The sequence below is a fragment of the Antrihabitans stalagmiti genome, assembly GCF_016482825.1.
GTDB lineage: Bacteria > Actinomycetota > Actinomycetes > Mycobacteriales > Mycobacteriaceae > Antrihabitans > Antrihabitans stalagmiti.
Map to the genome: position 1 here is coordinate 57,672 of NZ_JAEMNV010000013.1, position 55,914 is coordinate 113,585.

The 55,914-nt window shown below is 63.9% G+C and carries 52 protein-coding genes and 1 tRNA gene (1 of these 53 cut by a window edge); 27 read left to right on the top strand and 26 right to left on the bottom strand.

What is annotated here, in order from left to right; all coding sequences use genetic code 11:
• Window positions 1-169 carry the end of a serine hydrolase gene (locus JGU71_RS27820; RefSeq protein ID WP_199708402.1) on the top strand. Its footprint begins 1,439 nt before the window's first position, so the window shows 169 of its 1,608 coding nt (coding positions 1,440-1,608); its start codon lies off the left edge, out of view; its stop codon occupies window positions 167-169.
• On the top strand, window positions 166-615 hold the full coding sequence (locus JGU71_RS27825) for a limonene-1,2-epoxide hydrolase family protein (protein WP_199708403.1): 450 nt from the start codon (window positions 166-168) through the stop codon (window positions 613-615). Before JGU71_RS27820 ends, JGU71_RS27825 begins: the two co-directional genes overlap by 4 nt.
• Here the strand turns inward: JGU71_RS27825 and JGU71_RS27830 are convergent.
• The 5 genes from JGU71_RS27830 to JGU71_RS27850 all read right to left on the bottom strand — a co-directional run bounded on the left by JGU71_RS27830 (window position 612) and on the right by JGU71_RS27850 (window position 6,819).
• Window positions 612-1,475: an acyl-ACP desaturase gene (locus JGU71_RS27830; protein ID WP_233530209.1), complete on the bottom strand. Its 864-nt coding sequence runs from the start codon at window positions 1,473-1,475 to the stop codon at window positions 612-614. The two genes, JGU71_RS27825 and JGU71_RS27830, sit on opposite strands and share 4 nt — an antisense overlap.
• A 103-nt stretch (window positions 1,476-1,578) precedes the next feature.
• Window positions 1,579-2,193, bottom strand: a complete 615-nt coding sequence (locus JGU71_RS27835; RefSeq protein WP_199708404.1) for an LGFP repeat-containing protein — start codon at window positions 2,191-2,193, stop codon at window positions 1,579-1,581.
• 394 nt (window positions 2,194-2,587) lie between these two features.
• Window positions 2,588-3,880 (bottom strand): RNA 5'-3' helicase PhoH2, encoded by a 1,293-nt coding sequence (phoH2, locus tag JGU71_RS27840; RefSeq protein ID WP_307829956.1) that lies wholly within the window; start codon window positions 3,878-3,880, stop codon window positions 2,588-2,590.
• A gap of 389 nt (window positions 3,881-4,269) precedes the next feature.
• Complete coding sequence (gene glyA / locus JGU71_RS27845) at window positions 4,270-5,562, bottom strand: serine hydroxymethyltransferase (RefSeq protein ID WP_199708406.1); 1,293 nt, start codon at window positions 5,560-5,562, stop codon at window positions 4,270-4,272.
• Between the two features lie 60 nt (window positions 5,563-5,622).
• Complete coding sequence (locus JGU71_RS27850) at window positions 5,623-6,819, bottom strand: DUF885 domain-containing protein (RefSeq protein ID WP_199708407.1); 1,197 nt, start codon at window positions 6,817-6,819, stop codon at window positions 5,623-5,625.
• Window positions 6,820-6,940: 121 nt separating this feature from the next.
• On the opposite strand from JGU71_RS27850, the gene coaA reads away from it, so the two are divergent.
• Window positions 6,941-7,873 carry a type I pantothenate kinase gene (gene coaA / locus JGU71_RS27855; RefSeq protein WP_199708408.1) on the top strand — a complete coding sequence of 311 codons (933 nt, stop codon included), beginning with the start codon at window positions 6,941-6,943 and terminating at the stop codon, window positions 7,871-7,873.
• Between the two features lie 70 nt (window positions 7,874-7,943).
• Here the strand turns inward: coaA and JGU71_RS27860 are convergent, their stop codons facing one another.
• Window positions 7,944-8,711 (bottom strand): isoprenyl transferase, encoded by a 768-nt coding sequence (locus tag JGU71_RS27860; protein WP_199708453.1) that lies wholly within the window; start codon window positions 8,709-8,711, stop codon window positions 7,944-7,946.
• A 229-nt stretch (window positions 8,712-8,940) separates the two neighbouring features.
• Between JGU71_RS27860 and trhA the strand changes: the two genes are divergently transcribed.
• Together trhA and JGU71_RS27870 are read left to right on the top strand one after the other, a co-directional pair.
• A complete protein-coding gene (gene trhA / locus JGU71_RS27865) occupies window positions 8,941-9,609 on the top strand; it encodes a PAQR family membrane homeostasis protein TrhA (RefSeq protein WP_199708409.1) in 669 nt (222 codons plus the stop codon).
• A 105-nt stretch (window positions 9,610-9,714) separates the two neighbouring features.
• Entirely contained in the window at window positions 9,715-11,277 is a 1,563-nt protein-coding gene (locus tag JGU71_RS27870) for an adenylate/guanylate cyclase domain-containing protein (protein ID WP_199708410.1), read from the top strand.
• Here the strand turns inward: JGU71_RS27870 and JGU71_RS27875 are convergent.
• Genes JGU71_RS27875 through mca form a run of 3 tightly spaced genes read right to left on the bottom strand, consistent with a single transcriptional unit; the run spans window position 11,202 to window position 14,369 of the window.
• Entirely contained in the window at window positions 11,202-13,205 is a 2,004-nt protein-coding gene (locus JGU71_RS27875) for a thioredoxin domain-containing protein (RefSeq protein WP_199708411.1), read from the bottom strand. The two genes, JGU71_RS27870 and JGU71_RS27875, sit on opposite strands and share 76 nt — an antisense overlap.
• Window positions 13,206-13,215: 10 nt before the next feature.
• Window positions 13,216-13,464, bottom strand: a complete 249-nt coding sequence (locus tag JGU71_RS27880; RefSeq protein ID WP_372433249.1) for a hypothetical protein — start codon at window positions 13,462-13,464, stop codon at window positions 13,216-13,218.
• Complete coding sequence (gene mca, locus JGU71_RS27885) at window positions 13,461-14,369, bottom strand: mycothiol conjugate amidase Mca (protein ID WP_199708412.1); 909 nt, start codon at window positions 14,367-14,369, stop codon at window positions 13,461-13,463. Before mca ends, JGU71_RS27880 begins: the two co-directional genes overlap by 4 nt.
• 127 nt (window positions 14,370-14,496) lie before the next feature.
• On the opposite strand from mca, the gene JGU71_RS27890 reads away from it, so the two are divergent.
• The 3 genes from JGU71_RS27890 (at window position 14,497) to JGU71_RS27900 (ending at window position 17,079) form a co-directional block, all read left to right on the top strand.
• Entirely contained in the window at window positions 14,497-14,928 is a 432-nt protein-coding gene (locus tag JGU71_RS27890; RefSeq protein ID WP_199708413.1) for a DUF4307 domain-containing protein, read from the top strand.
• 278 nt (window positions 14,929-15,206) lie between these two features.
• Entirely contained in the window at window positions 15,207-15,701 is a 495-nt protein-coding gene (gene greA, locus JGU71_RS27895) for a transcription elongation factor GreA (protein WP_199708414.1), read from the top strand.
• 157 nt (window positions 15,702-15,858) lie between these two features.
• Complete coding sequence (locus JGU71_RS27900; protein WP_199708415.1) at window positions 15,859-17,079, top strand: Fic family protein; 1,221 nt, start codon at window positions 15,859-15,861, stop codon at window positions 17,077-17,079.
• Between the two features lie 15 nt (window positions 17,080-17,094).
• Here JGU71_RS27900 and ilvA read toward each other — a convergent pair whose 3' ends face one another.
• Both ilvA and JGU71_RS27910 read right to left on the bottom strand, forming a co-directional pair.
• On the bottom strand, window positions 17,095-18,309 hold the full coding sequence (gene ilvA, locus JGU71_RS27905; protein WP_199708416.1) for a threonine ammonia-lyase: 1,215 nt from the start codon (window positions 18,307-18,309) through the stop codon (window positions 17,095-17,097).
• Window positions 18,310-18,313: 4 nt separating this feature from the next.
• Window positions 18,314-19,486 (bottom strand): cystathionine gamma-synthase, encoded by a 1,173-nt coding sequence (locus JGU71_RS27910; protein ID WP_199708417.1) that lies wholly within the window; start codon window positions 19,484-19,486, stop codon window positions 18,314-18,316.
• 79 nt (window positions 19,487-19,565) lie between these two features.
• Here JGU71_RS27910 and JGU71_RS27915 point away from each other — a divergent pair, with 79 nt between their 5' ends.
• From JGU71_RS27915 to JGU71_RS27940, 6 genes are all read left to right on the top strand, one after another.
• A complete protein-coding gene (locus JGU71_RS27915; RefSeq protein ID WP_199708418.1) occupies window positions 19,566-20,732 on the top strand; it encodes an ABC transporter substrate-binding protein in 1,167 nt (388 codons plus the stop codon).
• 47 nt (window positions 20,733-20,779) lie between these two features.
• A complete protein-coding gene (locus tag JGU71_RS27920; protein ID WP_199708419.1) occupies window positions 20,780-21,655 on the top strand; it encodes a branched-chain amino acid ABC transporter permease in 876 nt (291 codons plus the stop codon).
• Window positions 21,655-23,337: a branched-chain amino acid ABC transporter ATP-binding protein/permease gene (locus tag JGU71_RS27925; RefSeq protein ID WP_199708420.1), complete on the top strand. Its 1,683-nt coding sequence runs from the start codon at window positions 21,655-21,657 to the stop codon at window positions 23,335-23,337. Before JGU71_RS27920 ends, JGU71_RS27925 begins: the two co-directional genes overlap by 1 nt.
• Window positions 23,334-24,047 carry an ABC transporter ATP-binding protein gene (locus tag JGU71_RS27930; RefSeq protein WP_199708421.1) on the top strand — a complete coding sequence of 238 codons (714 nt, stop codon included), beginning with the start codon at window positions 23,334-23,336 and terminating at the stop codon, window positions 24,045-24,047. Before JGU71_RS27925 ends, JGU71_RS27930 begins: the two co-directional genes overlap by 4 nt.
• 64 nt (window positions 24,048-24,111) lie before the next feature.
• Entirely contained in the window at window positions 24,112-24,570 is a 459-nt protein-coding gene (locus JGU71_RS27935) for a cupin domain-containing protein (protein WP_199708422.1), read from the top strand.
• Between the two features lie 43 nt (window positions 24,571-24,613).
• Window positions 24,614-25,792, top strand: a complete 1,179-nt coding sequence (locus tag JGU71_RS27940; protein ID WP_199708423.1) for an acyl-CoA dehydrogenase family protein — start codon at window positions 24,614-24,616, stop codon at window positions 25,790-25,792.
• 51 nt (window positions 25,793-25,843) lie between these two features.
• On the opposite strand, the gene JGU71_RS27945 is transcribed toward JGU71_RS27940, so the two are convergent.
• Entirely contained in the window at window positions 25,844-27,238 is a 1,395-nt protein-coding gene (locus JGU71_RS27945; RefSeq protein ID WP_199708424.1) for a cystathionine beta-synthase, read from the bottom strand.
• 96 nt (window positions 27,239-27,334) lie between these two features.
• On the opposite strand from JGU71_RS27945, the gene JGU71_RS27950 reads away from it, so the two are divergent.
• Both JGU71_RS27950 and JGU71_RS27955 read left to right on the top strand, forming a co-directional pair.
• Window positions 27,335-28,309 (top strand): SGNH/GDSL hydrolase family protein, encoded by a 975-nt coding sequence (locus tag JGU71_RS27950; protein WP_199708425.1) that lies wholly within the window; start codon window positions 27,335-27,337, stop codon window positions 28,307-28,309.
• A gap of 66 nt (window positions 28,310-28,375) precedes the next feature.
• Complete coding sequence (locus JGU71_RS27955; protein WP_199708426.1) at window positions 28,376-29,593, top strand: acetyl-CoA C-acetyltransferase; 1,218 nt, start codon at window positions 28,376-28,378, stop codon at window positions 29,591-29,593.
• A 79-nt stretch (window positions 29,594-29,672) separates the two neighbouring features.
• Here JGU71_RS27955 and JGU71_RS27960 read toward each other — a convergent pair whose 3' ends face one another.
• The 3 genes from JGU71_RS27960 to JGU71_RS27970 all read right to left on the bottom strand — a co-directional run bounded on the left by JGU71_RS27960 (window position 29,673) and on the right by JGU71_RS27970 (window position 32,236).
• Window positions 29,673-29,999, bottom strand: coding sequence for a DUF1330 domain-containing protein (locus JGU71_RS27960; protein ID WP_199708427.1), 327 nt, complete (start codon window positions 29,997-29,999; stop codon window positions 29,673-29,675).
• A gap of 155 nt (window positions 30,000-30,154) precedes the next feature.
• The gene (locus tag JGU71_RS27965; RefSeq protein WP_199708428.1) at window positions 30,155-31,003 is read right to left on the bottom strand and encodes a Bax inhibitor-1/YccA family protein; all 849 of its coding nucleotides are present in this window, start codon (window positions 31,001-31,003) and stop codon (window positions 30,155-30,157) included.
• Window positions 31,004-31,120: 117 nt separating this feature from the next.
• Window positions 31,121-32,236, bottom strand: coding sequence for a class I SAM-dependent methyltransferase (locus tag JGU71_RS27970; protein ID WP_199708455.1), 1,116 nt, complete (start codon window positions 32,234-32,236; stop codon window positions 31,121-31,123).
• A 215-nt stretch (window positions 32,237-32,451) separates the two neighbouring features.
• On the opposite strand from JGU71_RS27970, the gene JGU71_RS27975 reads away from it, so the two are divergent.
• Window positions 32,452-33,717, top strand: a complete 1,266-nt coding sequence (locus tag JGU71_RS27975) for a serine hydrolase domain-containing protein (RefSeq protein ID WP_233530210.1) — start codon at window positions 32,452-32,454, stop codon at window positions 33,715-33,717.
• Here the strand turns inward: JGU71_RS27975 and JGU71_RS27980 are convergent.
• From JGU71_RS27980 to JGU71_RS27995, 4 genes are all read right to left on the bottom strand, one after another.
• The gene (locus JGU71_RS27980; protein ID WP_199708429.1) at window positions 33,710-34,927 is read right to left on the bottom strand and encodes an RNA polymerase sigma factor; all 1,218 of its coding nucleotides are present in this window, start codon (window positions 34,925-34,927) and stop codon (window positions 33,710-33,712) included. The two genes, JGU71_RS27975 and JGU71_RS27980, sit on opposite strands and share 8 nt — an antisense overlap.
• Entirely contained in the window at window positions 34,924-35,277 is a 354-nt protein-coding gene (locus JGU71_RS27985; protein ID WP_233530231.1) for a YciI family protein, read from the bottom strand. Before JGU71_RS27985 ends, JGU71_RS27980 begins: the two co-directional genes overlap by 4 nt.
• 174 nt (window positions 35,278-35,451) lie before the next feature.
• Window positions 35,452-36,111, bottom strand: a complete 660-nt coding sequence (locus JGU71_RS27990; RefSeq protein WP_199708457.1) for an EthD domain-containing protein — start codon at window positions 36,109-36,111, stop codon at window positions 35,452-35,454.
• Between the two features lie 5 nt (window positions 36,112-36,116).
• Window positions 36,117-38,984, bottom strand: coding sequence for a hybrid sensor histidine kinase/response regulator (locus JGU71_RS27995; protein ID WP_199708431.1), 2,868 nt, complete (start codon window positions 38,982-38,984; stop codon window positions 36,117-36,119).
• A 108-nt stretch (window positions 38,985-39,092) separates the two neighbouring features.
• On the opposite strand from JGU71_RS27995, the gene JGU71_RS28000 reads away from it, so the two are divergent.
• Complete coding sequence (locus JGU71_RS28000) at window positions 39,093-40,373, top strand: GGDEF domain-containing response regulator (RefSeq protein WP_199708432.1); 1,281 nt, start codon at window positions 39,093-39,095, stop codon at window positions 40,371-40,373.
• Between the two features lie 54 nt (window positions 40,374-40,427).
• On the opposite strand, the gene JGU71_RS28005 is transcribed toward JGU71_RS28000, so the two are convergent.
• A complete protein-coding gene (locus JGU71_RS28005; RefSeq protein WP_199708433.1) occupies window positions 40,428-41,159 on the bottom strand; it encodes an enoyl-CoA hydratase/isomerase family protein in 732 nt (243 codons plus the stop codon).
• A 190-nt stretch (window positions 41,160-41,349) separates the two neighbouring features.
• Between JGU71_RS28005 and JGU71_RS28010 the strand changes: the two genes are divergently transcribed.
• Together JGU71_RS28010 and JGU71_RS28015 are read left to right on the top strand one after the other, a co-directional pair.
• Window positions 41,350-42,207, top strand: coding sequence for a cyclopropane mycolic acid synthase family methyltransferase (locus JGU71_RS28010; RefSeq protein ID WP_199708434.1), 858 nt, complete (start codon window positions 41,350-41,352; stop codon window positions 42,205-42,207).
• Between the two features lie 76 nt (window positions 42,208-42,283).
• Window positions 42,284-43,705 (top strand): phytoene desaturase family protein, encoded by a 1,422-nt coding sequence (locus tag JGU71_RS28015; protein ID WP_199708435.1) that lies wholly within the window; start codon window positions 42,284-42,286, stop codon window positions 43,703-43,705.
• 51 nt (window positions 43,706-43,756) lie between these two features.
• Here JGU71_RS28015 and JGU71_RS28020 read toward each other — a convergent pair whose 3' ends face one another.
• A complete protein-coding gene (locus JGU71_RS28020; protein ID WP_199708436.1) occupies window positions 43,757-44,167 on the bottom strand; it encodes a hypothetical protein in 411 nt (136 codons plus the stop codon).
• A 283-nt stretch (window positions 44,168-44,450) separates the two neighbouring features.
• Here JGU71_RS28020 and JGU71_RS28025 point away from each other — a divergent pair, with 283 nt between their 5' ends.
• Both JGU71_RS28025 and JGU71_RS28030 read left to right on the top strand, forming a co-directional pair.
• A complete protein-coding gene (locus JGU71_RS28025) occupies window positions 44,451-45,296 on the top strand; it encodes an alpha/beta fold hydrolase (protein WP_199708437.1) in 846 nt (281 codons plus the stop codon).
• A 13-nt stretch (window positions 45,297-45,309) separates the two neighbouring features.
• Window positions 45,310-46,353: an alpha/beta fold hydrolase gene (locus JGU71_RS28030; RefSeq protein ID WP_199708438.1), complete on the top strand. Its 1,044-nt coding sequence runs from the start codon at window positions 45,310-45,312 to the stop codon at window positions 46,351-46,353.
• 85 nt (window positions 46,354-46,438) lie between these two features.
• Here JGU71_RS28030 and JGU71_RS28035 read toward each other — a convergent pair whose 3' ends face one another.
• Window positions 46,439-47,290, bottom strand: a complete 852-nt coding sequence (locus tag JGU71_RS28035; RefSeq protein ID WP_199708439.1) for a GNAT family N-acetyltransferase — start codon at window positions 47,288-47,290, stop codon at window positions 46,439-46,441.
• A gap of 139 nt (window positions 47,291-47,429) precedes the next feature.
• On the opposite strand from JGU71_RS28035, the gene JGU71_RS28040 reads away from it, so the two are divergent.
• Entirely contained in the window at window positions 47,430-49,049 is a 1,620-nt protein-coding gene (locus JGU71_RS28040) for an FAD-dependent monooxygenase (protein WP_199708440.1), read from the top strand.
• Window positions 49,050-49,055: 6 nt separating this feature from the next.
• Here the strand turns inward: JGU71_RS28040 and JGU71_RS28045 are convergent, their stop codons facing one another.
• Window positions 49,056-49,481 (bottom strand): PPOX class F420-dependent oxidoreductase, encoded by a 426-nt coding sequence (locus tag JGU71_RS28045; RefSeq protein WP_199708441.1) that lies wholly within the window; start codon window positions 49,479-49,481, stop codon window positions 49,056-49,058.
• Window positions 49,482-49,636: 155 nt separating this feature from the next.
• Here JGU71_RS28045 and JGU71_RS28050 point away from each other — a divergent pair, with 155 nt between their 5' ends.
• Together JGU71_RS28050 and JGU71_RS28055 are read left to right on the top strand one after the other, a co-directional pair.
• A complete protein-coding gene (locus tag JGU71_RS28050) occupies window positions 49,637-50,101 on the top strand; it encodes an SRPBCC domain-containing protein (protein WP_199708442.1) in 465 nt (154 codons plus the stop codon).
• On the top strand, window positions 50,098-50,442 hold the full coding sequence (locus JGU71_RS28055) for an ArsR/SmtB family transcription factor (protein ID WP_199708443.1): 345 nt from the start codon (window positions 50,098-50,100) through the stop codon (window positions 50,440-50,442). The genes JGU71_RS28050 and JGU71_RS28055 overlap by 4 nt, the downstream gene beginning before the upstream one ends.
• A 16-nt stretch (window positions 50,443-50,458) precedes the next feature.
• On the opposite strand, the gene JGU71_RS28060 is transcribed toward JGU71_RS28055, so the two are convergent.
• Window positions 50,459-51,139, bottom strand: a complete 681-nt coding sequence (locus JGU71_RS28060) for a GAF and ANTAR domain-containing protein (RefSeq protein WP_199708458.1) — start codon at window positions 51,137-51,139, stop codon at window positions 50,459-50,461.
• 117 nt (window positions 51,140-51,256) lie between these two features.
• On the opposite strand from JGU71_RS28060, the gene JGU71_RS28065 reads away from it, so the two are divergent.
• On the top strand, window positions 51,257-52,096 hold the full coding sequence (locus JGU71_RS28065; RefSeq protein ID WP_199708444.1) for a ferritin family protein: 840 nt from the start codon (window positions 51,257-51,259) through the stop codon (window positions 52,094-52,096).
• Between the two features lie 129 nt (window positions 52,097-52,225).
• Here the strand turns inward: JGU71_RS28065 and JGU71_RS28070 are convergent, their stop codons facing one another.
• Both JGU71_RS28070 and JGU71_RS28075 read right to left on the bottom strand, forming a co-directional pair.
• Window positions 52,226-53,446, bottom strand: a complete 1,221-nt coding sequence (locus JGU71_RS28070; protein WP_199708445.1) for a lipase family protein — start codon at window positions 53,444-53,446, stop codon at window positions 52,226-52,228.
• Between the two features lie 189 nt (window positions 53,447-53,635).
• A tRNA-Leu gene (locus tag JGU71_RS28075) sits at window positions 53,636-53,709 on the bottom strand.
• Between the two features lie 275 nt (window positions 53,710-53,984).
• Here JGU71_RS28075 and JGU71_RS28080 point away from each other — a divergent pair.
• Window positions 53,985-55,914 (top strand): non-ribosomal peptide synthetase (locus JGU71_RS28080; RefSeq protein WP_307829950.1); only part of this gene is annotated, 1,930 nt, incomplete at its 3' end.

Here is a 55,914-nt window from a genome sequence, read left to right on the forward strand (position 1 = left end):
CCCCAAGAACGTCACCTACCCGTTGACACATTGGGACGGTGACACCTTCACGTTCCCGCTGAGTGGGGAAAACGCAGCACCGGGATCGATCTCCAAGTCAACGTTCTCGGGCAACTCCCTGACGCTCGAGTATTTCGACGAGGACGGATTGGGTAGGTTCAATCGATGACACCGCTCAGCGACATCAAACAGGACGCAACGACAACGGTCCGAGAATTTCTCGGGGCGCTGGAGGTGGATGCGACCGCAGAGGCACTCGAACTCGTCACCGACGACGTCGAGTGGATCAACAACTCGCTGTCGACCGCTCGTGGCGCTGGAAATCTCGACCGTGCGCTATCGATGGGCCCGAAACTTCGTATCGGGTTCGCGGCTCACATCCACCACATCGCCGAATCGGCTACGGCTAGTTCCGAAAGCGTCGTGCTGACCGAACGCACGGACGTGCTCCGCTTCGGTCCGGTACGGATCGCCTTCTGGGTATGTGGCACATTCGAGCTTCGCGACGGCAAGATCGCCATCTGGCACGATTACTTCAGCTGGGCGAACTTCGCAAAGGGCACCGCAGTCGGCCTGACCCAGGCCGTGCTGCGCCGCACGCCTGCGCTCGACTAGACGCGCAGGCTCGCCAGTTCCTCGCGGGCCTTTTCGCCGTCGACGCCGAGGTCGGTGCGCTCGAAGACGTTCCACTTCTCCAGCAACGGGCGGAACACCAGTTCGTCCTGGCGCGCGGGATCGTAGATGCCTGCCTCGGCGAGGTCGGTGGTGCTGTCCCGACCGTCGGCGAGCGGAATCGTCGGAACCTTGAAGCCACGGACTCGGTCCGCGATCGCGCGCATCGCCTGATCGGGAACCAGATCCAGTGCGGCGACGACGATGTTGGCGTAGAAGTCGCGCTGCAGTTCGTCGTCGGTGGCGATCTTCTCGCAGATGCCGGCGACAACGGGATCGCCTGCAAGCTTTGCCGTGTTGCGATGGCGAATGCTCGATGCGGTCTCTTCGAAGGCCGCGTTGACGAGCACCTCGATCAGGTGCATCGCGGGCGCGTTGTAGTTGTTGGTCATGTGCGTCATACGGATGCGTTCGAGTGCGACGGGATCGACGGCGCGCGTCAGAACGAGGTAATCACGGATGACGATCGAGTGCCGATTCTCCTCGGCAGTCCAGCGCCCGACCCAACGCCACCACGGACCGATCCGCAGATGCTTGGCCAGTTCCCGGTGATAGGACGGCATGTTGTCGGCTGCGAGCACACCGACTGTGAGAGCGAGCTTGCCGATCTCGCTGAGCGTCGACTGCTCTGGAGCCCAGTCCTCACCGCCGAGGAAGGCGAAATTGCGACCGTCGTCCCACGGAACGAGGTCCTGCGGCTGCCAGCCTTCGGCGGCGTCACCATGGAGATGCAGGTTTTCTTCCACGACAGGAGCCAGCGCGATCAGCAGCGCTTTGTCGTTCATTTCGTCAGGCACGCCCATACGGTAGTCGCTGCGCACCGTCGAGTGTGAGTCAGCACCCGGGGAAACAGACGCGTGGTGGCCGTCATAGTCGACGGCCACCACGCGACACCTGCGCTTACTGCTACTTCGGAACGACCGTGGTCTCGTTGTTCACGAACGTGATGTGACCGTTTTCGAAGTCGCTCTGCTTGCCTCCCGGGATGTCCTTCTCATCGGAGATCGGGTAGCCGAGCGAGCCCTCCGGTCCGCCTTCTGCTTCCCAGGCTTCGCGGATCTTGCCCCAGACGACGTGCGCCTGCGTCTTGTCGTTCCAGTAGATGATGCCGCCGACGAACTCCTGGTACTTACCGCCACCGGGAGCAGCTTCCTCCGCGCTTGTCGGTGCACCGAGTGGGCTCGTCGGACCACCCGACGCGGTGTACTTCGCGAGGATCGGGCCTGCGACGGTGTACTCCTGGCCGTCGGGACCGGCGATCGTGGTCTCCCCGCCAGCCCCTTCGGTTCCGCTGGCTTCCGTTGACTCCGCCGCCGACCCCTCCGCGGTCGTGGATGAGCCTTCGGCGCCACTCTCTTCGGATGCGGACGGCTTCAGCGATTCGGTGAGTTGACCGGCACTCGACTTGGCCGACTCGACCACGTCGGACGCCTTGTCGTCTTCGCCACAACCGACGGCGACCAACGCAACCGCAGCAGTCGCGGCGGCAAAAGCGGCAGTTCTCTTGGTAATTTGGCGCATACTTCGAGTCCTCTCGATGGAATTACGGGCGACGTATGGCACGCACCCGGGTGGGAGCGTATCGGAGCCACCCGCAACAGCGGGGCAAATTCTTCGGAAAGATCGTCGGCTGATACAAGCCGGAAATACGATCCCCCGTGCGTCAGCCGAGGGGTTCGACGGCCCGTCGTGCACCGCAACGATATTCGCGAGCAATGCCGCAAACATAAATGCCAACCGACCGATTCAACGGACGAATTGGCACACTCCCCGACCAGCACTCAGGCTTCGTACCCGTGTGATCGGTAGCCCAAACATCGCCGAAAAAATTCCTGGCGAATAGCCGGCTATGCAACAGAACGGGCGGTTGAAAGGTGTTTCTACCTTTCAACCGCCCATCAGGCGAAGCGCTTATCTAGGAATTCGGGCCGAATTCTTCCAACATTTCGGTGACCAGAGCCGCGATGGGCGAGCGCTCGCTCCTCGTCAACGTGATGTGCGCGAAGAGCGGATGTCCCTTCAACTTCTCGATCACCGCGGCGACACCGTCGTGGCGGCCGACCCGCAGGTTGTCGCGCTGAGCGACGTCGTGCGTCAACACCACTCGCGAACCGCTGCCGAGTCGGCTCAGAACGGTGAGCAGCACATTGCGTTCCAGCGACTGGGCCTCGTCGACGATGACGAAGGAGTCGTGCAGCGACCGGCCGCGAATGTGCGTCAGCGGCAACACTTCCAACATGCCGCGATGGATCACTTCCTCCATCACCTCAGGGCTGGCGAGCCCGTCGAGGGTGTCGAAGACCGCCTGCGCCCACGGACCCATTTTTTCGCTCTCGCTGCCCGGCAGGTAGCCGAGTTCCTGCCCACCGACCGCATACAGCGGCCGGAAGACGACCACCTTGCGCTGCGTCCGCCGCTCGAGTACCGCTTCGAGTCCGGCGGTAAGGGCAAGCGCCGACTTTCCGGTGCCTGCCTTACCGCCGAGGGAGACGATGCCGATGCTCTCGTCGAGGAGCAGTTCCAACGCGATGCGCTGCTCAGCCGATCGGCCGTGCAGTCCGAAGGCCTCACGCTCACCCCTGACCAACTGGACGCGCTTGTCCGGCGTCACGCGTCCCAGCGCGCTCGAACTCCCGCCGAGCAGCCGAACTCCGGTGTGGCACGGCAACTCCCGCGCCTCGTCGATATCGATCACACTCTCGCTGAAAAGCTGATCGATCGTCGTCGACGCCACGTCGAGTTCGGTCATTCCGGTCCAGCCCGACGGGACGACATCGTGAGCGTGGTACTCGTCGGCGGGGAGTCCGACCGCACCCGCCTTCACGCGCAGCGGGATGTCCTTGCTGACCAGGATCACGTCGCGACCTTCGGCCGCGAGATTCAAAGCACACGCCAGAATTCTGGAATCGTTTGTGTCCGTGCGGAATCCGACGGGCAAGACGGTCGGGTCGGTGTGGTTGAGCTCGACCTGCAGCGTGCCGCCCTCCGTGCCGATCGGTACGGGCCGGTCCAGCCGTCCGTACTGCAAGCGCAGGTCGTCGAGCATTCTCAAGGATTCGCGAGCAAACCAGCCGAGCTCGTGGTGATGCCGTTTGCCTTCGAGTTCACCGATCACGACCAGCGGAAGGATGACGTCGTGTTCCGCGAATCGAATCACCGCCCACGGGTCCGACAACAACACGGATGTGTCGAGCACATAGGTGCGCACACCGGTCGAAGGAGAGGTGTCGGGGGTTTGTCCAGTGGAGCGGTGCGAGGGGGATTTCGACGCTGTCCCCGTGCGTCCCGATGAAGCGGAAACGGCTCGTGTTGCAGTCACGTGAGGCTCCTACGTCTGCATGGCACCCACGCAAACTCACTCGCTGGACCGGCGGGTCCTGTGTGTCAGATGACACGAGGACCGGGTGCCGGTCCCCTCGAACTGAATGAATCAGCCACGATCAGAACCTCCCGCACGGGCGGCTTCCCCGCTACCCGTACTGCCGACGCTACTGCTATTCGCGCGATCCGGTCGCCCCGCACGAGGGCGTGTCGGTGAACAACTTATTAACGCGAGTCACGGCCGTATCAACAGTCTCGACTGTCCGAGTGAACGGCTCAGCCGAGCAGGCGCCAGTCTTCGAGGCCGGGGTACAGCGGGAAGGCCGCGGCGACGGCGGATACGCGTCGACGCTGGGTTTCGAGGTCGCCGCCGGCAAGCGTTGTCGCGATGATGTCGGCAACCTCGGTGAACTCGGTGTCGCCGAAACCACGGGTCGCAAGCGCAGCGGTTCCGATCCGCAAACCGGATGTCACCATCGGCGGACGGGGATCGAACGGCACGGCGTTACGGTTCACGGTGATGCCGACTTCGTGCAGCAGGTCTTCACCCTGCTGGCCGTCGAGTTCGGAATTACGAAGGTCGACGAGGACGAGGTGGACGTCGGTGCCACCGGTCAGCACGCTGATGCCCTTGCCCGCGATGTCGGCACCGGTAAGCCGGTCGGCGAGGATCTTGGCTCCGGAAATGGTGCGTTCCTGGCGGTTCTTGAATTCGTCGGTGCCCGCAACCTTGAGCGACACTGCCTTCGCCGCAATCGCATGCATAAGCGGACCGCCCTGCTGACCGGGGAACACCGCAGAGTTCAGCTTCTTCGCCCACTCCTGCTTGGCGAGGATCAGCCCCGAACGGGGTCCGCCGAGCGTCTTGTGGACCGTCGTCGACACGACATCGGCGTACGGAACCGGCGACGGGTGCAGACCAGCTGCAACCAGGCCGGCGAAGTGGGCCATGTCGACCCAGAGGTACGCGCCGACCTCGTCCGCGATCGACCGGAAGGCTTCGAAATCCTGATGGCGCGGGTATGCCGACCAACCTGCGACGATCACCTTCGGCCGCGACTCGAGTGCGATCTTGCGCACCTCGTCCATGTCGATGCGGTGGTCTTCCTTGCTCACCCCGTAGGAGTGCACCTCGTACAGCTTGCCGGAGAAGTTCAAGCGCATGCCGTGCGTGAGGTGGCCACCGTGTGCGAGATCGAGACCGAGCAACTTTTCGCCCGGGTTCATCAGCGCCATCAGGACCGCAGCGTTGGCCTGTGCACCGGAGTGCGGTTGCACGTTCGCGAAGTCCGCGCCGAAAAGAGCTTTCGCACGGTCGCGAGCGAGCGTCTCGATGATGTCGACGTGCTCGCAGCCGCCGTAGTAGCGACGGCCGGGGTAACCCTCCGCGTACTTGTTGGTGAGCACGCTCCCCTGCGCCTGCAGCACCGCGCGCGGGACGAAGTTCTCGGACGCGATCATCTCGAGCGTGTCGCGTTCGCGGGCCAACTCCCCTGCCATCGCGGCAGCGACCTCGGGGTCGAGCTCACCGAGCGAGAGGTTGTTCACGGACGCAGAAGTATCGGTCACGCGATCATTCTAGGGCGTTGCCTCGTGAGTCTTTTCGGAGGTCCCGCCCGCCGAAAGTGCTCACGAGGCGCGCAGCGCCCCCGGCGTCAGCGGCTCGTCGAGCAGTCTGCGAAAGCGCTCCGATCGGTCGGCCGCGGTCGGTGCCTCGTCCAGCCACCCACCGAGCAGTCGGTACCCCTCGACGTAGGTGCTGATGTAGGCACGCCACAGCGGCGAGGACAGGAAGCGAAGCGACTGCCGCGCCTGTTTCGGCGTCGACATCGACCAGCGCTGCAAGAACTCCGCGACGTCGTCCTCACTCCTTCCTCTGTCGTGCAAGAGGAGTGCAGCATCCTGCCGTACGCCGAGGAGCTTTGCCGACGCAGCCGAAAGCCGTTGGGCACGTTCACCGTCGAAGCGGATACCGAGGTCGGCGTAGATCTCCTGCGCCCACAACCCCCACTCGGGGCCGACTATGGCCCGCAACGCCAGATCGGCGAGACCTTCGGCCATCAGGCACTGCGGCGTATTGACGAGAAACAGCGTCTGCTCGAGCTGACCTGCCCCGACGAGGCCCGCTTCCTTGCGGCAATGCTCGGTGTGGTGACCCGGGTACGACTCGTGCGCGATCAACCTCGGCAGATTCGCCAAGTGCTGCTTGAGGTCGGAGTTGATCGCCACTCGTGACGTGTAGTTGCCGAGGTAGTAGTTGAATCCCGACCACGGCTTGTCTCCGACGACCTCGTATTCGACGACCTCTTCGGCGGGCAGCGGGTATTCCTTGCGGACCAGATCGCGCAGCGCGCTGGAGAACGCCTCCACACAATCGCGCAACTTCTCCGGCGCAATCTCTTCCGATGCGCGATGAGCCTGTACACGTTCGATGAAACTTCCCGGGCCCGGCAGCACCGTGGCGATCTGCTCGTGAGCCTCGCGGTAGTCGTCGACGTCGCCGAGCGCGATGTCGACGTCGAAGTACTGCTTCACCTCGTCGACGAAGCCGATCTGCTCACCTGCAAACTTGCGTCCCGAGCATTCGAGCGCACGCAGATGCGCGTCGAGGAACGTGGCGCGATCCTCGGCCAGACCTGCTGCAGGCAGCTCTGCACGCAACTCGGCCGCGCGACGGGCCAGGTTTCGCGGATCGGGCGCAGGGGCATTCTCGACCTGCTTACGCAACTGTGGATCACCTGTGAAGGCGTCGACGAAGCCGTCTTCCAGCCGGTCGAACGACAGCCCGAGCAGCAGGTATTCGCGAACCAAGGCGTCGGATTCCATGCCGTCCGACCTTAGTCGACGTCGTCGTCGGAGCAGCAGGTGTCACAGCCCACTCGGTCCCGCCGTCGCATGGACTGCGCGTTGCGAGCACAATTCGACCTATGCAACTGGAGGTGCGCGGATGGCACGGGTGAGCGAACCGAGCCCCTACGTCGAATTCGACCGCAAGCAGTGGCGCACCCTGCGACGGGCAACGCCCTTGATTCTCACCGAAGAAGAACTGCTCGGATTGCGTGGTCTGGGAGAGCAGATCGATCTCGAAGAGGTAGCCGAGATCTACCTCCCGCTGGCGCGTCTCATCCACCTACAGGTTGCCGCTCGCCAACGATTGTTCGCTGCGACGGCAACCTTCCTCGGCGAGAAGCACCCCGATCGGCAGGTGCCGTTCGTCATCGGCGTGGCAGGCAGTGTCGCGGTCGGCAAGTCGACGACCGCTCGTGTGCTGCAGGCACTTCTGGCTCGCTGGGAACATCATCCCCGCATCGATCTCGTGACCACCGACGGCTTTCTCTACTCGACGGCCGAGCTGACTCGTCGAAACATCATGCATCGTAAGGGCTTTCCCGAGAGCTACGATCGCCGCAAGCTGTTGCGATTCGTCACCGAAGTCAAGTCGGGGGCCGAAGAGGTTGCGGCGCCGGTCTATTCGCATACGCTCTACGACATCGTGCCCGGTCACTACCATCTGGTGCACCAGCCCGACATCCTGATCATCGAGGGACTCAACGTTCTGCAGACAGGTCCACGCCTGATGGTTTCGGACCTGTTCGATTTTTCGATCTACGTCGACGCACGGATCGAAGATATCGAAAACTGGTACACGCAAAGGTTTCTCGCACTACGGGCGACGTCCTTCGCCGACCCGAACTCGCATTTCCATCACTACTCGATGCTCAACGATCGTGATGCGACAGCTGCGGCGCGCGAAATCTGGAACTCGATCAATCGGCCCAACCTCGTCGAGAACATTCTGCCGACGAGACCGAGAGCGACGCTGGTGCTGCGCAAAGATGCCGACCACGCGATCAATCGGTTGCGGCTCCGAAAGCTCTAGGGCGCTGCGCGCCTCGTGAGTCCTTTCGGAGGGCCCACCCTCCGAAAAGACTCACGAGCGGCGTAGCCGCCTATGCGCCGAATCGGCGATGCCGGGCCGCGTAGTCACGAAGGGCGCGAAGGAAATCCACGCGCCGAAACTCCGGCCAGTAGGCCTCCGTGAACCAGATCTCGGAGTATGCGCTCTGCCACAACAGAAAGCCGGAGAGCCGCTGCTCACCCGAGGTGCGGATGACGAGGTCGGGGTCGGGTTGGCCCGAGGTGTACAGATGCTCGCCGATGCCGTCGACGGTGATCGACTCGATCAACTCGTCGCCTTCACGGCCTTCGCCTTGCTTCTGCTTCACGAGCGCGCGCACGGCGTCGGCTATTTCCTGCCGTCCGCCGTACCCGATCGCGACGTTGACGTGGGTCCCCGTTCGACCCTTCGTCCGCAGGGCGGCTTCGCGTAGCCGGCGCGCGGAGTCCTCGGGCAGCAGATCGAGTGTGCCGACGATTCGTACGCTGGAGTTGTTGCCCGACCCGGATATCTCCTCGACGACATCGGTGATGATTTCGATCAGCGATTCGAGTTCGTCCTGGTCGCGACGCAGATTTTCGGTCGAGAGCAGATAGATCGTCGCCATTTCGATGCCTGCTGCATCACACCAGCTGATCAACTCCGCGATCTTGAGCGCACCCATGCGATACCCGTGGCTGACGTCGGTGAACCCGTTCGCACGGGCCCAGCGCCGATTGCCGTCACACAGCACAGCGACATGCCTCGGGTGTTGTTTGTCGGCGAGCTGCCGCAGCAGTCGGTTTTCGTAGACGCGATATACCAGCCCACGAGCCCTCACTGCGGCATCACGCTCAGCTGCGGCGCGAGGCCAGTGGAGATGCACACGGGAGTAAAGCGTACGCCCGGCGAGTCGGGCGGCGACGGCACCCGCGTCGGGAGTTGGAGAGTTGAGATACGGTTCGGATACGGCTATGTGGTTGATCACCGACCGGCTTGCGATGCTGTCGGAGGACGTACAGTCGGTTGTAACTTACGGCACCGTAGGTTACCGACCAGTAAAGGGATTCATGACCGCCTTCGGCCTCGACGAACTACCCGTCAAGCCCCGCATGCGTGGCTGGATTCACCTGTGGGCATTCGGCGTTTCCGTGTTCACGGGCATCGTCCTCGTTGCCCTGTCGGCATCGATGGTGTCGAGCAAGGCCGCATGGGCAACCGCGATCTACAGCATCACCGTCTGCGGGATTTTCGGCGTCAGCGCGACCTACCACCGCATTCACTGGGACACCATCGCCGGACGCATGTGGATGAAGCGTGCGGACCATTCGATGATCTTCATCTTCATCGCGGGCAGCTACACCCCCTTCGCGCTACTCGGCCTACCGACCTCGACCGGTCGTATCGTGCTGATCGTCGTCTGGGCCGGAGCGCTTGCCGGCGTCGCATTGAAGATGCTGTGGCCGACCGCTCCGAAATGGGTCGGCGTACCGCTGTATCTGCTGCTCGGCTGGGCGATCGTCCCCGTCGTCGGCGAATTGACGCGCCATGTCGGCGTCGCTGCGATGGTCCTGCTGCTCATCGGTGGTCTCTTCTACAGCGCGGGCGCAATTCTCTACGCGACGAAGTGGCCCAACCCGTGGCCTACGACGTTCGGCCATCACGAGTTCTTCCACGCCGCCACGGTCATCGCGGCGCTGTGCCACTACATCGCTGTCTGGCTCGTCGTCTTCAACTGACCTACCGTCGACCGACCCTCAACCGATAGTTCCGCCTGATCCTGGCTCCGTTTCGCGGTATCGTCGCATCTTCGACCGACTACGACGTGAGATGAGCGCCGCGCGATGACGGCAACCAAGATACAAACGTGGGCCCTACGCTCACGGACCGGTTTCGCCGTCGTTGCGACGTTGAGCGGCGTCGCCGGTTTGATCGTCGTCCTCGTCCAACTGTGGATCACGGGCGTCTTCACCCGCCTCGGCGATGCCGCGACCACCATCGTCGTCGTCACCACCGCGTACGCCCTCTTCGCGTCGGTCGTCGGTGGCTACGTGTCGATGATCGCGCAGCGCAACACCCTCGACTGGATACCCGAAGACCGGGCGCCGACCGACGCCGAGGCGAAGCGTGTACTTCGGATGCCGCTCGACATGGCGCTACTCGCCGGGTCGCTCTGGCTGCCCGGCATCGTGCTCGAAGCCGGCATGTTCGGCATGGTCGCGCCCGCGCGCGATCTCGTCATCGCCGTCGCACTCGTGACCATGGGTGGACTGACGTCGGCAGGCTTCACCTATCTGCTGACCGATCGCCTGCTGCGGCCTGCGATTCCGCGCGTCGCGCAGGTCCGTTCGGTCGGGCATCCGAGTTCGACGGCACTCGTTCGGGTCCTGATCACGTGGGCGCTTGCAAGCGGGCTCCCACTCGCCAACGTGATCCTGGTCCTCGCCGACACCGGCTCACCTCAGCACGACCGCATCCGCGGCTCGCTGTACATCGCGATCGTCGGACTGCTGACCGGCTACGCGGCCACCGCGTTTCTCGCCCGCAGTATTGCGCTTCCGCTCTACGACCTCCGACGCGCGCTCGGCAGAATCGAGCAGGGCGACCTCGATGTCGAAGTGCCCGTTCAGGCAACGAGCGAGATCGGCCTGCTGGAAACGTCCGTCAACGACATGACGCACAGCCTGCGCGAACGTGAGCGCCTGCGGGATCTGTTCGGCCGCCACGTCGGCACCAACGTCGCCCAGCGGGCGCTGGAGCGCGGCATGGACCTCACCGGCGATATGCGCGAGGTGTCGGCATTGTTCGTCGACGTCGTCGGATCGACGCGCCTCGCCCACGTGCTGGAGCCGAGAGAGTTCGTCGACAAATTGAATCGGCTCCTCAGCACGGTCGTCGACGCGACCACGATGTACGGCGGTCTGGTCAACAAGTTCGAAGGTGATGCGGCACTGTGTATCTTCGGTGCGCCGATCGAATTGGACGACGACGCGACAGCCGCCCTGCGCGCCGCTCGCCGGATCCGCGACGAAGTCCTCGCGGCAGGCGAATTCGACATCGGTGTCGGTGTCGCGCGTGGCCTCGTTTTCGCCGGTGACGTCGGTTCGGCAACGCGTCTCGAGTACACCGTGATCGGCGACGCGGTGAACGAGGCAGCACGGCTCACAGAGGCGGCAAAGAATGTGCCCCAACGGATTCTGGTGAGTCAGCCGGTTGTGGAAGCGTGCTCGTCACACGAACGCGAGCTGTGGACCTCGCACGGCGTTCTGAAACTGCGTGGCCGCGAGGACGAGACGAAGAGCTGGACCGACAATCGCGGTGGCGGCGCAAGTCAGCGCATCAACAAATCGCGGAGTTCGGTGACCGTCGACACCGGCCTGTCGCATACGAACCCGCGGCAGACATAGGCTGCGGGCTGCCCGTCGACGAGCGGTCGGTCGGCCAGCAGCGGTAGCGAATCCTGTTGTCCGACAACGATTACTGCGCCACCGGGTGCGAGCGTGCGGGTAACGCCGACAAGGTCGCTGGTGCCGGTGGGGTCGACTATCGCAATCTGCATCGGCCCTCGCAATGACGCCTCCGCGACCGTCAGCCAGTGGCCTGCCGACCGAGGAGCACGAGCGAGCACAACCGTTGCCGCGCGCAAGGTTTCGGCAGCCAGCTCGCCGTAGCGCACCGACCGCTCCGGATCCGACAGCGCCGCAGCGGTCAGCAGCGCCTCGGCCGTACTCGAAGCGCCGGACGGAGTTGCACCGTCGATCGGGTCACGCGGTCGGGTGACGAGGACCTCGGCATCGTCGGCGGTGTCGAACCAACCGCCCGCCGAGTCGGACACAGCGAAATGTGCGATGGCGACGTCGAGGAGCTGTTGTGCGTGCTCGAGCCATTCGAGTTCGCCCGTCGCCTGATGCAACGCGAGCAGACCGGTGACCAACCACGCGTGATCCTCTAGCACGCCTGCCGCATCGCCGACCACGCCGCCGAGCGACGCCCTCCTGAGCCTGCCGTCGACAACGTGACGATCGAGAAGGTAACGCGCACAACGCGCGGCGGCGTCCACCCAATCCGAGCGCTCGAGCCAAGCGCCGACCTCGGCGAGCGCGACGATCGCCATTCCGTTCCACGCGGTGACGACCTTGTCGTCGCGACCGGGTTGGGGACGCTGGGCACGCACCGACCGCAGCAGACCGCGGACCCGCTCGAAACGAGCGTCGTCGTCCGGATCGTGGTGCAGTTGCAGAACCGAGGCACCCTCCTCGAAGGTGCCTGCCCGCGTCACACCGAACAGGGCGGCGGCCCACGGACCGTCGTCGGGACCGAGCACGTCGACGAGCTGTTCGGGGGTCCACACGTAGGTCGACCCCTCGACGCCCTCGGTGTCAGCGTCGAGCGCGGAGGCGAAGCACCCTTCGGCAGTCAGCAGGTCGGTCAACAGGAACTGTGCCGTCTCGTGCGCAACCTTCGAGGCCAGGGCCGAGCCGGACCGCCTGGCAAGGTGGCCGTAGGCGCGCAGCAGCATCGCGTTGTCGTACAGCATCTTCTCGAAGTGCGGAATCACCCACTGCGGATCCACCGAGTAGCGGGCGAAACCGCCGTTCAACTGGTCGTAGATGCCGCCGCGAGCCATTGCCTGAGCGGTTCGGTCGACGGCGTCGAGTATCTGCGTGTCGCCGGTGCGCTCGTATGCGCGCAGCAGTCCTTCCAGCAATGCGGACGGCGGAAACTTGGGAGCACCGCCGAACCCGCCGTAGGTGCGATCTTCCTCTCGCAGCACCGCGGCGACCGCATGGTCGAGCAGCGGTACGTCGACGTCGATGTCGACGGACGGCAGACCCGAGCTGCCGCCTCGCAATTCGGCGACGACGGCGGCCGAGGCTTCCATGACTTCGTCGCGCCGGTTCTTCCACGTGTCGGAGATCGCCTCGAGTACCTGACCGAACGAGGGCATTCCACCCCGGGCAACCTTGGGGTAGTACGTGCCGCAGTAGAACGGTTCGGCATCCGGTGTCAGGAAGCAGGTCATCGGCCAGCCACCCTGGCCGGTCATGGCAACCGTTGCGTTCATGTAGACGGCATCGAGGTCGGGGCGCTCTTCGCGATCGACCTTGATGCAGACGAACTTCTCGTTCATCGAAGCCGCGGTCGCGTCGTCCTCGAACGACTCGTGCGCCATGACGTGACACCAGTGGCACGCCGAATATCCGATCGACAGCAGTATCGGCACGTCCCGCTCACGCGCCGCGGCCAATGCCTCCGCGTCCCACTGGTGCCAGTGCACAGGGTTGTCCGCATGCTGGCGGAGGTACGGCGACGTCGCGGAGCCGAGGCGATTCATCAGGTGCTGGTCATTCGGCTCTTGACGCGGTCGCGCCGGGATCCGTTCCGTCGTCGGCGGCTTGATCGGGCTCGGGGTGGGCGGGCTCGAACGTTGCGGGCAGTCGCTTGATCTTGCGGTTCATCGAACGAATCAGCAGCACCGTACCGATCAGCAGCAGGATGAGGATGACAAGCCCGACCGGGGACGCCTTGCCGAACTCGGGTCCGGTCGGAGTGTTCGGCTCTGCCAGTAACAGGTCGTACGCGATCAAATTCACTTCGTCGTTTCCCTCGCGTCGCGAACACCGGCTAGTGCGTCGTCGGTGATACCCGCGAACAGATCTGTCTCCGGGATCGACGTCTTGACCCGCGTCTTTGCGAGTTCGTACTCCTCGGTCGGCCAAATTCGCCGCTGCAGTTCCAGCGGAATCGCGAAGAAGACGCCGTTCGGATCGATCTGCGTCGCGTGCGCCCGAAGCGCCTCGTCTCGGTTCGCGAAGTACTTTCCGCACTGGATCTGTGTGGTCACGCGAGCCATGATGTCGCCGTGCTCGGGCCGCCAGCGATCGATCCAATCCTGCAGCGGGAACGCCTCGCCACGCTGGTCGTATTCCTCCTTGAACAGTTCGAGCCGGCGCCGAATGAAACCGTGGGTGTAGTAGAGCTTCGACACCGTCCACGGCTCGCCTGCGTCGGGGAACCGATCGGCTTTGCCTGCGGCCTCGTATGCCGCCATCGACACCTGGTGGCAGCGAATGTGGTCGGGATGCGGGTAGCCGCCGTTTTCGTCGTAGGTGATCATCACGTGCGGGCGGAACTCGCGAACGACCTTCACCAGGGCTTCGGTCGACTCCTCCAGCGGTACGAGCGCGAAGGACCCTTCCGGCAGCGGTGGCAACGGATCGCCCTCGGGAAGGCCGGAGTCGATGAAGCCGAGCCAGGTCTGTTGTACGCCGAGCGCGCGAGCGGCCTGGGCCATCTCTTCGCGGCGGATCTCGTTCATCCGTTCCACGACGCCGGGAATGTCCATCGCCGGGTTGAGCACGTCGCCGCGCTCGCCGCCGGTCAGTGTCACGACAAGCACCTCGTGACCCTCGTCGGCATAGCGGGCCATCGTCGCGGCACCCTTGCTCGACTCGTCGTCCGGGTGGGCGTGCACTGCCATGAGCCGAAGTCCGCTCACTCCTCGATTCACCTCTCGCCTGATAGCTCGCTCGCAACGGGCCGTCGCACGCTGTGCATGCACGGGGCCCGTCTCGAGCACGGCCGCGACCGCGGCACGCCTGATCTCTCCCCTATAGTTCCACCCGATGGTCAAGTCTTCAGCCATACCCCCTCGCCCAGCCGACCGCTACGGCTCGTCTCGTCGTAGTCCGCGGTGGATCGCGCTTGCGCTCGGTGCCCTCGTCGTCCTGCTCGGCGTCGGTGTCGCCTACCTCGGATACGAGCGTTTCGGACCGAAAGAGCTGGAGAGCGAGCAGGTTTCCTACAGCGCCGTCGACGACCGATCGATGACGATCCGGTTCACGGTGACACGTCAGGATCCGTCGCGACCGGCGGTGTGCATCGTCCGCGCTCGCTCGAAGGACGGCACCGAGACGGGTCGGCGCGAAGTGTTCGTCGGGCCGTCCGCCAGCGGAACGGTCGAGGTCAACTCGACGGTCGAGACCTCTCAGCCACCCGCGGTCGGCGACATCTACGGCTGCAGCTTCGACGTGCCGAGCTATCTGAAAGCAGACTGACCGAGAACGGATAGTGACCAGTCCGCGACCTCGGCTTTAACGGCACTATCTGTGTCCGTGGTAACATTGGCCGATACACGGTTCCGGGGTTCGGAGCCGTGTTTGCTGCATTGACGGCACGGCGCATTGGTGGCACTGCGAATCGCCCCGGTTCCCGGGACAGGGCCTGTCGGGGGTTGACGAGGATTCCTAGATCCGCTTGGTCGCCTTCCGTTGTGGGTAAACGACGAACACACCGGATCCCGAACGTGGGGACCACCAGAAGAGGAGTAATCGAGATGACCGAGACCCAGGTGACCTGGCTGACCCAGGAATCTCACGACCGGCTCAAGACCGAACTCGATCAGCTCATTGCGAATCGTCCGATCATTGCTGCCGAGATCAACGAGCGGCGCGAAGAGGGCGACCTCAAGGAGAACGGCGGCTACCACGCTGCACGCGAGGAGCAGGGCCAGCAGGAAGCCCGCATCCGTCAGCTGCAGGAGCTGCTCAACAACGCCAAGGTCGGCGAAGCACCGACGCAGTCCGGCGTCGCATTGCCGGGTTCGGTCGTCAAGGTGTACTACGACGGTGACGAGTCCGACACCGAGACCTTCCTGATCGCGACGCGTGAAGAAGGCGTCCGCGAATCGAAGCTCGAGGTCTACTCCCCCAACTCACCGCTCGGCGGTGCGTTGATCGACGCCAAGGTCGGCGACACCCGGCAGTACAACCTGCCGAACGGTGGCTCGATGAAGGTCACTCTCGTCAGCGCGGAGCCGTACCACAGCTAGTTCGCAGCTTTTGGTGCGCGGCCGCAGTCCTCGAGGACTGCGGCCGCGCATTTTTGCGTCGCAGGTTGCCTGCCGAACCTGGAGTTGCGGAGCAACTATTCCGAATTGTGCACTTAAGTCAGAATAACGGTACTCTTGTTCCGAGTTAGGAGCAGACATGCCCAATTCGGACCCACGTAGTGCCGAGGTCGGCTGGCCCGCGTGCACACGCGAACCGCGACCTTGGCGTCCGAGCGGGCGCGGTACCCGAGCCGACCGCACTCTGACCGAGATTTCGGTCTCGCTGCCGCCGAAGATCGCCGCCCTTGACGCACCGCTGTCCGGTCCGCTGGCTGCGCGAATGGAACAGGCACTGCGCGAGGTTGCCAAACTCGACGCCGAGCACGGACCAACGCTCGACGCCCTCGGTGCGCTGTTGATCAGGACCGAGTCGGTTGCGTCGTCCAAGATCGAGCAGATCGACGCCTCGGTCGACGACTACGCGCGCGCGTCGCACGGGGTGAAGGCCAACCCCGCCGCGGTGTCGATGGTTGCCGCCGCCGAGGCTCTGCAGACGATGGTCGATTCGATTCGGCACGGCGCCGACATCGAACTGTCATCGATCCTGCAGGCACACAAACGACTGATGGCGAAAGACGAGGCGCTCGCCGATCGGGCCTACGCGGGACGAATTCGCGACATGCAGAACCGGATCGGCGGTAGCGACCACTCACCTCGCAATGCGCTGTACGTGCCACCCCCGCCGGAGACCGTGGCCGACTACCTCGACGATCTGGTTGCCTACCTGAACCGTGACGACATCCCCGTCCTCACGCAGGCGTGCATCGCGCACGCTCAGTTCGAATCGATCCACCCGTTCACAGATGGCAACGGCCGAATCGGACGGGTTCTCATCAATACGGTTCTGCGTCGGCGGGGTGCGACGACACATGTCGTCGTACCGCTGGCCTCGGCGCTGGTCGCGCATCGAGATCGATACTTCGATCTACTCGACCACTACCGAGACGGATCCGTTGCACCGCTGCAGGACTCGTTCGCCGAGGCTACGCGCATCACTGCCTCCGAGTCGAGGGCGACCGCGGTACGGCTCGCAGAACTCCCAGCAGAATGGAACGAGCAGGTCGGCAGGGTACGGGCCGGAAGCGCGACCTCGATGCTTCTCGAAATCCTTCCGTCGCAACCGGTTCTGTCGGCAGAGGACGCCTGCACCGCTGTGTCCGCTGCGGAAAGCAGTGTCTACAGCGCTATCGAACGGCTGCACGCGACGGGAGTACTGAAACCGCTGACCGACCGCAAACGGAACCAGGTGTGGGGCGCCACCGCCATCCTCGACGAACTCGACGACCTCGGCAAACGAATTGCGGCGGCGGCGAGCTAGCAGGCTCGCCGTAGGTCAGTCCTGATTCACCACCGCGTAGCCGGCATCACCGAGTGCGGTCAGCACACTCGCCCGATGCTCAGGACCACGCGTTTCCATCGTGAGTGCGACCTCGACCTCGTCGAGTGCCAACTTGCCTGCGGTCCGGGAATGCACGACGTCCAAAACGCTTGCGCCACTTGCACTGACGACGTTGAGCAACGTGCTGAGTCCGCCAGGGCGGTCGGCGATGGTGACCCGGACGGCGAGGAACCGTCCAGCCGCGCGCAGACCGTGTGCGACGACATGGGTGAGCACGAGCGGATCGACGTTGCCGCCGGACAGGACGACGCAAACGCGACCCTCCAATTGGAGTTCCTCGGCCGGGTACGTCATGAGCGCCGCGACACCCGCTGCTCCGGCGGGTTCGACGATCAGCTTGGCACGTTCCATGCACAACAGCAGCGCCCGCGAGAGTGCGTCCTCCGACACCGTCAGCATCGACCCGACCAGCTTGGACACGTGCGCGAACGGCACCTCACCCGGCAGACCGACCGCAATACCGTCGGCCATTGTCGACATTGACTCGGCACGGATCGGCTTACCCGCCGCCAGTGAGGCAGGCCACGCCGCGGCGTCGGCAGCTTGAACGCCGATGATCCGGACTTTCTTACCGAGCAGGTCCATCGCCGCCGCGATCCCAGCGACGAGGCCGCCACCGCCGGTCGGTACGACGATCGTCCCGACGTCGGGCATCTGCTCGAGGATCTCCAACGCCACGGTCGCTTGACCGGCAACGATGTCGATGTGATCGAACGGATGGATCAGGATCGCGCCGGTCTGCTCGGCGAATTCCCGCGCTCCGACGAGTGCGTCGTCGATGGTCGCACCTCGCTGCAGCACCTCGGCGCCGTAGGCACGAGTCGCGACAAGTTTCGGCAGTGGAGCGTTGGTCGGCATAAAGACGGTCGACGTGATGCCGAGTTCGGTCGCCGACCACGCGACGCCTTGCGCGTGGTTACCGGCGCTTGCGGCGACGATGCCCCTCGCCCGCTCCTCCGCGGTCAGATTCGCGATCCGATAGTAGGCACCGCGCGGCTTGAAAGATCCTGTGCGCTGCAGGTTCTCGCACTTGAGCCACACGTCGTGACCCGTTGTCTCGGACAGCACGCGTGATGCGACGATCGGCGTTCGGCGGATGACGGGTGCGAGAACGCTTGCGGCAGCGTTGATCTGGTCGAGGGTCAACATTGCATCAGCCGAGCGCTTGCTCGATGTCGCCGAGCAGGTCCGCGGAATCCTCGATGCCGACCGAGAGGCGAACGAGATTCACAGGCACTTCCAACGGGGAGCCTTCGGTCGATGCGTGGGTCATTGCCGCGGGATGCTCGATCAGGGATTCGACGCCACCGAGCGACTCGGCGAGGATGAACACCTCTGTCTTGGAGCACAATTCGTGCGCGCCCTCCTTACCGCCCTTGACCAGCACAGAGATCATGCCGCCGAATCTCGTCATCTGCTTGGCAGCGACAGCGTGGCTCGGGTGGTCCGCAAGACCCGGATAGATCACCTTCTCGATCTTCGGATGCGCGACGAGCAGTTCGACGAGCTTCTCGGCATTGTCGCTGTGGCGATCCATCCGCAATCCGAGTGTCTTGATACCGCGCAGCGTGAGGTAGCTGTCGAACGGCCCTGGCACCGCGCCTGCCCCGTTCTGCAGGAAGGCGAATGCGGTGTCGAGTTCTTCGTCGTCGGTGATCAAGGCACCGCCGACGACGTCGGAATGCCCGCCGATGTATTTCGTCGTCGAGTGCAGTACGACGTCGGCGCCGAGCAACAGCGGCTGCTGCAGATACGGCGAGGCAAACGTGTTGTCCACCACCAACTTTGCACCACCAGCATGGGTAACCTCGGCGAGTGCCTCGATATCGCCGATGTTGAGCAGCGGATTGGTCGGCGTCTCGATCCAGACCAGCTTGGTGTTCGGCTGGATCGCAGCACGGACGGCGTCGACGTCGGACACCGGAGCAACCGTGTACTCGATCCCCCACTGGCTGAAGACCTTGTCGATCAGCCGGAACGTGCCGCCGTACGCGTCGTTCGGAATGACGAGGTGATCACCTGGCCGCAGTGCCGCGCGAAGCAGGCAGTCGGTCGCAGCCATACCCGACGCGAACGCCCGACCGAACGTTCCCGATTCGATGGCTGCGAGATTCGCCTCCAGCGCGGCTCGGGTCGGGTTGCCGGTGCGGGCGTACTCGAACCCGCCGCGCAATCCGCCCACGCCGTCCTGCGCGAAGGTCGAACTGGCGTAGATGGGGACGTTGACAGCACCGGTCAGTGGATCGGGGTCGTAGCCTGCGTGGACTGCCCTCGTGGTGAACCCCTGCCAGGACGTCGTGTCGACCTTGCTGCGCTGCTCGCTCATACCGTCGAGCGTAATGCCGCGGGTAAAGACCGCCGCGATTCGGACTCACTTATCGCCGCCGATCCTTCACAATCATCGGATGCGCTGCAGAACCTCTATCGCGACCACCGCGTTGCTCGTCCTCACCATTGCCGGCTGTGCTTCCGAGGACTCCGACGACCCGACCGCCGATCGGACCGGATCCGGCTCGGGTGCCGACTGCCGGATCGACGGCGCGGTGCCGATCGGTGCAGCTCTCAGCCTCACCGGTCCGGCAGGCAGCTACGGCGACCCACAGCGCAAAGGTCTCGAACTCGCCCTCGGCGAGCTCAACTCGAAGGGCGGCATCACCTACGACCTTCGCGTCGAGGACGACGCAACCGATCCCAAACAAGGCATCACGGTCTTCGAGAAGTTCGCAACGACCGATGCCGTGAGCGTCATCCTCGGACCGACCCTGTCGACGGGGGCAAAGGTTGCCGACCCGGTCGCGCAGGAGAACAAGGTCCCCGTCCTCGGAATTTCGAACACGGCCGCAGGCATCACCGAAATCGGCGACTACGTCTTCCGCGATTCGCTGACCGAAGACGTCGTCATCCCCCAGACCATCGAGAAGGCGAAGTCCGCCCTCGGCTTGAAGAAGGTCGTCGTGCTGTACGGCAACGACGACGCGTTCACACAATCCGGCTACGAGGCATTCAAGGGTGCCTTGGACGAGCAGGGCGTCGAGATCGCGAAGACGTTGACGTTCTCCAAGGCCGATACCGACTTCCGCGCACTGCTCACCGACGCGAAGGCGGCCAATGCCGACGCACTTGTGGTGTCCGGCCTGATCGACGCTGCAATTCCACTGGTGACGCAGGCTCGTGAACTCGGGATCGACAAGCCCATCATCGGCGGCAACGGCTTCAACAATCCGAAGCTGATGAAGGATGCGGGCGCCGCGGCCGAGGGCATCATCGTCGGTGCCGCATGGAACTCCGCATCCAAGGCTTCGAAGAACGCAGCGTTCCTCGAGGCATACCAGGCGAAGTTCGGCGTCGCACCCGACCAGTTCGCCGCGCAGGCCTACACCGGGTTCGTCCTCGTCGACGCCGCGGTTCGCGAGGGCTGCTCCGCGTCGCGGGAAGCGATCAAAGACAACCTCGGCAAGCTGAAGGACGTCGACACCGTGCTCGGCACCTTCTCCTTCGACGACAACCGCGACGCCGTGCACCCCGCGGTCGTGCAGATCGTGAAGGACGGCAAGTTCGCGGTCCTCGAATGACCGATAGCGCAGTGACCGCGAACTACGCGGACTGACGGGCGCGCCAGGTGCAGCAGATCCTCAACGGCGTCTTCTCTGGCTCGATCTACGCGCTGTTCGCGATCGGGTTCACGCTGGTCTTCGGTGTCCTCGATCGGCTGAACCTTGCGCACTCGGCCGTGTTCACGGCGTCGGCATTCGTCGGCATCGAACTTGTCGTTCGCGGTGACCTGCCCATCTGGCTCGCCATACCCGCAGTCGCAGTGTTCGGCGCGATACTCGGGATCATCATCGAGCGCGTTGCATTCCGCCCGCTCGCCGATCGCAACGACGCGCATTTCGCAGGACTGATCTCGTCGATCGCCGTGGGCGGAATGTTCATCGCACTGCTGCAGGCCCGCTACGGACCCGACACGCAGCGCTTCCCACCCGACACCTTCCCAGCAACCGCATTCGAATTCGCCGGTGCCCGAATCACGTTGCTGCAGATCGTGATACTCGGCGTCGCGTTCGGGCTGATGTTCGCTCTCGCCTACCTGGTCAACAGCACAGCACTCGGCAGGGCGATGCGGGCTGTCGCCGAGAGTCCGCGGGCAGCAAAGGTTCTCGGCATCAACGTCGACCGCGTGACGTCGACGACCTTCGCGTTGTCGTCAGCGCTCGGTGCGGTCGCCGGTGTGCTGCTCGCGTTGAACGTCAACACCGCACGAATGGACATGGGCTTCGCCATCGAGTTGAAAGGACTTGCCGTCATCATCGTGGGCGGTATGGGATCGCTCCGCGGCGCCATGATCGGCGGACTGCTCCTCGGACTCACGGAAGTCTTTGCGGTGCAGTACATCGGGTCGTCGTGGCGCGACGTCATCGCATTCGGCCTGCTGTTCGCGATCTTGCTCGTCCGGCCGCAGGGCATGTTCGGCGTGCGTCGACTGCGGGAGGTCTGATGTTCGCGGCGCCGCTGTTCTCCAACTACACCGCGACGGTCACGCTGATCGCTCTGACGGCGATCTTCGCCTACTCCTACTACGCCGTACTGATCGCGGGACAGCTGAGTCTCGGGCAAGCCGGAATTGCCTCCCTAGGCGGCTTCAGTGCGACCCTCGTCGTACCGGACGAGCCGATCGCAGGTCTGTCGCCGCTCGTCGTCGGCGTTCCGGTCGGCATGGCTGTCGGTGCGGTCGCGGCCTTCATCCTCGGTCTGCCCGTGATGCGACTGCGTGGGGTGTTTCTCGCGATCGCGACGCTCGGCTTCGGCGAAGTCGTCCGGATCGTGCTGATCAACATGTCGTGGACCGGTGGCGCGCAAGGTATTCGGGTACCGAAGTTGGTGACACCGAGCATCGCCTGGATCGCCTTGGCCGTCGTCGCATACGGGTTCTGGCGGCTCGGCCCGTCGCGTCTCGGCAGCGCGTTCGCCGCGATCCGTGAGGACGAACTCGCCGCGCGCGCAATGGGCATCGACGTCAGCAGACACCGGATGATCGCCTTCGTCACCTCCGGCGCCGTTGTCGGTTTGTACGGCGTTCTCGTGTCCTACTTCTCCCGGCTGATCACCCCCGACGACTTCGGATTCGCAACTGCCGTCGACGGTTTGGTGACCGCCGTGGTCGGTGGCTCGCTGCTGTTCGTCGGCCCACTGCTCGGCAGCGCCTTCTTCACGCTACTGCCGGAGATTCAGCGAGCGGCAGGCATCGAAGCAGGCTGGATTCGGCCGTTCATCTCGAGCACGCTGCTGCTTGTCGTGATCCTGTTCCTACCCGGCGGACTGTCGAGTCTTGTTCCACGCCTGTACAAACCGAAGGTCGCACGCGACTCCGCGCCACCCGAGCTCACGCCGCTACCCGAGCCCGGCGCGCCGATACTGCAACTCTCCGGACTCGGCAAGGACTACGGCGGCGTCCACGCTGTCCGCGATATCGACCTCGAGATCCGCAGCGGCGACGTGCTGGGGCTGATCGGACCGAACGGTGCAGGCAAGACCACGCTGGTCAACATGATCAGTGGACTTGTGGAACCGACAAGCGGGTCGGGCACGGTCCTCGGCTGCACGTTGGGGAACCCGGCGACAGCGCACAGGTTCGCCGTCGCCGGTGTTGCCCGAACCTTCCAGCAGGCCAAGCTGTTCGACCGGTTGACGGTGCTGGAGAACGTCGTCGTCGGCACCCATGTCGTCAGCAAGCCGACGTTCCTGCGCCGCCTGCTCTTGCTACCGTCCGCACGTCGTGACGAACGCCGTGCGCTGGCGCAGGCGAGCGCGCAGTTGGGCCGCGTCGGGTTGGTCGACAAAGCCGGCGTCCGAGCCAAACAACTGTCGTTCGGCGACCGGCGGCGGCTGGAAATCGCGCGTGCTCTCGCCGCACATCCAACCCTGCTGATTCTCGACGAACCAGCCGCAGGCATGAACCACGTCGAGGCCGTCGAACTGTCGGACCTGATCGGTTCCCTTGCCGCGGACGGCATCACGATCCTGTTGATCGAACACAACGTCGGCATGGTGTTGCGGACGTGCAGCCGCATCGTCGTACTCGACTTCGGCGCGGTCATCGCGCACGGCACACCTGACGAAATCGCTGCCGATCCCGCCGTGATCGAGGCCTACCTCGGCTCGGAAGGCAGCCCAACATGACCGAACCCGTCCTGTCCGTCGAGGCGATCAGCGTGTCCTACGGCCGAATTCGCGCCGTCGAGAACGTCACGTTCGCAGTACCGGCCGGTGGTCTCGTCACCCTGGTCGGCGCCAACGGCGCAGGCAAGACGTCGGTACTCAGCGGGGTATCGGGGCTGGTGAAACTGCGGTCGGGCAGAGTTCGTTTCGAAGGCTCCGACGTCACCAAATGGTCGGCCCACAAACTGGTGAAGGCGGGGTTGGTCGGCGTACCCGAAGGTCGCGAAATCCTCGCGGCAATGACCGTGCACGAGAACTTGCTACTCGGCGGCTGGCACAGACGCCGCAGCGCAGCCACCACGATCGACGAGATGTACCAACGCTTTCCGGTGCTCGCTCAGCGGCGCGACCTCTCTGCAGGATCTTTGTCCGGCGGCGAGCAGCAGATGCTTGCAATCGCTCGCGCACTCGTCGCGAAGCCGACCGTGCTGCTGATGGACGAACCTTCCATGGGCCTCGCGCCTCTGGTAGTCGACGAGATCTTTCGCGTCATCGCCGAAATTCGGTCCAGTGGAACAACAGTCGTGCTGGTCGAACAGAACGCACGCCGCGCGCTTCGCGTCGCCGACTACGGCTACGTGATGGAAACCGGCTCGATCACCCAGGAGGGTCCGGCGGCGGACCTGATCGCCGACCAACGCATCGTTTCGGCATACCTCGGGCTCGACTGATCCGCCCCTGCTCGATGGCGCGGAAAGCCGTGTGAATCCAACTCCGGTGGCGCACTATGTCTGCATGCGATCACCGTTACGAATTGCCCTCGCAGCCGCTGCGACCACTGCACTCACCTCGACCGCCGCGTTCGGCCTTTGCCTGACCGCGGGGACCGCCGCGGCGACACCGAGTTCGGGGGTGACGGCGCAGATCCTCGGCCAGGTGACCATCGCAGACAAGGACTACATCCTGCGTCAGATCACCATCGCGCCCGGCGGCACGACCGGCTGGCATTTCCACGACGGCACGTTGTATGCCCTGATCACCAGCGGGACGCTCAGCCACTACAAATCCGATTGCAGCGTCGACGGTATCTACAACGCGGGCGCAACCCTTGTCGAACCGAGCGGCCCGGGCCACGTGCATATCGGAAACAACTCGGCGACGACTCCACTCGTTCTTCAGGTGGTCTACGTCAACCCGGCTGGAAGTCCACTTTCCGAGGATGCGGCCGCGCCGAGCTGCGAGCTTCCCAAATAGGCCCGGCAGTGCGTCGGCGCCGATCTGTCAGTAGGTTGGCGAGATGAGTGAGGCAAAGGCGCTGACCGTCGACGAGCTGTTCGCCATCGATTCGCTGCTCCAACCGGAGGAGCGCGAAATCCAGCAGACAGTGCGGAAGTTCGCTGCCGAGCACATCCGTCCGCACATCGCGGATTGGTTCGAGAACGCCACCTTCCCGGTCAAGGAGCTGGCGCCGGAGTTCGGCAAACTCGGGCTGTTCGGCATGCATCTGGAGGGCTACGGTTGCGCCGGCACGTCTGCGACCGCGTACGGCATCGCGTGTATGGAGATCGAGGCTGCCGATTCCGGCGCGCGCAGCATGATCTCCGTGCAGGGCTCGCTCGCAATGACGGCGATCTACAAGTACGGCTCCGAGGAACAGAAGCAGCAGTGGCTGCCACGTATGGCTGCGGGCGAGGTTCTCGGCTGCTTCGGCCTCACCGAACCCGACTTCGGATCCAACCCTGGCGGCATGCGGACGCGCGCTCGCCGCGACGGCTCCGACTGGGTCCTCAACGGTTCGAAGATGTGGATCACCAACGGGACGGTTGCCGACGTTGCCATCGTCTGGGCACAGACGGACGACAAGATCCGCGGGTTCATCGTCCCAACCGACTCCCCCGGTTTCCAAGCACGCGAGATGCACAAGAAGTTGTCATTGCGTGCATCGATCACGGCGGAACTGTCGTTCGACGACATCCGTCTTCCCGAGGACGCGATGCTGCCCGACGCGCGCGGCCTTGCCGGTCCGCTCGGCTGTCTCAGCGAAGCTCGGTTCGGCATCATCTTCGGATCGATGGGAGCAGCACGCGACTGCCTGCAGGCGGCAATCGAATACGCCCGGACCCGTGAGGTTTTCGACAAACCACTCGCCGCGTATCAGCTGACCCAGGCGAAGATCGCCGACATGGCCGTCGAACTCGGCAAGGGTCAACTGCTCGCCCTGCATCTCGGTCGATTGAAGGATCAGGACAAGCTGCGCCCCGAGCAGGTCAGCGTCGGCAAGCTGAACAACACGCGAGAAGCGATCGAAATCGCCCGCACCTGCCGCACCATATTGGGCGCCAACGGCATAACCCTCGAGTATCCGGTGCTGCGGCATGCGAACAACCTGGAGTCGGTGCTCACTTACGAAGGTACGGCCGAGGTCCATCAGTTGGTGATCGGTCAGGCGCTGACGGGGTCGTCCGCATTCAGGTAGGGCGCTGCGCGCCTTGTGAGTCTTTCTTCAGGGCGGGCGCTCCGGAAGGACTCACGAGCGCGTAGCGCCTTCGCTGAGGAATCCGAGCAGATCGTGTCGGGTGATCACGCCTACAGGCTTGCCGTCGTCGACGACCATCAGTGCATCGGTGTCGCCGAGCGCTTTGGTCGCCGCACTGACGGGCTCACCGGAACCGATCAGCGGGAACGGCGCACTCATGTGCTTGGCGACCGAATCCGCAAGTGATGCACGGCCTTCGAACACTGCCGACAGCAGATCGCGCTCGGAGACACTGCCCTGAACCTCGCCAGCCATCACCGGCGGTTCGGCGCCGACGACCGGCATCTGCGAGACGCCGTACTCACGCAGAATTTCGATCGCATCGCGCAGTGTCTCGGACGGATGGGTGTGCACCAGATCGGGCAGCTTGCCCGTCTTGCCACGGACCACGTCGCCGACGGTCGACTCGTTCGCCTTGCCGTCGAGCGGGCTCCGCAGGAAACCGTACGACGACATCCATTTGTCGTTGAAGATCTTCGACAGATAGCCACGGCCACCGTCGGGAAGCAGCACTACGACAAGCGCATCCGGGCCTTCACGCTCGGCGACCTCGATCGCTGCGACGACGGCCATGCCACACGAGCCACCGACAAGCAGACCCTCTTCGCGCGCTAGGCGCCGGGTCATCTCGAAGGAATCGGCGTCGGATACCGCGATGATTTCGTCGGGTATCGAGGCGTCGTACGCGGTCGGCCAGAAGTCTTCGCCGACGCCCTCGACGAGATACGGACGCCCTGTTCCACCCGAGTACACCGACCCTTCCGGATCGGCTCCGACGACCTTCACCTTGCCGCCGGAAACCTCTTTGAGGTAGCGGCCGGCGCCCGAGATCGTGCCACCGGTACCGACACCCGCGACGAAGTGGGTGATCTTGCCGTCGGTGTCGTTCCAGATCTCCGGACCGGTTGTCTCGTAATGACTCTCGGGTCCGGCGGGGTTGGAGTACTGGTCGGGCTTCCAGGCACCCTCGATCTCGGTGACCAGGCGGTCGGACACGTTGTAGTAGCTGTCGGGGTGCTCGGGTGCGACGGCGGTCGGGCAGACGACAACCTCGGCGCCGTAGGCCTTGAGGACGTTTCGCTTGTCTTCGCTCACCTTGTCGGGACAGACGAACACACATTTGTAGCCGCGCTGCTGCGCGACGAGCGCAAGCCCGATACCGGTGTTGCCCGACGTCGGCTCGACGATCGTGCCGCCCGGCTTCAATGCACCCGACGCTTCGGCCGCGTCGACCATCTTGACCGCGATGCGGTCCTTCGAGCTGCCACCCGGATTGAGGTACTCGACCTTCGCCGCGACGAGGCCGGCACCGGAGCCGACAACCGACGAAAGTTTGACCAACGGGGTGTTGCCGATGAGATCGACGACGTGATCTGCGATGCGCATACCCCCATCGTCCCAGAGCGTCGGATGCCACACGTGCGCAGGCGGTGAGAAAGCGGCTAAATTTGTTATGCACGACCGAATCGAAGGGGTACACCGATGGCTGTGCGCAGCTGGCGAACAGCGGCCAAAACAGGCGCCGCCACCGTCGTCGCCGGTTCGGGCGCCGGGACGGCGTCATGGGCGGCATACAAACATCTGATGTCGCAGGCGTCGGCCGCAAGGAGCGTCATCGGCCGCAACACGGCAAAACCGCCGGAGGCAGACGGTATCTACACGGCCGGCTGCGAAGCGCCCGAGCGCTGGCACACGGGATCGCACGCCGATCTGCATCTGATGATCTTCGGCGACTCCACGGCCGCGGGGCTCGGTTGTGTCAGCGCTGACGAAGTGCCTGGTGTCCGCGTTGCTCGCGGTCTCGCCGAAGAGACCGCCAAGCGAATCAGGCTCAGCACCAAGGCGATACAGGGCGCCACCTCGAAAGGTCTCAAAGGCCAGGTCGGCGCGATGTTCATCGCTGGACCGCCACCGGACGCGTCGGTCATTCTGATCGGAGCAAACGACGTCACCAAGAAACACTCGGTGCGACGTTCCGCGGAGCGGGTCGGCGACGCGGTGCGGCGACTGCGCGCAAGCGGTAGCGTTGTCGTCGTAGGCACGTGTCCCGACCTCGGCGTTGTGAGCGCAATCCCGCAGCCGCTACGGACCGTCGTCCGTGAATGGGGCCTGCTGCTCGCGAGGGCCCAGTCCGCCGAGATCCTGGCTGCTGGTGGGCATCCCGTCGCGATGGCCGACCTTCTTGCCCCCGAATTTCTCGCCGCGCCCGATCGTATGTTCTCTGCCGACGGCTTTCACCCATCGGCAGCGGGCTACGAATTGGCCGCCCATCAGATACTGCCGGTGCTCGCGGCGGCGCTCGGAGAATGGCACGGCGGCCCGTTACCGACGCTGCCCGTCGTATCCGACGTTGCCGAAGGACGCAGGCTTGCAACCCGCTTGACGACCACCGCCGACCGTTTCCTCCGGCAGCGCGACGAGCGTCGAAACGAGCACCGTAATCTCGTAACCGAGTAGTTCACAAGCAAGTGACGAACACGCTGTAGTCCGCACGCCGGTCCCCAAGCTCGAGGAGTTGCGATCATGCCCGAAGCCGTCATCGTTTCCGTTGCCCGTTCCCCGATCGGCCGCGCTGGTAAGGGGTCGCTCGTGTCGATGCGCGGCGACGACCTGACCGCTCAGATGATCCGTGCTGCCCTCGACAAGGTTCCCGAGCTCGACCCGACCGAGATCGACGACCTGCTGCTCGGCTGCGGTCTGCCCGGCGGCGAGCAGGGCAACAACCTGGCGCGCATCGTCGCGATCCAGCTCGGCTACGACTTCCTGCCCGGTACGACGATCACCCGCTACTGTTCGTCGTCGCTGCAGACCACACGCATGGCGTTGCACGCCATCAAGGCCGGCGAAGGCGACGTCTTCATCTCGGCGGGTGTCGAGACGGTGTCGAGCTTCGGCCGCGGCACCTCCGACTCCTGGCCGGACACCCACAACCCCCTGTTCGCCGATGCTGCGGCTCGCACCGCGACGGCCGCGCAGGGTGGCGTCACCTGGCACGACCCGCGTGAAGACGGCGTCATCCCCGACGCGTACATCGCCATGGGACAGACGGCCGAGAACGTCGCCCAGCTCACCGGGATCTCTCGCGAAGAGCAGGACCACTGGGGCGTCCGCTCGCAGAACCGCGCCGAAGAGGCGATCAACAGCGGCCACTTCGACCGTGAGATCACACCGGTCACCCTCGCCGACGGCACGGTCGTCAGCAAGGACGACGGCCCCCGCGCGGGCACGACCTACGAGAAGATCTCGCAGCTCAAGCCGGTCTTCCGGCCGGACGGCACCATCACGGCCGGCAACGCGTGCCCGCTCAACGACGGTGCCGCTGCGCTGATCATCATGAGCGACACAAAGGCCAAGGAACTCGGCCTCACGCCGCTCGCCCGCGTCGTGTCGACAGCCGTCACCGGTCTGTCCCCCGAGATCATGGGCCTCGGTCCCATCGAGGCCTCGAAGAAGGCGCTCGCCCTCGCAGGCAAGACGATCGACGACATCGACCTCGTCGAGATCAACGAAGCCTTCGCCGTTCAGGTGATCGGGTCCGCTCGCGAACTGAAGATCGACGAAGACAAGCTCAACGTCTCCGGCGGCGCGATCGCGCTCGGCCATCCGTTCGGCATGACGGGCGCTCGCATCACCGCGACGCTGCTGAACAACCTGCAGACCTACGACAAGCAGTTCGGCCTCGAGACCATGTGCGTCGGCGGCGGCCAGGGTATGGCGATGGTGTTGGAGCGCCTTTCCTGAGTAGCGCGCAGTCGAGCGCATAGCTGTTCAGGTTTCGCGAGCCGAATCCGCATGAACAGCTATGCGCTCGACGTGTGTCTCAGGCCGTGACGAGCACATCGGTCGCACGATGATCGGCGTCGACGCCTTCGATCAGGAAGGCGTCGCCGTCGGAGTTGTCGGTCCGCAGGTGCAGGATGTCGCGGTATGCGGCGGAGTCGTACCAGCCCTCGGCATGCTCGGCGTCGGGAAACGCGATGACGATGAGCGTTCCGTGCCACTCACCTTCGGTGATCTTCGGCGTTCCGCCGTGGATGAGGAACTTGCCCTCGAACGGCGCGAGGGTTGCGTCGATCCGCTGCAGGTATTCGACGATCCCATCGCCGAGCTGAACGTTGGTCAGGTTGGCTACGGCGTAAGCAGTCATTGTGTTCGTCCTTGATCCATCGATTCGAAACCACTTTCTGACACTCTCGATCGTGGTCGAACCAGGTAGATCAGGCGATTACCTCCCAGGTAAGCGAACCAAGACATAGAAAAGCCCCGAGGAGCAATTCCCTCGGGGCTTTTCGACCGGCTGAGCTAATCGTTGTTGAAGTAACTCAACAGACGCAGGATCTCGATGTAGAGCCAGACCAGGGTGACGGTCAGGCCGAATGCAACGCCCCAGGCTGCCTTCTCGGGCGCCTGGCCACGGATCAGCTGGTCGGCTGCGTCGAAGTCCAGCAGGAAGCTGAAGGCTGCGATTGCGATGCAGACGAGGCTGAAGATGATGGCAAGCGGGCCACCGGTGCGAAGCTCGAAGCCGCCGGGGGTGAAGAAGCCGGCAATCAAGTTGCCGATCATCAGCACGACCACGCCGATCATGGCGCCGATCAGCATCCTCGTGAATCGTGGGGTGACGCGAATCGCGCCGGTCTTGTAGACGACCAGCATGCCGAAGAACACGCCGAACGTACCGAGGACCGCCTGGCCGATGACGCCCGCGCCACCGCTGAAGCCGAAGTCGACGCTTGTCATGACCCGCGACAGCGCGCCGAGGAAAACGCCCTCGAAGGCTGCGTAGCTCAAGACGAGTGCGGCGTTGTCGGTCTTCCGGGCGAAGATGGCGATCATTGCAAGAACGAGTCCGCCAATGGCACCTACTGCGATCAGCATGCCGCCGAGACCGGGGTTGGAGCTGACTGCAAGGTAGGAAACGAGCGCTACGGCGGACAGAACGCCGAGCGTGATGCCGGTCTTGGTGACGACGTCGTCGATCGTCATCGCCCGCGAAGCCGGCTGCCTCAGCCAGGGATCAGGCTGCGCCTGCTGACCGTACTGATTGGCGAACTGGCCGGCGCCGGCCGCAGCAGAACCGAAATTGGCGTATCCGCCGCCCTGCTGACCTTGCGGCAGGTTACGGAACACCGGGTTGCTGGTGGTACGCACCGTACACATCCCTTCTTGTGGCTCGAGAAACAAGCGTTAACTACTTTGTTCAACGTGCATGGCCCGATCCGAGTTCCCACTCGCGTTCGGACAATTCGGACTCTACCGGCTACACAGTCAATGCGTCAGTCGTCTGCCGTTGCTGATCGACCTGGCCACAGTGAATTTTCGGTTGCGGCCGACGACGTCGGTGCGACCGACGAGCCGCTGGAGCATGCCCCGGTAGTTCAGGTGGGCGTTGTAGACCGTCCACAGCTCGCCGCCAGGTCGCAATACTCGACCGGCGGCCTCGAACATCTTGACCGCTGCGCCGGTATGGACAGCTGCACCGAGGTGAAACGGCGGATTGCACACGATCAAGTCGACGGTGCCGTCGGCGATCGACGCCATTGCATCGTCACGGACGACCTGCACACGATCCGCTACCCCGTTGGCATCGGCAGTTGCGATCGCCGATGCGACGGCAGCGGCGGACTGATCTGTCGCAACGACTGCCGCGTCCGGGCGGTGACGCGCCAGTGCGACAGCGAGAATCCCAGTGCCGCAGCCCAAGTCGACGACGAGGTCGGCGGCTCGCATACGTGGCACGAAGTCGAGGAGAAACCGAGTACCGACATCCAGCTTTGCGCCTGAGAAGGCGGCACCGTGCGCGACGACGGTCAGACCAAGATCAGCGATCACCTCGGTGACAGGAAACGGTTCGGTCCCAAGCGATTTGGAACCTTTCGCAACAAGGACCCTGGACTTCTGCCTGCCGAGACTCGGTGTGACGCTGTCGAATACCTGGCCGAGGACGCCGTTCATTGCCAGAGTCAGATGTTTGTCTCGACCACCTGCGAAGACCGTGACATCCTTCGACGCGTACCGGGCGATTGCGTCTGCGATCTCGCTGAGTTCGGCCAGTCCGCGAGGTAGTCGCATCAGCACAACCGTTGCGCCGGTGAGTAATTCCTCGCCGAGGCCCAGCGATCGATAAGAATCCGCGAGCCCGGCATCGGCAGCGTTGGCAGCGAGCGCGAGCACACCGGTCAACGGATCCTGATGCACCCGGATGTCCGAGATGCCGTGCTGCACCGCCAGACCGAGCGTCAACGCTCCGAAATTGTCTCCGATTACTGCGACACTGCCGGGAGTGGTCGTGGCGAGAGCTTCTGCCGCAACGTCGAGCAGTAGTCGGTCAGCTGCGTCGACGGCGTGCAGGTTCGCCGCCTCGATATCCGGGCGGCGACGCATCCCGTTGAACAGCCCCTCGACACTCTGCACGCGCCAAGTGTGCGCGACGAGCGCTGACGTGGGCCAATCCGGGTCATTTCGGTGAGACTCAGATCACAAACCTGCGTCGGTATGATCCCGATCCGGTCGGCTGCCTCGCCGGGCCGCCATGTGTCACACTGACATCCATCCGCGATCAATGAGGATCGCGGATTTGGCATCTGAGGTGATGACGAATGGGCAAGTTGTCGATGGCTCCCAAGGCCCCGAAGCACGAGTCGGGGGATCTGCCAGGCGGAGTGCGCGGCTCGGCGGACCCGAGGTTCGCGACAGCTGTAAAAGCCTTCGGTCAGCTTTTTGCTCGCCATCGTGGCGGTGGCGCACTCTCTGTATACGTACACGGCGAGCCGGTCGTCGATGTCTGGGCCGGCACATCGGACAATGCGGGAACGCAACCGTGGGGCGAGAACACCGGCGCAATGCCGTACTCCGCCACCAAAGGCATCGCCTCGACGGTCATTCACCGCCTCGCAGACCGCAGTCTCATCGACTACGACGCACCCGTCGCCGAGTACTGGCCCGAATTCGGCGCCAACGGCAAATCGAAGATCACCGTTCGGACGGTGCTGACCCATCGCGCTGGTTTGTACGACATGTCGCGCATCGCAAAGAACGTCGACGAAGTGCTCGATTTTCGACTGATGGAAGAGCGCCTCGCCGCGGCGAAACCAGGTCGCCTGCTCGGCACCCCGACCTACCACTCGCTCACCTACGGCTGGCTGCTGGCAGGCATTGCCCGTTCGGTCACCGGCAAAGGTATGGCCGAGCTGTACCGGACGGAAATCGCCGAACCACTCGGTGTCGACGGCATCTACCTTGGCCGCCCGCCCGCTGGTTCGCTGACCACCGCCGCCGGTTTCAGTGGCCGTGTGGACATGCTCGGGCACCCGATCGGCCGCAAACTTGTTCCGCTCACGCTCGGCGTCCCTGGACCCCTCGGCAGCTTCATGCGGACCGTCTACGTCCCAGGATTCGAGTCCCTGCTCACCGGCGACCGACCCAGAATTCTCGACACCGAGATGCCTGCTGCCAACGGAACCACCACCGCGCGTGGACTCGCGGCGATGTACGGCGCACTCGCATCCAACGGTGAGACCGCCAACGGTCGGTTCCTGTCAGCAGAGACGGTTCGCAAGCTTTCGCACGTGCAGACGCGCCAATACGACCGCACGCTGTACCTCCCGCTCAACTGGCGGCTCGGTTACCACTCGTTCCCTGTCGCGGGTGCCACTCGGACCTTCGGCCACGTCGGTTTCGCGGGCTCAGGTGGGTATGCCGATCGCGACAGCGGCGTCAGCATCGGCTTCGTCCACAACCGCCTGCCACACGCCGTCTTCCTGCCGTTCGACCAGTCGATCATCACCTGGCTGGCACCGCTGGTCCTGCGCGGTCTGCGTGGCACGGTCGACGAGCCGCGCAAGGGTCTGCGGACAGCTAGCTGAGCTTGGCCGCCCGCAGCGCCAGGTAGCGCTGTTCGGGCAGACTCGCCGTCCGTCGCGATGCGCTGCGGTACGCCTCGCGTGCCGCAGCGAATTCACCTGCGAGTTCGAGCAGATGGCCACGGACCGCATCGAGACGGTGCGACTGCGTCATCCGGTCGTCGTCGTCGAGTGTTCCGAGCAGGGCAAGTCCCGCGCGCGGTCCGTGCACCATCGCAACGGCGACGGAACGGTTGAGCGTGACAACCGGACCCGGCGAGACACGCTCGAGCACGTCGTACAGGGCGAGGATCTGCGGCCAGTCCGTGTCCTGCGCGTTCGGCGCCTCGTCGTGGACGGCAGCGATCGCGGCCTGCAGTTGATACGGACCGGTCGGGGTCGCGCCGAGTGTGCGACTGATCAAAGCGATACCTTCGCCGATCTGGTCGGTGTCCCATAGGTCGCGCCGTTGGTCGGCGAGCGGAACGAGCGATCCATCGGGCTCGGTCCGAGCGGCCCGCCGCGCATCCGTCAGCAGCATCAACGCGAGCAGACCGGCGACCTCACCTTCTGCTGGCATCAGCCCAACGAGCATGCGTGCCAATCGAATTGCCTCGGTTGTGAGATCTGCTCGATGTGCCGACGGACCCGAACTCGTCGCATAGCCTTCGTTGAAGACGAGGTAGAGCACATGTAGAACAACCCGCAACCGCTCCGCGCGTTCGGCATCGGGCGGTAGATCGAATTTCGCACCTGCGGTCTTGATCGTCTTCTTCGCGCGGCTGATGCGTTGCGCCATGGTCGATTCCGGGACAAGGAAAGCGTTCGCGATCTCCGCCGTGGTCAGACCGCCGACCGCCCGCAACGTCAGTGCCAACTGCGACGGCACCGACAACGCCGGATGACAACACAGAAACAGCAGGGTCAGCGTGTCGTCCTGGTCGTGCGTCGGCGCCGGTTCCGCGAGTTCCATTGCGCCGACGGACTCTTCGCGGCGACGGCGTGCGCTTTCGCTACGCCACTCGTCCACGAGCCTGCGATTGGCGACGGCGATCAACCACGACCTCGGGCTGTCGGGAACCCCTTCGGCCGGCCACTGTTGTGACGCCGCGAGCAGCGCCTCCTGCACGGCGTCTTCGCAGGCGTCGAATTGGCCGTGGCGGCGCACGAGTGTGCCGAGGACTTGCGGCGCAAGCTCACGCAGCAAGTCCTCGATCCGGCGGTCGGTACTCACTCTTGCGGGGGCGCGTCCCCGACGCGGCGAAGTTCGACCGGCTGCTGGATGCAAGCGACCACCTTCGACGTCAATTCGATTGCCCGTGCTTCGTTTTCGACGTCCACGACCCAGAAGCCGATCAGCGATTCCTTGGTTTCCGCGAACGGGCCATCGGTCGCAACAGGCAGTCCGTTCTGGATGCGCACCGTCTTGGCCTGCGTCGAATCGACCAAACCTTCTGCAAAGACGAGTTCGCCCGACTGGACGAGTTCGTCGTAGAAACCGTGCATGAAGGTCATCATGTCTTTGATGTACTCGGCTGACTGAGTCTCGTACATCGTCGCGGCGTCGCCGAACATCATGATCATGTATTTCACGTCTACTCCTTCGATCGGCACCCCGTTCGGGCACGTCACCATTGGGTCGGAGCCCTGAGAACGTTCTCGACATTCCGCGTCGACTTTAGGCGAGCTGCAACGCCGAGAGGGCTTTCGCTGCGGCATCGGTCGAGTGCGATTCACAGCCATGGCCCATTCGGCGGACTACTCGAGGACGAAACGGCTCGTCGGCACCACGTCGATGTTTCGGTCCGCGCCGAATCTCGCGACCGACCCCGCCATCCGCTGCACTCGTGCCATCAGTTCGTCGGCATCCCCGCCCGACCCGTAGAACGCGTGTGGATCGGTCAGCGCTTCGATCGGGAACTGCTCTTCGACGATGCCGTCGATGAGCGGAGCCGATGCATCGAGTCGACGAACGACGACGTTCTGGATATAGCCGAAGGTCGCCTGGGTCTCGATGGCAACGGGGGTGTGGTCGATGTGCCAGCGCCGCAACCACTCTGCGTGGTCGAGATCGGCCGGTCGGCGCAGTAGTGCGATATTGGCCAACCCGGCGGCCCGCTCTCCCACTGTGACCGTCGGAGGTTCGAGCCGAACGGTCTCGGACACCTCGTACCCCGCAGTGCGATCGGCCAGCCTCGCCAACGGACCGATGTCGAGCGGGTTGGGCGCCCACACCGACACAACCGCCGCGACGGGCTGATCGAAGGTGGTCAGTCGCAACATCGCACTCGCTACCGCATCGTCGGCGATATTGAGCTGCACTCTCGACAACGGTTGCGTCCGTGCCCATTCGGTGAGGTCTGTACGAAGGTCGTCGCACCACGACGCTGTTCGATCGCTGCGCCACACCAGATGCATCGTTTTCACGACGACGCCCCAGCTTCCGCGAGCCAACCACGCATCGCATCGAGCGCCGCTGCATAACCGGCCCTGGCACGGTCGGCAATCGGACCCGCATCGCCGAGGTCGCCCGTCTTCGCGAGCGCTTCCAGTTCGGCGAAATCGTCCGATACGGTCGCGGCGCCGACCATTGCCGTGTTGGATTTGATGGTATGCGCGTGCCTGCGCACGATCGGTGCGTCACCTCGCTCGAGCGCTGCATCCAGATCGGCGATCGCCTGTTCGGAGCCGTCCAGTATCGCCTCGACGATCTCGACTACACCTTCGTCGCCGACCGATCGAGCAAGTTCGGCGAGGTCGATCACTGCGCCGCTGGCGTCGACATCGGTTGCTGCATCGGCGATCTCGACAGCAGGCATCGGCACGCCACTCGGAGTCACCTGAGCAAGCGCATCGGCGAGGGCGTTGCGGGACACCGGTTTCGAGATGTGCAACTCCATTCCCGCGTCCAAACATTCTTCACGTTCGCTGTCGAGCGCGCTTGCCGTCATGGCAAAGATCCGTGGCTGCCGGTCGACAGGCATTCGTCGAATCCGACGAGTGGCCTCGAGTCCGTCCATCTCCGGCATGTGGACGTCCATCAGAACGACATCGAATCGTTCCGCCTCGACCCGCGACACCGCATCGACGCCGTTGTCGACCACGATCGCCTCGTATCCGAGCGACCGCAACATTCGAACTGCGACCTTCTGATTCGCAATGTTGTCTTCCGCCACCAGAATTCGTAGTTCGGACGCCGGCTGCGACGGCTCCGCTGGGACGTGGCCGTCAGCACCGGTCTTCGCACCCCCGACCAGCTCGAGGAACGAGTCGAGCAAGGCGGCCCGCCGGACGGGCTTCGTCATCACCAGGTCGAAAACCTTTGCTTGCGAGGAGGTTCGACGCACGCTGCTCAGCAACAACATCGGTAGAGCGGCTCCGGCAGCGGTCGCACGCAATGCCGTCGCCAATTCGATTCCGTCCATGTCCGGCATCAGATAGTCGAGGGCAGCGAGGTCGAAGTGCCTGCCGGAGGTAATCCAGCCGAGCGCCTCGTAGGGCGAACCGGTGTCGACGACGCGCAGGCCCCACGCTTCGGCGGAGATCCGGACGATGCGGCGATTGGTTTCGTTGTCGTCGACGACGAGCAGGGTTTTTCCCGACAGCGCCGACACGTCGGGCCGCGGCACCGGTTTCCAATCTGCGTTCGCCTCGCAGACGAACGTGAAGGAGAAGATCGAGCCGAGGCCGGGGTGGCTCTCGACCGCTACGTCACCGCCCATCAATACAGCGAGCCTCTTGCAGATCGCCAGACCGAGCCCGGTGCCGCCGTAGCGCCTCGTCGTCGACGCGTCGACCTGGCTGAAGGAAAGAAACAGCCGGTCGATCCGATCGGGCGGGATGCCGATTCCCGTGTCACGGACGGCCATCTTGATCTCGTGCCGATCGCCGTCGAGCGGTGTCGATGTGACGAGAACGAACACGTCGCCGTGCTCGGTGAACTTGATGGCGTTGGAGAGATAGTTGACGAGCACCTGTCTGACCCGGCCACGGTCGCCCGTGACAACTTCTGGCGTTCCCGGCGCGACATCGCAGACGAGGTCCAACCGCTTCTCCGCGGCCTTCGGCGAGACGACGTCGAGTGCGTCTTCGACACAACGCCGCAGATCGAACACTTGCAGATCGAGTTCGAGCATTCCGGACTCGATCTTGGAGAAGTCGAGGATGTCGTTGATGACGGTCAGCAGGTGCTCGCCGCTGGTGCTGATGACATCGACGGCATCACGTTGGTCGGCGTCGAGCGGACCGTCGCGCAATGCCTCTGCCATGCCGAGCACGCCGTTGAGTGGGGTCCGGATCTCGTGGCTCATCGTCGCGAGGAACTGACTCTTCGCCTGGTCTGCCGCCTCCGCTGCGTGCTGCGCTTCCTGCGCGGCCTGCTCCGCGGCACGACGCCGTTCGATGTCGGACTGGATGGCGTCGGCCATGTCGTTGAACGAGGTGCCGAGTTGGTCGACCTCGACCACCCCGACCGACGTGTCCGCCCGCCGCGTGTAGTCACCGCCCGCAATCTCGCTGCTCACCTCGCCGAGTCGACGAAGTGGTCGCACGAAGCGGCGTTCCGCGAACAGGAATGCCGCGGCACTCACGAGTGCGAGTAGGACGAGGATCGCTATCTGAATCCCGAGCAGTTGGTTGCTGCGGTCGTTCAGGCGTGCGGCGTCGTTCGCCGTTCGTTCGTCCACGCGCCGACCGAAGTCCTCGATCGCCGCCATGATGTCGTCTTTGCGGCGGTTGTAGTCGAAGTCGTCGATCCGGTTCGACAGTGCATAGATTCTGGGGAGTTGGTCCGGCGTGACAGGCGACGTGACCGTCGCGGCATACTCGTCGATCACGTCCCGCTCGAGTTCGGCGAGATCGTCGGAGGACTGCTTCGCCCGACCGAGCGCCTCGAACTCGTCGTCGGTGATGTTCGCGGCACGGAGCAGGTCGAGCAGTGACGCGGGCGGTCCGTAGCGGACGTCTCCGTCGCCCTTCACCAGCACTCGGTCCCAGTAGGAGTTGTCGTAATCGACCGGGCGCGGCGCTGTTCCGTCCCTGATCGCAATGATGTCGTTGTAATAGTCGCTATATCGTGACTCACCGGTGGACACGTAAAGCCGTACCATCCGAGTCAGATCGTTGGAGGTTTGTCGGGTCGCCTCTGCCAGTGTTATCGATTCGGCACGACGATTCTCAGCGGTCGCACGATCACCGGCGGTAGATTTTTGGAGCGTCGTCACCGTAAGCAGACCGACGAGCAACACCGCAATCGCCGCGAGCACTGCAGCTATGCCCGACCTCACCGACATCGACCGGACCTCCTCATTGGCACTACCTCAACTCGAGAGAATCATCCCCCACACTGGTAACTCCCGTACGGCTGTTCTTCGAGCCGATGGACGCAGCGAGCGGTATACATGACGCGACTTCTTCTGATCGAAGACAATTTGCCCGATCGAATTCGGTATCGACGGATGCTCAGCCTTGCCCCGGAGTCCTACGAACTCGTCGAAGTCGGGACAGCGACCGACGGTTTGGCTGCCCTCGACAGCTCGATCGACGGCGTTCTGCTCGATCACGACCTGCCCGACATCGCGGGTCTCGAGGTGCTGAAGATCATCCGCGATCGGTCCGATCCTCCCGTCGTCGTGATGCTCACCGGTGAGGAAGACGCGAACGTCTGCATCGAGGCGCTCAAAGGCGGCGCTGCCGACTATCTGATGAAGCGTCGGATCGACGAGGACATTTTGCATCGTTCGATCAGGGGAGCGATCGAGCGCGGCAGGCTGGAACGCGAAGTTCGCGATCAGCAGCGCCGACTTGCCCTGTTCTACCGCCTGGCAAGTCAGACCGACGACGCACTGTTCATCATCGACTCCGTCGAAGGGCGCGTCACCGAGTGCAATCACTCTGCCCGCGCATGGCTCGGCGTTTGGCCGTTCGTCGAAGGTACAGATCCCGCGATTCCCGCCGTCTTCCAGAGCTTCGATCAGTGGAAGGCGTTTCTCGACGAAGCTGCGACGCAGGGATCTGCGCGATTCGAGTGGAACGTCAAATCCGCGGACGGCTCGAGTGCGGTCTGTGAAATCCTCGCGCGGTTGGTCAACGAACAGGGCGTGTCCTACGTGGTCGCCGTCGGTCGTGACATCACCTCGCGCGTCGAAACCGAACGCGACCTGATGGACCAGACGCAGCGCGACGGCTTGACAGGCATTCTCAACCGACGTGCTTTCGACGCCGCGCTTGTCGAACTCTGGGAATCATCGGCGCAGACGACCACTCCACTGGCGTTGCTGATGATGGACGTCGATCACTTCAAGGCCTACAACGACACACTCGGCCACCCTGCCGGTGACGAGTGTCTGCGCGCTGTTTCCGGCGCGATCGGACGCATGATCCGCTACCCGGGCCTGCGGGTATTCCGTTACGGCGGCGAAGAATTCGTCGGTCTGCTACCGGTCACCGATGTCGGCGCGGCACGCAACGCGGCAGAGGATCTCAGGCGCACCGTCGAGGGCCTCGGCCTCGCTCATCCCGCATCACCGACGAGCAACCGTGTCACCATCAGCACGGGCGTCGCGTCCCGAATCCCGAACCTGGACGACGATCCGGCAGACCTGCTCGCCGCAGCCGACGAGGCTCTGTACCGAGCCAAGTTCGAGGGCAGAAACAGAGTCGCTACAGCGCTGCCGTTCTGAACGGCGGCTCCGCCGCTCGTGCGTCTTTTCGGCGCGCCCGACCACCGAAAGGACTCACGAGCCGCTTGCGGCTTTCCCTACATTCGAATCGCCCAGCTTGTCTTCGACTCCGCGAACGGGCTCGCGCAACCCGGTCAGCGCCTGGTGGTAGAGACCTTCCTTGATCTCGGCCAGGATGTGCCCGCGAGTGTGTGCCAGGGAAGCGGCGTGCCGGATTGCATTGGGCAGTAACTCGGCTTCGCCCGCTACCTCGTTGACCAAGCCGATGGCGAGTGCGTCGACGCCGCCGTACCGACGTCCGGTCGTCAAGGCGTCGTGTGCTGCTCGTTCTGGCAGTCGCGCCGAGGTGAGGGCGATGGTGCCCGGCGAGTACGAAACTCCCAGCGTGATTCCGGGGAAACACAGAAAGCCGCGGTCGTCGCGCATCGTCACATAGTCGTGGGTGATTGCCAGGAACGCGCCCGCACCGAACGTGTGCCCCTGCAATGCCGCAACGGTCGGCACCGGGAAGGTGAGCAGACGCGCAAGCAGCAACTGGATGTCGGACAGGTACTCGTCGATCCTGCCGGGGTTCTCCGCGCCCCACGCGACGTCCGCCCCCGTCGAGTAGTACTTTCCGGTTGCCGTCGTCACCAACGCGGTCGGCCCGTCGAAGGCTTCGACCTCGTCGAGGAGTGCGTGGACCTGCTTTATCCAGTCGGGATGGAAGCGGTTCTCGGTATCGCCTCCCGACTCGTCACCCAGGTACATTACGAAGACGGAATCAGTTCGCTCCAAATACGGCACGGGGGCGACCGTACCCGTCCTTGGATCGTTGCGGAGTCGATGCATTGGCTTCGATCGAAAGTCCATCCGTAGCCCTGGCTGCTACGAACCTCTTACGGGTCGAGATCATCCGCCCACGTCTTTCCTGCCACGCGTGCAGGATCCATCACGCAACAGTTGCGTCCGTTGCGAACTCGCAGAAGGATCCACGATGGCGAATCTGAAGCCGTTCTTCGAAGACGTACAGGCCCACTACGACCTTTCCGATGACTTCTTCGCACTCTTCCTCGATCCTTCCCGGACCTACAGCTGCGCGTATTTCGAACGCGACGACATGACGCTGGAAGAGGCGCAGCTCGCGAAAATCGATCTGGCCCTTGGTAAATGCGACCTGAAACCGGGTATGACGCTGCTCGACATCGGCTGCGGCTGGGGCGCGACGATGAAGCGCGCGGTCGAGAAATACGACGTCAACGTCATCGGACTTACGCTGAGCAACAACCAGCACGACTACGTGACGGACCTGCTGTCGACCGTCGGTGGATCGCGGACGAAGGAAGTTCGGCTGCAGGGCTGGGAAGATTTCGATGAGCCGGTCGACCGAATCGTCAGCATCGGCGCATTCGAACACTTCCGGCGAGTGCGGTACGACGAATTCTTTTCGCGCTGTCGGCGGCTGTTGCCTGCGGACGGTCGGATGCTGCTCCACACGATCGTCGGCTACGGATTCGAGCTACGGAAGATGGGCATTCCCGTCACCGTCGACGACATTCGGTTCGCCCGATTCATCCTCACCGAAATCTTTCCCGGCGGACAGTTGCCGTTACCGCATTGGGTACCTGAGCATTCCGCGACGGCCGGCTTCTCGGTCGAGCGCATCCAGCCGCTGCAATTGCACTATGCACGGACCCTCGACCTCTGGGCGGAGGCTCTGTCCGCCCAGCGCGACGAGGCAATCAGCATCGCGTCCGAAGAGGTCTACGACCGCTACATGAAGTACCTGACCGGATCGTCGAGCCGCTTCCGCATCGGCCACATCAACGTTATGCAATTCACCCTCGTCAAGTAACACCTGTAGCTTCGGTGTCGGTACCGAAAACGTCCCGAACCGAGGAGCCGACGATGTCCGAGTTCGCAGTGGCGCGATGACTACGGCGGTCATCGTCGGCAGCGGACCGAACGGCCTCGCTGCCGCAATTCACCTCGCCCGCAACGGCATCGAGGTGCAGGTCCTCGAGGCTGCTGACACCATCGGCGGCGGACTCCGATCCAGCGAGCTGACCGCACCTGGACTGATACACGACCACTGCTCGGCGATTCACCCGATGGGCGTCGCGTCGCCGTTCTTCGCCTCGATCGACATCGAAGGTTTCGGTCTGGAATGGCTGTGGCCCGACATCGACTGCGCGCATCCGCTCGACAGCGGTTCCGCGGCACTGCTGCATCGTTCGATCGACGAGACGGCGTCCGGTCTCGGCGACGACGGTCGCCGGTGGCTCGGTCTGTTGCGCGGCATGGTCGACGGCTACGAAGGACTGTCGTCGGACTTGATGCAACCCATCGTCCATGTGCCGAGGCATCCGCTGAAGTTGGCGTCGTTCGGTCCGCGCGCGTTGGCACCCGCCACCGTTGCCGCGAAACTGTTCCGGACGGAAAAGGGTCGGGCGCTGTTCGGCGGCCTTGCGGCCCATGTCTATTCACGCCTGGATCGACCCGCGTCCGCTGCGGTCGGACTGATGATCGCAGCGTCAGGACATCGACACGGGTGGGCCGTTGCCAAAGGTGGATCCCAATCGATCGCGGATGCGCTCGTCGCCGTCCTGTCCTCGCACGGCGGCACAGTAGAAACCGGCGTTCGTGTGCGGAGTGCCGCGGACATCCCCGACGCCGACATCGTCGTACTCGATGTGTCGCCCGACGCCGTGCTCGATATCTACGGCGAGCGGGTGCCACGGCGAATCGCCCGCGCGTACCGCAAGTTTCGCCGTGGACCAGCCGCGTACAAGGTCGATTTCGCCATCGACGGCGCCGTGCCGTGGCTCGATCCCGAATGCGGTCGGGCAGGGACCGTGCACCTCGGCGGCTCGTTCGCCGAGATCGCAGCGGCAGAAAAGGACGTCACCCTCGGCCGAATGCCGGAGCGGCCGTTCGTTCTCGTCGGTCAGCAGTACGCGGCCGACCCGTCCAGGTCCGCAGGCGGGCTGAACCCGCTGTACTCGTATGCACATGTGCCGCAGGGCTTTTCCGGCGATGCCACAGAGGCTGTCATCGCGCAGTTCGAACGTTTCGCACCTGGCTTTCGGGAGCGGATAGTCGTATCGGTCAGCATCGGACCCGCGCAGTTGGCCGCAGCCAATCCGAACAACGTCGGCGGCGACATCATCGGTGGGGCGAACGCGGGATTGCAGGTTGTCCTACGCCCGCGAATCGCGGTCGACCCATACAGCGTCGGCATTCCTGGGGTGTTCATGTGCTCGTCGTCGACTCCCCCAGGGGCAGGCGTGCACGGGATGCCCGGCTACAACGCTGCGGAGTCTGCGCTGCGGCAATTGCGTAAGCGCAAATAGTGTTGGTTCACTCCCGGATTCCGAGAGGAAACCAACACTATTTCTCAGGGGCTAGCCGTTCCCGGGGTCGATGTCCGGCGGGATGATGTCCGGATCGTGGGTCGGCGGGTCGATGTCCGGCGGAATGATGTCCGGATCGTGGGTCGGCGGGTCGATGTCCGACGGAATGATGTCCGGATCGTGAGTCGGCGGCAGTAGACCCGTCGCATGAGTCGTTGGCTGCAAAGGCGGCGGAACAACAGTTTTGGGGACCACCGTGAGCGGTGGCGGCACGATTGTCTTCGTAGGTGGCGGCGGGGCAACCGTCCTGGTAACCGCAGGCGTCGTCGTCGCAGCAGCTGTGGTCGCTGACGGGGTCGTCGAACTCGACGTCGTCTCGTCGCTCGACGAGTTGTCCGAGCACGCCGACAACAGCAGCGCACCTCCGGTCAAAACTGCGGCAACGATCGCTCTCTTCTTCACAGGCAGCACGTCCCAACGGTTGCAAGCATCGAACCCGACCGGAGCTAGCATAAGCACGTATAGGCCCCTGAGCAGGGGAATCAGCGGAAAAGTAGGCAATAGGGACAGCGCCTGAAGTGACCTGAGTCACAGGCGCTCCGAATGCTCGACAACCTCACTCGTCTACTACGTTCACCGTTTACGATTCACGCCGATGTGTCAGGTACGGTTCCCGTTACCAACCGTCACAAACACGGAAAATCCTGCCGCGCCACGATGGTGGAGAACAACAGAAAGGTCGACAATGACTGTCGCCCCCGCTGCGCTTCTGCGCTCGCCGTCCCTCGCGTACGACGTAACCGGGTCAGGACCGACACTTGTTCTCCTCCATGGATTGACCCATCGGCGGCACGCGTGGGATCCGATCGTCGACCTCCTGGCCGAGCATCGACGAGTCGTGACGGTCGACCTGCCCGGTCACGGTGAGTCCCCGATGTCGGAGACGGACGGCAACCTGCTCGATGCCGCCATCGCCGAACTCGATCAGTTCCTCACCGATGTCACGCCCGCGGGCGAACTCCCCCATGTCGCCGGCAACTCGCTCGGCGGCTGGGCCGCACTCGAATTGGCCGCACGTGGTCGAGTCCGGTCGGCGACAGCGTTGTCGCCGGCCGGATTCGCCGTGAACAGCCTCGACCACCGTCGCTCGCTGGCAATCTTCACAAGCCTGCGTGCCAGCGCCAGACTGCTCGGACCCGAAGCCGCGTCACGAGCGATGCAAATGAAGCCCTCGCGTTCGCTGATGCTGGGCGCGTTCTACGGCCGCCCCTGGCTCGCCGACGCCGACGCCGCTCAGATCGACGTCCGGTCGCTGCTCGAAAATCAGGTTCTCGACCGCGCGCCGGCCGAGGCACCGACCTTCAGCCCGGTCGTCGACGTGACCACACCCGTCACCGTCGCATGGGGCAGCCGCGACATGATTCTGCCGATCTACCAGGCCAAGCGAGTGCTGCGCACGTTCCCCAACGCCAAGCTGATCAAGTTGCGCGGACTCGGCCACGTTCCCATGCAGGACGACCCGAAGCTCGTTGCCGAAGTGCTGCTGTCTGGTAGCGCAACCGTCGCACCTCGCGCCCGGCGCCGTAAGTAGCTGGCTCGGGCCGATGAGCACGCTGCTGGAAAACCTGGATTCCGCTGCGCGTAATGCGTGGGCGGTGACGTTCGGCGACGGTGTCGAGCCGTACCAACCGACCCCGTCGACCGTTGTGCACGCGGCACCGCACGAGACGCTGCGACGGTACGACCGAACGACTGCGGCGACCGGAAATCCGGTCCTTCTCGTCCCCCCGCTTGCCGTGGTGATCTCGTGCTACGACCTGCGACCCAGCCAGAGCGTTGTCGAGTTTCTGCTCGAGATCGGCAAGCAGCCCTACGTCGTCGACTACGGCGACATCACGTGGGCCGACAGAAACATGGGCCTCGAAGACTGGACACACAGGATCGTGCCGGACGCGGTGCGACGGGTGTCCGAAGCGCATGGCGGCGCTCCCGTCGATCTGATCGGCTGGTCCTTCGGCGGCATGTTCTCGGTTCTCACCGCCGCCGCGCACGCCGATCTGCCGATCGCTTCGGTCACCGCGGTCGGCGTTCCCTTCGATCAGACGAAGAATCCCGGCACTGCACTCCCCCGGCTGGTCGGACCGATCACGGGTGGACGCGAAGTCGCATATTCGACGTGGTTGTTCGGCGGAATCCCGAAGCAGTTCGTACGCGCCGGTTTTCGGATCCAGGCGCTCGAACGCGAAATCACCCGACCGCTCTTCATCGGCCGCAACATCCTCGACAGCGAGGCGCTTGCGCGGATGGAGTCGGTCGACAGATTTATGGCTCGGATGCCGGGCTATCCGGGTCGGTTCTACCGTCAGGTGTATCGCCGACTGATTCTGCGTAACGAATTGTTCACCGGCACAGTGCATATCCGCTCCGACCTCGCAGTCGAGCTGGCCAAGCTGACCTGCCGGGTTCTGCTGATCGGCAGCAAATCCGACCTTCTCGCACCCGCCGCATCCGTGGAAGCGGGTGGGCAGGTGCTTACCGGTGCCAGTGAAGTTCGCTACGAACAGGTACGCGGCAGCCACCTGGGCATGCTCACCGCCCCGGAAGCCCGTGGGTCGGCCTGGAAATCGATTGCGGAGTTCCTCGGATAGCACGACAAGTGCTGCTGATGCTCCACTGGTCGCGCCTGCGCGCGGAAACCCGCTGATACTCCCAAATAGTGGAGTGCCAGCAGCGTTATGGCTGCTTCACCAGAACTGCTCTGGTGTAGAGCAAATCGAAGCCTTGCCGCTGCACGTTCTGTTGAGACTTCGAGCCCGGCTGCGTCGTCACGACGGCGACGTCACAGCCGGCTGCTGCTGCGTCGGCAAGTCGAACGGCGAGCAGTGCCGTCTGAACTCCGTTGCGGCGGTGAGTAAATGCGGTCGCAGCACCCGTCAGCTGCGCAACACCATCGGAAATGCGCACACTCGCACCGCCGGCAAGTTCACCGTCACGCCACGCCGAGTAGCGCGCAACCCCTGCGGCGGAGACGAAGTCGCGCATTGCCGCAGCGATCACCTCCCGTGGAAACTCCTCGTGTGACGCCGCACCCTGCGTGTCGGGCGCAGCAAACGCCGCCGCAACAAGGTCGATCCACTCGTCGAATTCATCCTCGCCACTTGACCTGATCTCGACGCCGGCGGGAGGGACCCGCTCCATATCGCTCGAGATCGCAAGCCCGAGCACATTTTCGAAGCCTTCGAGGCGGTAGCCCCGTGCGGACAACAGTTGTCCGAGAGCAGGATCGACGAGGTGTGCAAGTTCGACCTGTACTGGTGCGCCGAGCGCGAAGTAGGCCCGCTCTATCTCGTCGAGCGCGGCCTCGGCAGGAATTCCACCGAAGCCGAGTCCGGCGACCTTGTTGAGCGGAGAGTTCTCGTCGGCGTAGCTGGCGATTCCCCCGGCCAGCGGAATGACGAAGCCCTTGTCGTCGCCCCGACGGAATCGGGCCGCCGCACTGCCCTTGCTGATGAGCTCGGACTCGACCCGTTCGATACGTAAGGCCAAAGCTGCGTCGCAGAAAAGCGGAGTTCGGTGAGAGGTCACCCGATGACTCAACACCGTGGTCGGCGGGTTGTCGAGGAGATTTTTGCCGCAACCGATCCACAAAACCGCCCATAAGTCGAGATTTGGGCGAGCATAATTCTCCTATATTTCCGGGTTCGACTCGTGAGGCGGAAAGCGTATGTCCGATACCGATATACTCATCATTGGAGCTGGGCCGATCGGCCTCACCGCAGCCGTCGAACTGCGGCGACACGGCGTTGCGTGCCGCATCGTCGACCCGCTGCTGGAACCACGCCAGTACGCGAAAGCTGTTGGCATTCAATCGAGAACCCTAGAAATATTCGAAGGCATGGGCGTCTTGCGGCAGGTTCTCGACGCTTGCATTCACATGCGCGGACAGATCATGTACGTCAACGGTGCCGAGGTCGGGCGCATCGAACTGCGGTTGCCCGCGGACGTGCCGTTCGAATTCATCGGCATACCCCAGTACGAGACGGAGCGGATCCTCGCCGAACAGCTTCCGCCGCTGGGCATCGCGGTCGAACGTGGCACGCAGCTCACCGGTTTCGAACAGGACGCCGACGAAGTCAGGGCTGTCCTCTCGAGCGCAGACGGCGAGGAGACCGTGCGTGCGAAATACCTGATCGGGTGCGACGGCGCACACAGCATCGTCAGAAAGACGCTGGGCCTCTCGTTCGAGGGCGGCGCTTTCGCCGAGCAGTACATGCTCGGCGACGTAGAAGTCGATTGGTCGTTGCCGCGGGGCTACGGCATTCGATCGACACACCAAACCGACGGTGTCACCGACGAAGCCCTCGTGTGTATCCCGCTACCAGGGCGACGACGGTATCGGATGTCGATGCTCGTTCCCGATGATCTGGCCAAACCTGCTGCGACAGAAGGCGATCAGATCGCCCACGGCTTCGAGGCCGGCGCGGTCCCCGAACTGTCGCACATCCAAGCCGTGCTCGACCGACTCTCGCCGGAGCCGACCCGCGCATCCAACATGCGGTGGTCGTCGGTGTTCCGGATCAGTCACCGCATCGTCGACTCCTACAGTAGGGGACGGGTTTTCGTCGCGGGGGACGCTGCCCACATCCATCCCCCGACCGGCGCACAGGGCATGAACACCGGGATTCAAGATGCTCACAACCTGGCGTGGAAGCTCGCGCTCGCCGTCGACGGTCAGGCCGCCGACGGCCTGCTGGCAAGCTATGACGCCGAAAGACGTCCTGTCGGCGAAGAAGTCGTCGGCCGGACCGTGAAGAGCGCTCGGGAAGGTATCGGAGCCGATTCGTCTGATCCCGACTACGTCGTCCGACGCGAGGCACAACTGCTGATCTCCTACGCGGACAGCCCGATCGTCGCACCCTCACCCGCTGCGGACCCTGGCCCGCACGCCGGCACTCGCGCGCCCGATGCGAGGGGTCTTGCTCGAGATGCCGTCGCCGACCCGATCCGTCTCTTCACGTTGCTCGGTCGAATCGAGCACACCCTGCTGATCTACGCGGGCCCTGCTACCAGCGCCTCGGACTTGGGTGTCATCGAGAGTCTGGCCGAGACAGCTTCGGCCGACGCACACGGTCACCTCGACATCTACTTGATCGCCGCGCCGAGTGCCGATGTCGGTGAAACGATTCTGCCGTTGATTCGAGATGTAAACGGCGACTTCGCCGGTGTGTACTCGGCGGCCGGCATGGCTACCTTCATCATTCGCCCCGACGGCTACCTCGGGTACGCACAGCGCGACACCGCCGTGGACAGCGTCGTGAAGTACTTGAAGTCGACTTTCGCCTGAGTGCCGTCAGCGAATTCGTGCGCCGTAGACGTGCTCGATCGTCATGGCCATCAGCACCCTGCGATCGGAAACCATGACCGCGCGGTACTCGTCCCAGTCCGGATGCTCCCCTGCGGCGCTGCGGTAGTAATCCACCAAGGCCTCGACCTCGGGGCCGTGTGGGTCTGTTCCCGGTCCGGTCAACGTCGCCGTCCCGTCAGCCGTCGCCCATGCGTAGCCGTCGGAACTGGTCACTTCCAACGCCGCACGCGGGTCGCGCCGAAGGTTGGCCGTCTTGGCACGACCTTCGGTCATCGACACGTAGACGATGCCTGCCTCCTCGTCGACGTACGGCGTGACCGGCGACAGCTGTGGCCGCCCGTCCGACTTGATCGTTGCGAGCACGCCGAGTCGTGCTTGCGCGAGCAGCGTGCGTGGGTTGAATTCGGTCATGTGCAGATTCAAGCCGCGTCGGGGCGCCGGTTATTCCGATCCATCCCCTGCCCGCTGTCCGATCGGTAGAAATAATGCGCAATTGATGGTTGCACATCGCTCCCAGGTGGGTTAACGTCATACGCAACCAAAAGTTGCCAATCAAAGGACTAGAGATGGAATACGGAAAGATCGAGCGCACACTGTTCATCGACGCAACACCCGATGTGGTCTTCGATGTCATCAGCAGCCCGGAACACTTGAAGGAGTGGTGGCCGCAGGAAGTCGCCGACCTCGAGCCGGTCTCGGGCTCGCGCGGAACCCTGATCTGGCACCTGGCCGATCCCGAACCCGACCACATCGCCTCGATCACCGTTGTCGATGCAGAGCCCCCGCGCCTGTTCTCCTTCCGCTGGCTGCATCCCGCCGATGATGCTGCGGCACCAGGCAATTCGCTGCTCGTTACGTTCCAACTCACGCCCTCCGGAACGGGCACGACGCTGCGTATGACAGAAACGGGGTTCCGCGAAATGGGCTGGGAGGTGGCGGTTCTGGAAGAGGAATACAACTCTCACATCGAGGGTTGGAACATCCACCTGCCGCGGCTGGTCGACTACAGCGAACGAGTGGGCGTGCGATGACACCCATCGGCGACGACGACCTTTGGTCGGCGATCGGTGACCCGACGCGGCGGCGGATGCTCGACCTGTTGCTGGCCGACGGTGAAGGAACCGCAACAACTCTCAGCGATCGACTACCGGTTACCCGACAGGCGGTCGCGAAACACCTTGCGGTGCTTGATCGCGTCGGATTGGTCCATGTGACGCCGTCGGGCCGCGAGCGGCTCTACCGAATCGACGACGCCCAACTTGCCCGTGCCGTAGCGCAATTGAACGCGGTCGGCAAGACTTGGGACAGCAGGCTGCAACGGATCAAGCGCATCGCCGAAGCGATCCAGCAAGCCAAGGACACAAAGAAGTAGGTCGCGTCGCCCGGGTCTACCCGGGCGACTCGGCGGAGACGATCTGCTGCGCGATCTCCACCAACGGAGTGTTGGTGTCTTGCGACAACTGGCGCAGCAGTTCGAACGCCCGCACGGCGTCGGACTTGTAACGCTCCATGATCATGCCCTTCGCCTGCCCGATGATGTCGCGAGTCATCAACGCCGACTTCAACTGTTCCTCGTTCCGGCTCGCGACGATTGCGGCAGCAGCATGCGCGGCGAGCGCGGACCCGATCGCTTCCGCCTGCGCATCGAAAGCGTTCGCGTGCTTCGCGAAGATGTTGAGCGCGCCCGCTTTCCGTCGACTCGTATACAGCTTGAAAGACAACCCGCTCAAGACTCCGGCCTCCACAGCGGCCGGGCCGTAACGCGGCCACCGACGGTCGGTCCGGAAGTCGTCGGTACGGACCACCAGTTCGTCGACAGCCGCTTCGAGGCACGGCCCCTCGCCGAACTTTTCCTGATACAGATCGAGAGTGTGCGGCAGTTCGGAGGTGCATGCGCGCGACTCGAACGCGCCGCTCGTGGAGATGAGCAAAATGCCCGCCGCGTCGGCCGCCGGAAGAATATCGACGACGGATGCCGTAACCGCCGCAAGTACGGAATCGAGACTTGCCGGTGCTGCTGCCGTTCTCGCGAGTTCGGACAGCTTTGCAACTAGGTTGTGAGATTCCATGTCGGACGCGCTCCGGTCGTCTTCGGGATACACGGTCACAAAAGTCCTACCCCATGCGGCCTGCGCGAAAACGCTCACTTGTTTGATGCACGGGGGGTGTTGGTACCCCACTTTGATATGCCGACAACGACAGCAACGAATGCCATCATCACTCAACTCCGCGCTCTTGCAGCGCTGACCAACACCGAGATCATGATCGCGGAAACACGCACCGCGCAGGCTCGGACCGCAGCGGTCAGCAAGGAACTGCGGGAAAATGCCGAAAACGGCCGGAAGCGGACCAAGGAGATCGAAGACACGATCCGTCGCTTCGGTGCCGTACCCGCTTTCATCGGCCCCGTCGCCGGTCGGATCGGCGCGACCCTCAAAACCGTGTTCGAACAGGCACAACCGTTCGACGAGGCGGTTCTCGGCGATCTTGCGCTCGAACACCAACTGCTCGGGCGCTCCACCTACCTGCGGGCACTCGCGGTACAGGTCGACGACGAGACGCTCACCGATTTGGCCGACCGCCTGATCACAGCGCACCAGGCGACCGTCGATTGGTTGATCACCGTTCTCGCCGAGGAAGCACTCGGTGGCCCCGCCGCTTTGCGGCGCACTCCGCTCCAGTCTGCAGCGGCGTTGGCAACCACGGTCTTGAATCTTCCGGGCGGCTGGGTCACCAACATCGGAGATCATCTCGCGGAGTCCGCGAAACAGGTGCCGGCTCGGGTCAGCGAACTCGTCAACTTCGGCCGCGGAACTGCGACGCCGACCGCTGACGAACTCCCGATCGAGGGCTATGACGACCTCAACGCGTCCGCTGCGATCGACGCCATCAGGTCGCTGCGGAATCCGAAGGACATCCGTAGCGTCGTGGCGTTCGAGGAAGCAACCAAGGACCGCACAACCGTTGTGTCCGCCGCACAGACTCACGTCGCAGCGATTGCGAAAGACACAGTCGGCGTTTCCTGAACCATTTTCGAAAAGAGCAGAGCAGGCGAACCCATCGGTTCGCCTGCTCTGTGCTCTGATCCGTTGGGCTACTCGCGCTTCGGCGAGTTGCCGGTCGCGATCTCGACCGCCGCGGGACAAACGTGTATGTCAGCAGGACCGTGCGGTCGGCAGATTCTGAAACTTCTTGTCGAGCCAATCCAGAGCCTGGAACATGCCGAGCGGTGCGGCAGACAGATGATCCGGTGTCGGAGTGAGCATGGTGAACAGATCGACTCCAGCCGCGCAGTAGCGCCCGAGGGTGTGGTCGATAGCCGGGACCGGAATCAAGCCGTCGATCGGGCTGTGCCATTCGAAAACCGGCGCATTCGGAATACCGGGAAACAGTTCCAAGCTGTTCTCGTCGAGCAATTGCCAAACGGCGGGAGTGTCCATGTAGTTCGGGTTGTCGGTCAGCTGACCGGCACTCTTGTAGAACCCGACGAACATCGCCTCGTTGGTGCATCCGTTGATGACGAAATCGGCGAGCCAGCGACCGTACCCATTGAGTTGACTGGCTACGTCGATACGGTCCGGGTATTCGCGTTCGAGCCCGAGCAATGCGATGGCGGCGAGACCGAACGCTATGTGTGGCTGGCTGCCGAGTGCGCGCGCCATCTCCGTGAGATTCATCGGGACTCCGCCGTACGCGGACCCGATGATCGGAAGCTCGGGTGCGTAGGTTCCCGCGAGAGCTGCCGCCCAGGCCGTTGCCATCCCACCACCGGAATAGCCGCCGAGTCCGACCTTGCTGTTGGTCACCATGAACTCGGGGACGTTCTTGACGGCCCGAATCGCATCCAGCGTGAGCTGACCGCCGAGCTTCGCGGCGCCGTACGACATCCGCGGACCCAGGTGATCAGGCAGCGCCACCGCCCAACCGCGGGCAAGTGCAAGGTTGAGGCCCGGCATCTCGAGGATCAGATTCATCGGGTCGGATGTGTAGAGCTTGGACGCAACTTTGCACTTGGTGCCAAGCGCATTGATGATGTGCTGATAGGACAGCAGCGGGGCGTCGGGAGCGTGATTCGACGGCAGAATGTACGTCGTGTTCGCCGCAATCGGCTTGTCTTCCGAATCGGTGCTTCGGTAGAGCACCTCGAACACTCGACTCGTCGGGAAATAAACGTGCCACGGCTTTTCCCGCATCTTCAGTACGTCGCCGTTCGCGCGGTCGGCGAGGTCCGGCGGCGCGGCATAAAACGGATCCGGGTCCGGGGTTGGCATCAACGGCGCTGCGGCAACATGGCTCGGCCCTACCAGAGTCGCTGCAAGAGCGAGCATCAAGCCCATTGCGCTGGCGCGAACCAATGCACGGAAGAAACGGCCCATGGGTATCCTTTATCGTCAAAAACGAGGCGGCCGCCGGATCCCCACCCGAGAAACCGCACGTTGGCATGATCATGCCAGATCGATACGTCTCAAATCCATAACTCGAGCGCCATTCCCGGCACAAACGCACACTGCGCGCGACAATCCGGGCAAACCGGGTCGGGTGCTGAAAAACTACGGCCTTCTCGGTGCCCCCAGTCGGACTCGAACCGACACTGTGCGGATTTTAAGTCCGCTGCCTCTGCCAATTGGGCTATGGGGGCTTCTCGGTGTCACAGAATGTCACATCGCGGCGATAGGCATGGAAGGCCGCCGGTTGTCGTTTCATTCATTCGAACGAACGATTGCCCGAACGCCCGCCGATAGGCAGATTCGAGGTCGGGGAGGATCCGCACTGCCGAAGCAGTTCGAACTAGGGGTTGACGAAGTGACTACGAGGACTCGCGCCGACGAGCCGATTGCTGCAGGCCCCCCTCCCGTGCCACAAGGCCGAGTTCGACCAGGTAGCGGTAGACAGCGGCGCGCACGGGGCCTTACGTTGCCTCAGATCTTGGCGGCGGCTGTCGAGGCCAACCCGACGTCGGTTGGTGTCACCTGCGCGGGGCGTTCGTTGACCTATGCCGAACTCGACGAGCGGTCCTCGCAACTCGCCCGGGTGTTGATCGAGCGTGGCATCGGTGCCGAAGACCTCGTTGCCGTCGCGATCCAACGATCCATCGAATCCGTCCTTGCCGTCTGGGCCGTCGCCAAAACGGGCGCGGCGTTCGTCCCGATCGACCCCGAATACCCCGCCGACCGAGTCGCCTTCATCATCTCCGATTCCGGTGTTGCACTTGGGCTGACACTCGCCGAACGACGAGCCGACCTACCCGACAATGTCGACTGGGTCGTCGTCGACTCCCCCGAAACCACAGACGCCATCGCAGCCAAGTCGACCGACGCCATCGACTACCAGGAACGTATCCGTCCGCTCCGCCTGACGCATCCGGCGTACGTCATCTATACATCAGGATCGACCGGACGACCCAAGGGTGTGATCGTCACCCACGCCGGACTCGCGAACTTCGCCGCCGAGCAACGCGAGCGTTATTCGATCACCCCCGACTCACGCACCCTGCACTTCGCCTCCCCCAGCTTCGACGCCTCCGTCCTGGAACTGCTCCTTGCAACGTGTGCAGGCGCCACCATGGTCATCGGCCCCATCGACGTCTACGGCGGCGCCGAACTCGCCCAACTCCTGCGCACCGAACACGTCACCCACGCCTTCATCACGCCGGCTGCCTTGGCCTCGGTCGACCCCAGAGGACTCGACGAACTCCGCGTCGTCGTCGTCGGCGGCGAAGCCTGCGCACCCCAACTCGTCGACCGCTGGGCAACCGGCCGCGGCTTCTACAACGGTTACGGCCCCACCGAAACCACCATCATGACCAACATCAGCGACCCACTGGAACCGGGCCAACCGATCGTCATCGGCGCGGCGATCCGCGGGATGTCCACCTACGTCCTCGACAGCCGGTTGAAACAAGTACCGACCGGTGTCACGGGTGAGCTCTATCTTGCGGGCCCGGGGCTGGCCCGCGGCTACAACCAACGACCCGGCCTCACCAGCGAACGATTCGTCCCCAACCCCATGGGCGAACCAGGCGACCGCATGTACCGCTCCGGCGACCTCGCACGGTGGCGACCCGACAACACCGTCGAATACGTCGGCCGCGCCGACTTCCAAGTCAAACTCCGCGGCTACCGCATCGAACTCGGCGAAATCGACGCCGCCCTCGCCGCCCACCCCGACGTCGACTTCGCCGTCACCCTCGCCCGCGAAATCAGCACCGGAACACAAGCACTCGTCGGCTACGTCGTCCCAACCCCTGGACGCAGCATCGACGTCCACACCCTCACCGACTTCGTCGGTGCCAGCCTGCCCGCCTACATGGTCCCCACGACCATCATGACCCTCGACGCCATCCCACTGACCCCCGTCGGCAAACTCGACCGCGCCGCACTTCCCGCACCCGAACTGGCCGCGCGCGAATACGTCGAGCCCATTACTCGTACCGAACGGGTGGTGGCCGACGTCTTCGCGGCAGTGCTGAACGCGGACCACGTCGGCGCAGGAGACAACTTCTTCGACCTCGGTGGCAACTCGCTCGCAGCGACGCTGGCCGTCACTCGTATCGGTGCCGAGGTCGGTGTTCGAGTCCCTGCCCGATTGCTGTTTCAGTTCTCGACGGTCTCGGCTCTCGCAGCCCAGGTGGATGCGTGTAGCGCACGTGAGCAGCCGCCCCTCGTGGCACGGCACCGCCCGGACCAGCTGCCGCTCTCCTTGCCACAACAGCACATGTGGTTGACCAATCAGTTCGATGTGACATCACCGAACTACAACGTGCCCTTCGCCATTCGACTTACCGGGACATTGGACGTCGACGCGTTGCGGGCCGCGATCGGCGACATCGTCGAACGCCACGAAC

Coding starts and splice junctions, on each gene's coding strand:
- JGU71_RS28010 (WP_199708434.1), top strand. CDS start 41,350: ATGGCGAATCTGAAGCCGTTCTTCGAAGACGTACAGGCCCACTACGAC.
- JGU71_RS27975 (WP_233530210.1), top strand. CDS start 32,452: ATGGGCAAGTTGTCGATGGCTCCCAAGGCCCCGAAGCACGAGTCGGGG.
- JGU71_RS28025 (WP_199708437.1), top strand. CDS start 44,451: ATGACTGTCGCCCCCGCTGCGCTTCTGCGCTCGCCGTCCCTCGCGTAC.
- JGU71_RS27950 (WP_199708425.1), top strand. CDS start 27,335: ATGGCTGTGCGCAGCTGGCGAACAGCGGCCAAAACAGGCGCCGCCACC.
- JGU71_RS27915 (WP_199708418.1), top strand. CDS start 19,566: ATGCGCTGCAGAACCTCTATCGCGACCACCGCGTTGCTCGTCCTCACC.
- JGU71_RS27955 (WP_199708426.1), top strand. CDS start 28,376: ATGCCCGAAGCCGTCATCGTTTCCGTTGCCCGTTCCCCGATCGGCCGC.
- JGU71_RS27930 (WP_199708421.1), top strand. CDS start 23,334: ATGACCGAACCCGTCCTGTCCGTCGAGGCGATCAGCGTGTCCTACGGC.
- JGU71_RS28055 (WP_199708443.1), top strand. CDS start 50,098: ATGACACCCATCGGCGACGACGACCTTTGGTCGGCGATCGGTGACCCG.
- JGU71_RS28030 (WP_199708438.1), top strand. CDS start 45,310: ATGAGCACGCTGCTGGAAAACCTGGATTCCGCTGCGCGTAATGCGTGG.
- JGU71_RS28040 (WP_199708440.1), top strand. CDS start 47,430: ATGTCCGATACCGATATACTCATCATTGGAGCTGGGCCGATCGGCCTC.
- JGU71_RS27970 (WP_199708455.1), bottom strand. CDS start 32,236: ATGCGTCGCCGCCCGGATATCGAGGCGGCGAACCTGCACGCCGTCGAC.
- coaA (WP_199708408.1), top strand. CDS start 6,941: ATGGCACGGGTGAGCGAACCGAGCCCCTACGTCGAATTCGACCGCAAG.
- JGU71_RS27960 (WP_199708427.1), bottom strand. CDS start 29,999: ATGACTGCTTACGCCGTAGCCAACCTGACCAACGTTCAGCTCGGCGAT.
- JGU71_RS27870 (WP_199708410.1), top strand. CDS start 9,715: ATGACGGCAACCAAGATACAAACGTGGGCCCTACGCTCACGGACCGGT.
- JGU71_RS27850 (WP_199708407.1), bottom strand. CDS start 6,819: ATGGAATCCGACGCCTTGGTTCGCGAATACCTGCTGCTCGGGCTGTCG.
- trhA (WP_199708409.1), top strand. CDS start 8,941: ATGACCGCCTTCGGCCTCGACGAACTACCCGTCAAGCCCCGCATGCGT.
- JGU71_RS27830 (WP_233530209.1), bottom strand. CDS start 1,475: ATGGGCGTGCCTGACGAAATGAACGACAAAGCGCTGCTGATCGCGCTG.
- JGU71_RS27990 (WP_199708457.1), bottom strand. CDS start 36,111: ATGCATCTGGTGTGGCGCAGCGATCGAACAGCGTCGTGGTGCGACGAC.
- JGU71_RS27900 (WP_199708415.1), top strand. CDS start 15,859: ATGCCCAATTCGGACCCACGTAGTGCCGAGGTCGGCTGGCCCGCGTGC.
- JGU71_RS27825 (WP_199708403.1), top strand. CDS start 166: ATGACACCGCTCAGCGACATCAAACAGGACGCAACGACAACGGTCCGA.
- JGU71_RS28065 (WP_199708444.1), top strand. CDS start 51,257: ATGCCGACAACGACAGCAACGAATGCCATCATCACTCAACTCCGCGCT.
- JGU71_RS28015 (WP_199708435.1), top strand. CDS start 42,284: ATGACTACGGCGGTCATCGTCGGCAGCGGACCGAACGGCCTCGCTGCC.
- JGU71_RS27945 (WP_199708424.1), bottom strand. CDS start 27,238: ATGCGCATCGCAGATCACGTCGTCGATCTCATCGGCAACACCCCGTTG.
- JGU71_RS27910 (WP_199708417.1), bottom strand. CDS start 19,486: ATGAGCGAGCAGCGCAGCAAGGTCGACACGACGTCCTGGCAGGGGTTC.
- JGU71_RS28050 (WP_199708442.1), top strand. CDS start 49,637: ATGGAATACGGAAAGATCGAGCGCACACTGTTCATCGACGCAACACCC.
- JGU71_RS27875 (WP_199708411.1), bottom strand. CDS start 13,205: ATGAATCGCCTCGGCTCCGCGACGTCGCCGTACCTCCGCCAGCATGCG.
- JGU71_RS28060 (WP_199708458.1), bottom strand. CDS start 51,139: ATGGAATCTCACAACCTAGTTGCAAAGCTGTCCGAACTCGCGAGAACG.
- JGU71_RS28045 (WP_199708441.1), bottom strand. CDS start 49,481: ATGACCGAATTCAACCCACGCACGCTGCTCGCGCAAGCACGACTCGGC.
- greA (WP_199708414.1), top strand. CDS start 15,207: ATGACCGAGACCCAGGTGACCTGGCTGACCCAGGAATCTCACGACCGG.
- JGU71_RS27995 (WP_199708431.1), bottom strand. CDS start 38,984: ATGTCGGTGAGGTCGGGCATAGCTGCAGTGCTCGCGGCGATTGCGGTG.
- JGU71_RS27985 (WP_233530231.1), bottom strand. CDS start 35,277: ATGATCATGATGTTCGGCGACGCCGCGACGATGTACGAGACTCAGTCA.
- JGU71_RS27835 (WP_199708404.1), bottom strand. CDS start 2,193: ATGCGCCAAATTACCAAGAGAACTGCCGCTTTTGCCGCCGCGACTGCT.
- JGU71_RS27935 (WP_199708422.1), top strand. CDS start 24,112: ATGCGATCACCGTTACGAATTGCCCTCGCAGCCGCTGCGACCACTGCA.
- JGU71_RS27940 (WP_199708423.1), top strand. CDS start 24,614: ATGAGTGAGGCAAAGGCGCTGACCGTCGACGAGCTGTTCGCCATCGAT.
- JGU71_RS27925 (WP_199708420.1), top strand. CDS start 21,655: ATGTTCGCGGCGCCGCTGTTCTCCAACTACACCGCGACGGTCACGCTG.
- ilvA (WP_199708416.1), bottom strand. CDS start 18,309: ATGTTGACCCTCGACCAGATCAACGCTGCCGCAAGCGTTCTCGCACCC.
- JGU71_RS28070 (WP_199708445.1), bottom strand. CDS start 53,446: ATGGGCCGTTTCTTCCGTGCATTGGTTCGCGCCAGCGCAATGGGCTTG.
- JGU71_RS27890 (WP_199708413.1), top strand. CDS start 14,497: ATGGTCAAGTCTTCAGCCATACCCCCTCGCCCAGCCGACCGCTACGGC.
- JGU71_RS28000 (WP_199708432.1), top strand. CDS start 39,093: ATGACGCGACTTCTTCTGATCGAAGACAATTTGCCCGATCGAATTCGG.